This window comes from Polynucleobacter sp. 35-46-11 (assembly GCF_002281105.1).
In genome coordinates this window covers 1-43,538 of the sequence record NZ_NCFJ01000003.1, presented here as the reverse complement: position 1 = coordinate 43,538, position 43,538 = coordinate 1, and the positions used below count along the sequence as shown (strand labels likewise).

The 43,538-nt window shown below is 45.6% G+C and carries 51 protein-coding genes and 1 pseudogene; 42 read left to right on the top strand and 10 right to left on the bottom strand.

Annotated elements, in window-relative coordinates; translation table 11 throughout:
• The 7 genes and pseudogenes from B7Y67_RS00990 to B7Y67_RS00960 all read left to right on the top strand — a co-directional run.
• Window positions 1–97 (top strand): annotated as a pseudogene (locus B7Y67_RS00990) (2-hydroxy-3-oxopropionate reductase); the annotation flags it as partial.
• Window positions 98–121: 24 nt separating this feature from the next.
• Window positions 122–2,956: a phosphoenolpyruvate carboxylase gene (gene ppc / locus B7Y67_RS00985; RefSeq protein WP_293596898.1), complete on the top strand. Its 2,835-nt coding sequence runs from the start codon at window positions 122–124 to the stop codon at window positions 2,954–2,956.
• 2 nt (window positions 2,957–2,958) lie between these two features.
• On the top strand, window positions 2,959–4,266 hold the full coding sequence (locus tag B7Y67_RS00980; RefSeq protein ID WP_293596897.1) for a glycerate kinase: 1,308 nt from the start codon (window positions 2,959–2,961) through the stop codon (window positions 4,264–4,266).
• A gap of 90 nt (window positions 4,267–4,356) precedes the next feature.
• On the top strand, window positions 4,357–5,163 hold the full coding sequence (locus tag B7Y67_RS00975) for a spermidine synthase (RefSeq protein WP_293596896.1): 807 nt from the start codon (window positions 4,357–4,359) through the stop codon (window positions 5,161–5,163).
• A gap of 95 nt (window positions 5,164–5,258) precedes the next feature.
• Window positions 5,259–5,525, top strand: a complete 267-nt coding sequence (locus tag B7Y67_RS00970) for a DUF1488 family protein (RefSeq protein ID WP_293596895.1) — start codon at window positions 5,259–5,261, stop codon at window positions 5,523–5,525.
• Between the two features lie 50 nt (window positions 5,526–5,575).
• On the top strand, window positions 5,576–5,980 hold the full coding sequence (locus B7Y67_RS00965) for a translational machinery protein (protein WP_293596894.1): 405 nt from the start codon (window positions 5,576–5,578) through the stop codon (window positions 5,978–5,980).
• A gap of 37 nt (window positions 5,981–6,017) precedes the next feature.
• Window positions 6,018–6,473 (top strand): ion channel, encoded by a 456-nt coding sequence (locus B7Y67_RS00960; protein ID WP_293596893.1) that lies wholly within the window; start codon window positions 6,018–6,020, stop codon window positions 6,471–6,473.
• A gap of 27 nt (window positions 6,474–6,500) precedes the next feature.
• On the opposite strand, the gene B7Y67_RS00955 is transcribed toward B7Y67_RS00960, so the two are convergent.
• Window positions 6,501–7,382, bottom strand: coding sequence for a transporter (locus B7Y67_RS00955; protein ID WP_293596892.1), 882 nt, complete (start codon window positions 7,380–7,382; stop codon window positions 6,501–6,503).
• Window positions 7,383–7,512: 130 nt separating this feature from the next.
• Here B7Y67_RS00955 and B7Y67_RS00950 point away from each other — a divergent pair, with 130 nt between their 5' ends.
• The gene (locus B7Y67_RS00950) at window positions 7,513–8,136 is read left to right on the top strand and encodes a hypothetical protein (RefSeq protein WP_293596891.1); all 624 of its coding nucleotides are present in this window, start codon (window positions 7,513–7,515) and stop codon (window positions 8,134–8,136) included.
• A 1-nt stretch (window position 8,137) separates the two neighbouring features.
• Here B7Y67_RS00950 and B7Y67_RS00945 read toward each other — a convergent pair whose 3' ends face one another.
• Window positions 8,138–9,037, bottom strand: coding sequence for a histone deacetylase (locus B7Y67_RS00945; protein WP_293596890.1), 900 nt, complete (start codon window positions 9,035–9,037; stop codon window positions 8,138–8,140).
• Window positions 9,038–9,094: 57 nt separating this feature from the next.
• Here B7Y67_RS00945 and B7Y67_RS19465 point away from each other — a divergent pair, with 57 nt between their 5' ends.
• Together B7Y67_RS19465 and B7Y67_RS00940 are read left to right on the top strand one after the other, a co-directional pair.
• On the top strand, window positions 9,095–9,268 hold the full coding sequence (locus B7Y67_RS19465) for a DUF2256 domain-containing protein (RefSeq protein WP_363926777.1): 174 nt from the start codon (window positions 9,095–9,097) through the stop codon (window positions 9,266–9,268).
• Window positions 9,269–9,276: 8 nt separating this feature from the next.
• Complete coding sequence (locus B7Y67_RS00940) at window positions 9,277–10,533, top strand: DASH family cryptochrome (RefSeq protein WP_293596889.1); 1,257 nt, start codon at window positions 9,277–9,279, stop codon at window positions 10,531–10,533.
• Between the two features lie 7 nt (window positions 10,534–10,540).
• Here B7Y67_RS00940 and B7Y67_RS00935 read toward each other — a convergent pair whose 3' ends face one another.
• Genes B7Y67_RS00935 through B7Y67_RS00925 form a run of 3 tightly spaced genes read right to left on the bottom strand, consistent with a single transcriptional unit; the run spans window position 10,541 to window position 12,256 of the window.
• Window positions 10,541–10,921, bottom strand: coding sequence for a DUF2237 domain-containing protein (locus B7Y67_RS00935; RefSeq protein WP_215375462.1), 381 nt, complete (start codon window positions 10,919–10,921; stop codon window positions 10,541–10,543).
• A gap of 41 nt (window positions 10,922–10,962) precedes the next feature.
• Window positions 10,963–11,547 (bottom strand): histidine phosphatase family protein, encoded by a 585-nt coding sequence (locus tag B7Y67_RS00930; protein ID WP_293596888.1) that lies wholly within the window; start codon window positions 11,545–11,547, stop codon window positions 10,963–10,965.
• A gap of 13 nt (window positions 11,548–11,560) precedes the next feature.
• Complete coding sequence (locus B7Y67_RS00925) at window positions 11,561–12,256, bottom strand: SDR family NAD(P)-dependent oxidoreductase (protein WP_293596887.1); 696 nt, start codon at window positions 12,254–12,256, stop codon at window positions 11,561–11,563.
• 59 nt (window positions 12,257–12,315) lie between these two features.
• Here B7Y67_RS00925 and B7Y67_RS00920 point away from each other — a divergent pair, with 59 nt between their 5' ends.
• The 18 genes from B7Y67_RS00920 (at window position 12,316) to ccmI (ending at window position 25,607) form a co-directional block, all read left to right on the top strand.
• Window positions 12,316–12,594, top strand: coding sequence for a TIGR03643 family protein (locus B7Y67_RS00920; RefSeq protein WP_293596886.1), 279 nt, complete (start codon window positions 12,316–12,318; stop codon window positions 12,592–12,594).
• Complete coding sequence (locus B7Y67_RS00915) at window positions 12,591–12,977, top strand: thiol-disulfide oxidoreductase DCC family protein (protein WP_293596885.1); 387 nt, start codon at window positions 12,591–12,593, stop codon at window positions 12,975–12,977. The genes B7Y67_RS00920 and B7Y67_RS00915 overlap by 4 nt, the downstream gene beginning before the upstream one ends.
• A gap of 3 nt (window positions 12,978–12,980) precedes the next feature.
• Window positions 12,981–13,529 carry a chalcone isomerase family protein gene (locus B7Y67_RS00910; protein ID WP_293596884.1) on the top strand — a complete coding sequence of 183 codons (549 nt, stop codon included), beginning with the start codon at window positions 12,981–12,983 and terminating at the stop codon, window positions 13,527–13,529.
• Entirely contained in the window at window positions 13,530–14,084 is a 555-nt protein-coding gene (locus B7Y67_RS00905; RefSeq protein WP_293596883.1) for a DUF3833 domain-containing protein, read from the top strand.
• A 50-nt stretch (window positions 14,085–14,134) separates the two neighbouring features.
• A complete protein-coding gene (locus tag B7Y67_RS00900) occupies window positions 14,135–15,661 on the top strand; it encodes a cryptochrome/photolyase family protein (RefSeq protein ID WP_293596882.1) in 1,527 nt (508 codons plus the stop codon).
• Between the two features lie 87 nt (window positions 15,662–15,748).
• Complete coding sequence (locus tag B7Y67_RS00895; RefSeq protein ID WP_293596881.1) at window positions 15,749–16,201, top strand: DUF2452 domain-containing protein; 453 nt, start codon at window positions 15,749–15,751, stop codon at window positions 16,199–16,201.
• A gap of 29 nt (window positions 16,202–16,230) precedes the next feature.
• Window positions 16,231–17,211 carry a quinone oxidoreductase gene (locus B7Y67_RS00890; RefSeq protein ID WP_293596880.1) on the top strand — a complete coding sequence of 327 codons (981 nt, stop codon included), beginning with the start codon at window positions 16,231–16,233 and terminating at the stop codon, window positions 17,209–17,211.
• Between the two features lie 148 nt (window positions 17,212–17,359).
• Window positions 17,360–17,773: a carboxypeptidase regulatory-like domain-containing protein gene (locus B7Y67_RS00885; RefSeq protein WP_293596879.1), complete on the top strand. Its 414-nt coding sequence runs from the start codon at window positions 17,360–17,362 to the stop codon at window positions 17,771–17,773.
• Between the two features lie 58 nt (window positions 17,774–17,831).
• Window positions 17,832–18,566 (top strand): transporter substrate-binding domain-containing protein, encoded by a 735-nt coding sequence (locus tag B7Y67_RS00880; protein WP_293596878.1) that lies wholly within the window; start codon window positions 17,832–17,834, stop codon window positions 18,564–18,566.
• 225 nt (window positions 18,567–18,791) lie between these two features.
• Window positions 18,792–19,439: a cytochrome c biogenesis heme-transporting ATPase CcmA gene (gene ccmA, locus B7Y67_RS00875; RefSeq protein ID WP_293596877.1), complete on the top strand. Its 648-nt coding sequence runs from the start codon at window positions 18,792–18,794 to the stop codon at window positions 19,437–19,439.
• Window positions 19,436–20,101: a heme exporter protein CcmB gene (ccmB, locus tag B7Y67_RS00870; RefSeq protein WP_293596876.1), complete on the top strand. Its 666-nt coding sequence runs from the start codon at window positions 19,436–19,438 to the stop codon at window positions 20,099–20,101. The genes ccmA and ccmB overlap by 4 nt, the downstream gene beginning before the upstream one ends.
• Window positions 20,098–20,868: a heme ABC transporter permease CcmC gene (gene ccmC / locus B7Y67_RS00865; RefSeq protein WP_293596875.1), complete on the top strand. Its 771-nt coding sequence runs from the start codon at window positions 20,098–20,100 to the stop codon at window positions 20,866–20,868. Before ccmB ends, ccmC begins: the two co-directional genes overlap by 4 nt.
• Window positions 20,868–21,056, top strand: coding sequence for a heme exporter protein CcmD (ccmD, locus tag B7Y67_RS00860; protein ID WP_293596900.1), 189 nt, complete (start codon window positions 20,868–20,870; stop codon window positions 21,054–21,056). The genes ccmC and ccmD overlap by 1 nt, the downstream gene beginning before the upstream one ends.
• Window positions 21,053–21,484 (top strand): cytochrome c maturation protein CcmE, encoded by a 432-nt coding sequence (ccmE, locus tag B7Y67_RS00855; RefSeq protein WP_293596874.1) that lies wholly within the window; start codon window positions 21,053–21,055, stop codon window positions 21,482–21,484. The genes ccmD and ccmE overlap by 4 nt, the downstream gene beginning before the upstream one ends.
• Entirely contained in the window at window positions 21,484–23,403 is a 1,920-nt protein-coding gene (locus B7Y67_RS00850) for a heme lyase CcmF/NrfE family subunit (protein WP_293596873.1), read from the top strand. Before ccmE ends, B7Y67_RS00850 begins: the two co-directional genes overlap by 1 nt.
• Complete coding sequence (locus tag B7Y67_RS00845) at window positions 23,400–23,924, top strand: DsbE family thiol:disulfide interchange protein (protein WP_293596872.1); 525 nt, start codon at window positions 23,400–23,402, stop codon at window positions 23,922–23,924. The genes B7Y67_RS00850 and B7Y67_RS00845 overlap by 4 nt, the downstream gene beginning before the upstream one ends.
• The gene (locus B7Y67_RS00840; RefSeq protein ID WP_293596871.1) at window positions 23,921–24,424 is read left to right on the top strand and encodes a cytochrome c-type biogenesis protein; all 504 of its coding nucleotides are present in this window, start codon (window positions 23,921–23,923) and stop codon (window positions 24,422–24,424) included. The genes B7Y67_RS00845 and B7Y67_RS00840 overlap by 4 nt, the downstream gene beginning before the upstream one ends.
• Window positions 24,417–25,607 carry a c-type cytochrome biogenesis protein CcmI gene (gene ccmI, locus B7Y67_RS00835; RefSeq protein WP_293596870.1) on the top strand — a complete coding sequence of 397 codons (1,191 nt, stop codon included), beginning with the start codon at window positions 24,417–24,419 and terminating at the stop codon, window positions 25,605–25,607. The genes B7Y67_RS00840 and ccmI overlap by 8 nt, the downstream gene beginning before the upstream one ends.
• Here ccmI and B7Y67_RS00830 read toward each other — a convergent pair whose 3' ends face one another.
• Window positions 25,608–26,369 (bottom strand): SDR family oxidoreductase, encoded by a 762-nt coding sequence (locus B7Y67_RS00830; protein ID WP_293596869.1) that lies wholly within the window; start codon window positions 26,367–26,369, stop codon window positions 25,608–25,610. It lies immediately after the preceding gene.
• 116 nt (window positions 26,370–26,485) lie between these two features.
• Between B7Y67_RS00830 and B7Y67_RS00825 the strand changes: the two genes are divergently transcribed.
• The 12 genes from B7Y67_RS00825 to B7Y67_RS00770 all read left to right on the top strand — a co-directional run bounded on the left by B7Y67_RS00825 (window position 26,486) and on the right by B7Y67_RS00770 (window position 37,809).
• Window positions 26,486–27,787, top strand: coding sequence for a TAXI family TRAP transporter solute-binding subunit (locus B7Y67_RS00825; protein ID WP_293596868.1), 1,302 nt, complete (start codon window positions 26,486–26,488; stop codon window positions 27,785–27,787).
• Between the two features lie 30 nt (window positions 27,788–27,817).
• Entirely contained in the window at window positions 27,818–28,573 is a 756-nt protein-coding gene (locus tag B7Y67_RS00820) for a 2OG-Fe dioxygenase family protein (RefSeq protein WP_293596867.1), read from the top strand.
• Window positions 28,574–28,579: 6 nt separating this feature from the next.
• A complete protein-coding gene (locus tag B7Y67_RS00815) occupies window positions 28,580–29,821 on the top strand; it encodes an MFS transporter (RefSeq protein ID WP_293596866.1) in 1,242 nt (413 codons plus the stop codon).
• 9 nt (window positions 29,822–29,830) lie between these two features.
• Complete coding sequence (locus tag B7Y67_RS00810; protein ID WP_293596865.1) at window positions 29,831–32,269, top strand: heavy metal translocating P-type ATPase; 2,439 nt, start codon at window positions 29,831–29,833, stop codon at window positions 32,267–32,269.
• Between the two features lie 9 nt (window positions 32,270–32,278).
• Complete coding sequence (gene ccoS / locus B7Y67_RS00805) at window positions 32,279–32,458, top strand: cbb3-type cytochrome oxidase assembly protein CcoS (RefSeq protein ID WP_293596864.1); 180 nt, start codon at window positions 32,279–32,281, stop codon at window positions 32,456–32,458.
• A gap of 169 nt (window positions 32,459–32,627) precedes the next feature.
• Window positions 32,628–34,070: a cytochrome-c oxidase, cbb3-type subunit I gene (gene ccoN / locus B7Y67_RS00800; protein WP_293596863.1), complete on the top strand. Its 1,443-nt coding sequence runs from the start codon at window positions 32,628–32,630 to the stop codon at window positions 34,068–34,070.
• Window positions 34,071–34,081: 11 nt separating this feature from the next.
• Complete coding sequence (gene ccoO / locus B7Y67_RS00795; RefSeq protein WP_293596862.1) at window positions 34,082–34,732, top strand: cytochrome-c oxidase, cbb3-type subunit II; 651 nt, start codon at window positions 34,082–34,084, stop codon at window positions 34,730–34,732.
• 46 nt (window positions 34,733–34,778) lie between these two features.
• Entirely contained in the window at window positions 34,779–34,937 is a 159-nt protein-coding gene (locus B7Y67_RS00790) for a CcoQ/FixQ family Cbb3-type cytochrome c oxidase assembly chaperone (protein ID WP_293596899.1), read from the top strand.
• On the top strand, window positions 34,934–35,857 hold the full coding sequence (gene ccoP, locus B7Y67_RS00785; RefSeq protein ID WP_293596861.1) for a cytochrome-c oxidase, cbb3-type subunit III: 924 nt from the start codon (window positions 34,934–34,936) through the stop codon (window positions 35,855–35,857). Before B7Y67_RS00790 ends, ccoP begins: the two co-directional genes overlap by 4 nt.
• Window positions 35,858–35,860: 3 nt before the next feature.
• Window positions 35,861–37,318, top strand: a complete 1,458-nt coding sequence (gene ccoG / locus B7Y67_RS00780) for a cytochrome c oxidase accessory protein CcoG (RefSeq protein ID WP_293596860.1) — start codon at window positions 35,861–35,863, stop codon at window positions 37,316–37,318.
• Between the two features lie 30 nt (window positions 37,319–37,348).
• Window positions 37,349–37,552 carry a FixH family protein gene (locus B7Y67_RS00775; protein WP_293596859.1) on the top strand — a complete coding sequence of 68 codons (204 nt, stop codon included), beginning with the start codon at window positions 37,349–37,351 and terminating at the stop codon, window positions 37,550–37,552.
• Window positions 37,549–37,809 carry a hypothetical protein gene (locus tag B7Y67_RS00770; protein ID WP_293596858.1) on the top strand — a complete coding sequence of 87 codons (261 nt, stop codon included), beginning with the start codon at window positions 37,549–37,551 and terminating at the stop codon, window positions 37,807–37,809. Before B7Y67_RS00775 ends, B7Y67_RS00770 begins: the two co-directional genes overlap by 4 nt.
• On the opposite strand, the gene B7Y67_RS00765 is transcribed toward B7Y67_RS00770, so the two are convergent.
• Window positions 37,806–38,564 (bottom strand): helix-turn-helix domain-containing protein, encoded by a 759-nt coding sequence (locus tag B7Y67_RS00765; RefSeq protein ID WP_293596857.1) that lies wholly within the window; start codon window positions 38,562–38,564, stop codon window positions 37,806–37,808. The two genes, B7Y67_RS00770 and B7Y67_RS00765, sit on opposite strands and share 4 nt — an antisense overlap.
• 80 nt (window positions 38,565–38,644) lie before the next feature.
• On the opposite strand from B7Y67_RS00765, the gene B7Y67_RS00760 reads away from it, so the two are divergent.
• The gene (locus B7Y67_RS00760) at window positions 38,645–39,376 is read left to right on the top strand and encodes a sulfite exporter TauE/SafE family protein (RefSeq protein ID WP_293596856.1); all 732 of its coding nucleotides are present in this window, start codon (window positions 38,645–38,647) and stop codon (window positions 39,374–39,376) included.
• Here the strand turns inward: B7Y67_RS00760 and B7Y67_RS00755 are convergent.
• Window positions 39,373–41,016 carry a SulP family inorganic anion transporter gene (locus B7Y67_RS00755; RefSeq protein ID WP_293596855.1) on the bottom strand — a complete coding sequence of 548 codons (1,644 nt, stop codon included), beginning with the start codon at window positions 41,014–41,016 and terminating at the stop codon, window positions 39,373–39,375. The two genes, B7Y67_RS00760 and B7Y67_RS00755, sit on opposite strands and share 4 nt — an antisense overlap.
• Before the next feature lie 13 nt (window positions 41,017–41,029).
• Window positions 41,030–41,413, bottom strand: coding sequence for a DUF2177 family protein (locus B7Y67_RS00750; protein ID WP_293596854.1), 384 nt, complete (start codon window positions 41,411–41,413; stop codon window positions 41,030–41,032).
• A 104-nt stretch (window positions 41,414–41,517) separates the two neighbouring features.
• Here B7Y67_RS00750 and B7Y67_RS00745 point away from each other — a divergent pair, with 104 nt between their 5' ends.
• On the top strand, window positions 41,518–41,958 hold the full coding sequence (locus B7Y67_RS00745) for a universal stress protein (protein WP_293596853.1): 441 nt from the start codon (window positions 41,518–41,520) through the stop codon (window positions 41,956–41,958).
• Window positions 41,959–42,035: 77 nt separating this feature from the next.
• Here the strand turns inward: B7Y67_RS00745 and B7Y67_RS00740 are convergent, their stop codons facing one another.
• A complete protein-coding gene (locus B7Y67_RS00740) occupies window positions 42,036–43,472 on the bottom strand; it encodes a M23 family metallopeptidase (protein WP_293596852.1) in 1,437 nt (478 codons plus the stop codon).
• Window positions 43,473–43,538 lie beyond the last annotated feature (66 nt).

Here is a 43,538-nt window from a genome sequence, read left to right as displayed (position 1 = left end):
CTCCTGTAGCGCTCACGGTGGCAAAGCCTGGGATCACTCCGCCATGGTGAGGGCGCTTGAAAAGATGGCGAACTTTGAAATTGGGCAGAAGGGTTAAGGGCTTATCACTCTCATCATAGGTATGCCCAGCTTGCATCATATTTTTCCTGAGATTGCCGCCCCTATTGTGAAGAGGTGTAGCAACCAAGAGCAATTCAACATTGAGGTAGATTTGTTGAATGGAATGTTGGGTGACGTCATTCGAATTCAGGAGGGTGACGGTATTCATGCTGTAGTTGAGGATCTTAGGAGATATTCAAAAGAGCTGTATTCAGAATCTCCGGAAAACTCTAAAGAAAACTTATTGAATGTTTTAAGGGGTCTATCCTCAGACGATATCAATACGGTATTACGTGCTTTAGCTTATTACAGCCACTTAGAAAATTTAGCTGAGGACCGCTACTTTGCCCGTCAGCTTGAGTTGGAAGACAGAATGGGTGAGTTTCAGAATGGAAGCATCAAACTCACCATTGATCGATTGCATTCAGCAGGCATTGATGATGAGGCGATAGTCAAATCCTTAAACGAGAGTTTTATTTCACCGATTTTGACGGCACACCCTACAGAGGTTCAGAGAAAAAGCATCTTGGATGCAGAGCGTTGTATTGCGCAATTGTTATCCGATCGCGAGCAGATTCAACTAGAGGCCCTATATGCTGGAGTCGACAGAGATTTTCTATTAGAGGAGCAGTTAGAGGCGAATGCCCTAAAAATTCAATCTCGAATTATTCAAATATGGCATACCCGGTTATTGCGCCGATCTACTTTGACGGTTGCCGATGAAATTGAGAATGTACTTTCGTATTACGAATTTACATTCTTAACTGAAATTCCAAAAATATATGCGCAGCTTGAACAATTGCTGAAAAAAGAGTTGCCTTCATCATTTTTGAGAATGGGTCAATGGATTGGTGGCGACCGAGATGGCAACCCTAATGTAGATGCTCGCAGTTTGGAATACGCAATGCGAAGCCATGGGAAGCTTATTTTTCAGCATTACCTTAAGGGAATTCAGTTTTTAACTAGGGAGCTATCTTTATCCGAGTTTTTAGTTGCTACGACCCCAGAGTTAAAGGCATTGGCAGAAAAATCATCCGATGGAAATGCTCATAGAGTTAATGAGCCATATCGCAAGGTTTTGGTTGGAATGCATCTTCGCCTTAGTGAAACCTTGCGTTACTTAATGGGTGGTGGCGATGATGAACGTAATAGTGCCGCAACAATTCGGTATATGACTCCTTCAGAGTTCATTGGTGATTTAGACGTGATTGCAAATTCACTTAAAGCATTCGCACCAAAAGCTCTGAATGATCTGCGCCTTACTTCGCTCATTCGGTCCGTTAAGGTATTCGGTTTTCACCTGGCAACCGTCGACTTGCGCCAGAGCTCAGATAAGCATGAGGAAGTCATTTCTGAGTTACTCAAGGCCGCTGAAATTGAACAAGATTATTTAAGCTTAGAGGAAGAGCAAAGGCAATCGATTCTAGTGGCAGCCCTAAATGATGCTCGCATGCTTAGGGTGCCTAACTTCCCATACAGTGAGCTCACTCAAGCAGAGCTGGAGATTTTTTCAGTCGCCAAGACCTTGAGAGAGCTCTATGGTGAGGAGGCCATTCGGCACTACATCATTAGTCATACTGAAACCGTTAGCGATCTTCTGGAAGTTTTGTTGTTGCAGAAAGAGAGTGGACTACTCAGCGGCACCCTAAAAAATTCTGCTCAGTGCCAACTTATTGTCTCTCCATTATTCGAGACTATCAAAGATTTACGAAACTCAAGTCAAATTATTCAAGACTTTTATGCCATTCCAGGCGTCTTGGAAATGATTAAGCGATCTGGTGCCGAGCAGGACATTGTTCTTGGCTATTCGGATAGCAACAAGGATGGAGGAATTTTTACCAGCAATTGGGAGCTTTACCGTGCTGAGCTCGCCTTGTCCGCAGTATTTAAGGATGGCGTTGGTCGGGGGATCCGACTCAGAATGGCTCATGGTAGAGGGGGCACTGTTGGACGTGGTGGTGGCCCAAGCTATGACGCTATTCTGGCTCAGCCTCAAGGTTCAGTTCAAGGTCAAATTCGCCTCACGGAGCAAGGCGAGGTTATTGGCTCAAAGTATTCCAACCCAAAGATAGGAAAACGAAATTTAGAGGTATTGCTATCGGCAACCCTGGAAGCTAGTTTGCTTTCTGAGGTGAGTCTATTACCGGTCGAGTTTCTAGATACGGCAAGTCTGCTATCAGAAAACAGCATGCGCGCATACCAGAGTCTAGTGTATGAAACGCCAGGTTTCGCAGAGTATTTTTTTACCGCCACCCCAATTCAAGAGATTGCCAAATTAAATCTTGGCTCAAGACCATCCTCTCGGAAGATAGGTATGAAGATTGATGATCTACGCGCAATTCCTTGGGGATTTAGTTGGGCTCAATGTCGCCTAACTTTGCCGGGCTGGTTCGGCTTGGGTTCTGCTATTGAGGCCTTAACTGAGAAGGCTGCAGACGGTAAGGCTGGTGAAACTATTTTACTGTTAAGGAGAATGTATGCAGAGTGGCCTTTTTTTACAACGTTGATCTCGAATATTGATATGGCTTTATCAAAAAGTGATCTGTCGATAGCGGATGCATATGGTGAGCTGGTCTTGGATCAAACAATACGACAAGAAATATTCTCAAGAATTCAGGCGGAGTGGCATAAAACAACCGCTGCTATAGAGTTAATTACAGGAAATAAAAAACGTTTGGCTAACGCGCCAGAGTTAGCAGAATCTATTCAGCGTCGCATGCCCTATATCTATCCGTTACATCATCTTCAAATTGAGTTAATTAAAAGTTGTCGTGAGGGCGATAACAATGAAGCTGCACAAAGAGGTATCCACATTTCTATTAATGGCATAGCTGCCGGACTACGCAATACGGGGTAAATATGAAAACTGAATTACAACAAGATCGCAATATTAATTTCTTAAAAGATATGTTTGATGTCGCCATTGAGGCCGCTAAACCAAACTTTGTAGCCTTAAGAGATTCTTTCCCGATTCCGCCAAAGGGAAGATTAATTGTGATTGGCGCAGGCAAGGCTTCAGGTTTAATGGCCAAGTCTTTTGAGGATGCTGCTAACCTATATTGGCGTCCAGAAGACTTTGTCAAAATTGAAGGTAGGGTGATAACGCGATATGGGCATGGAATTGCCTGCGAAAGAATTCAGGTTGTCGAGGCCGCCCATCCAGTGCCTGATGATGCAGGTGATAAGGAGGTACATGCCATGCTGAGTATGTTGTCTGATATTAAGCCAGATGATCACGTGATCTGCTTATTTTCTGGCGGGGGATCAGCTCTGATGCCTCTACCTGCAGATGGCATATCTTTAAATGACAAGAGGGATATTAACCGCCAACTATTGGCTTCAGGCGCAAATATTCATGAGATGAATTGTGTTCGAAAGCATTTATCTAAAGTTAAAGGTGGAAGATTGTTAGAGCTCTGCAAAGAAGCGAGGGTCACAACCTATCTTGTGTCCGATATTCCTGGGGATGATCCTGGAATTATTGCTAGTGGCCCAACTTTGCCGGATGCAACGACCTGCCAGAACGCATTAGAAATTATTGAGCGATACCAGATTACTATTTCAGACTCCATTAGAGAAAAATTACTCAACGGCGACTTGGAGACATTAAAGCCTTCCAATCAAATTTTCGCGCAATCGGCTCCTCCCATCGTCATGTCTTCGTCAAGTGATTTACTTAAGGCAGCTCAAGCTTATTCTCAGCTGAAAGGCATCAAGGCAATCATATTGTCCGATTCTCTAGAGGGCGAAGCAAAAGAAGTTGGTGAAACTATTGGTCAAATTGCAATGCAGATGTCAAAGTTGAAAAATGGACACACTGGGCCAATGTTATTGCTCAGTGGTGGAGAGACTACTGTCACTGGTTGCTCTTCAGGTCGTGGAGGAAGAAATACAGAATTTTTACTCAGTTTTGCTAATACGATTAAAGGGAAAAAGGGAATTTATGCCCTCTCTGCGGATAGTGACGGCATTGACGGGTCCGAGATTAGTGCAGGAGCAATTTATGGGCCCGATACTGCCAGACAAGCTAAATCTGCACGCCTCTCGCTGCTTGATGCTTTAAGACAACATAATTCAGCAGAGTTCTTTGAAAAAATTGGATCATTAATAGTGTCAGGACCCACCAGAACAAATGTGAATGACTTTCGCGAGGTATTGCTAACCTAATTTGAGGTACTAAGCATCTTGACCCTTATCATGGGGCATGATTCATTTATCTTGCGCCCCTAATTTTTCTGCTGTCATGGTGGACCGCTAATGACGGCTATTGGCACACCCAGCTTACATGCTTTGAAGATTGGTCTATCCAAGTTAAAGGAAAAGTTTGACGGTACACAAGGCGAGCCTTATATCGTCGAAAGTAATAAGTTCAAAGCACTCTATTTTGATAGCGAGTCCACACAAAGCCTGATGGATATTCAGGCCCCCATTCGGTTGGTGGTGAGCTATACCGAAACCATGATGGGTTTTCTACTTTTTCATCCCAATCCTAAAAGTATTGCCATGATTGGTTTAGGTGGAGGCTCACTTGCTAAGTATTGCCATCATTACTTGCCAGAATCATCTATTTTGGTTTTGGAAAATAATCCTAAAGTAATTGCACTTAAGGATAAGTTCCATGTTCCAGAAAATGGAATCCACTTTAAGGTGCTGGAAGCAGATGGCGCAGCTTATTTACGAGGTACTGAGGAAACATTTGATGTATTGCTGGTAGATGGTTATACCAAGCTAGGGCAGGCGGCTCAACTTTGTAGCGAAGATTTTTATGCTAGTTGCCTGGCATGCTTAAAGCCAGACGGTCTTTTGCTGATTAACTTTTCTGGTGCAGCGGGACTGAATCAGATTTATCAAGAGCGAATCGATCGAGTATTTGCTTACCCATCCGTGTTGGTGGTGGAAGATGATCGAATGAATCAAATTCTATTTGTGAGCAATGATTCGGTTCTCAATATCCCTGCCGAGGACCTTCTGAGGCGATCTACAGTCTTAAGCAAAAACCATGATATTCATTTGGCGAGAACCGCTCAAAACTTTTTGGCACAGCGAAAGATGGATGCACGCTAGCTAAGGGTAAAGTTTTTGATGTATATCAAGTACACTTTGCCCATAGGTTTCAAAATATTAATGTTATTTGATTATTTTTAATAAAGTGAGCCCCCATGAAACTTGAATTCGTTGGCCCTGCAGCCATTTTAGAAAATGGTGACGTCTCTTATCCAGCAATCCTAGATGGCAAAGCTCTTCAATGTAGCTTTAGTTATGAAGCACTTCAGGATTTGGATCCAGATGGCGTTGAAACAAATGCCATGCAATTGTTTAAAACGCATCAATTAAAGCTCCTTTCGATTGCTGAGCAAAAGATTTTGAACGGCCATGCTGTAGATGGTTCTGTGCACTTATTTAGCCATGATCTTATTTTGGATTAGTCATTTTTATTGTTTTTTACTACCCCGTTTTTTAATTAGAAAGAGAAAATATGTCATTTAATCACTCAGTAATTTGGATTGACCATCAAGAAGCGCATGTTATTTATTTCAACCCCACTGCAAGTGAGAGCGAAGTGATTAAGACAAGGTCTACCCATAAAAATATTCATCATAAAAGCGGGAATGTAAGTGGTGCCCATGCTGGACCAGATGAACATTATTTGCATGAAGTGATTCAAGCTGTCAAAGAATCCAAGGAGATTTTGATTGTTGGTCCAGGCTCAGCCAAATTAGAGCTGATGAAACATGCCACAAAACATGATCATTTGACGGCTGAAAAAGTAGTCGGCATTGAAACTGTGGATCATCCTACCGATGGACAGCTGCTCGCTTACGCAAAAAAATACTTTGCCAGAGTGGACGTCTTGAAAGGCGATACCGTTATCACTGGCTGATGAGAAATCCCCTTGAAAATGAGGGATAATTTCTTCTATGTTACTTATTACTGCCTTTGTGATTAATGGATCATTAGCTCTTGTGGCGATATTGATGCACTACGAGGCACTTTTTCAATTAGACAAAATCTTGCCTAAGGTGGCGCATATTGCCCCACGCTTTAGGGTTCTGATTGGAGTTGGTGCTATTTTTATGGCGCATGTTCTAGAGATTTGGCTTTTTGCCTTGGGTTACTTTTTTACCTTGCAGTTCCCCGTCATGGGTGGACTTGTTGGTGAGCTTTCAGGTCATGGCATCTTGCTAGACTGTGCCTATCTGTCTTTTGTCACGTTTACTACTTTAGGCTACGGTGAGATTGTGGCTCAGGGCTACTTGAGATACTTAACTGGAGTTGAAGCGCTTACTGGCTTCATCTTAATTACCTGGTCTGCCTCATTTCTATTTATTGAGATGCAGAAATACTGGACTGCTTACAAATCTAATCAGTATTAAGTAATGCTAATAAGTATTGTTTAGTAATTAAAACTCTTTCATGAGTCGGATAGCAAGTAAGCGCGTTTGAACAAAACCGTTTTTGATTTCCGTATCTCGACCATACTGCAAAGAGATTCTGCCAATTGGTGTGTGGGCTTGCCCGCTTAATAAGAATCTTTGTGTATTGGCAACGTTATTTTGATAGTTGTTATTAATTGATGTTGTGCCACCAGTTACGTAAAAGTAAGAGGCTGCCACGGTAAAGATCTCATTGATGCGATAAATTGGGCCAAGTTGCGTAGTGGTCAGGGGCTTTTGATTGAGTGATACATTGATTAACGAATTACAGGTGGCTGCACATTGACTATTGCCGCCAAACCACATAGTGTCTACCGCAATCATGCCATCCACATTGGAAGTGATCGGCGTTTGAAAGCCCATCTGTAGGTCCGTGCGAAAGCGATTCTCACCAACATTAAAGGCACGCTGACTGGAATAACTGCCAGTGGGACTAATAAGGTATCCTGCTAGGCCAAGGTAGGTTCTGATGGCTCTGTTGTGATACGGCCATATCGCTGTTGCAATAGTGAGATCACCAACCCCAGTATTTCCTGCTTGGCTTGCTAGTGAGCCCCCTGGTTGAATGGAGCCATAGGGTAGTTGAATAAAGCTGACCGCTGGCAGGCTGCCGAGATCATATGTTCTGGTGCCGCGAAAAATCGCACTCTGGGTATCAATAACGGCGCCACTTGAGGCAACACTTCCGTTTCTGTATAGCGTGTTGTTCTCGGTGTTCAGGTAACTCACTGTGACGTAATTTTTATTGGGTAGAGGGGCAACAATATCGTTTGGTTGCAAATCGATTGCCCACGTCATGAATGGTGTGAAAAAAGTAATTAAGAGAACGAAGAATCGAGCGTGATACATAGAGCTCGTATTTTATCTAGACCTGGATATAAAGGCGATGACTTTGGTGGGTATTTAGGATCATCGTGTGCCTTAATAGCTCTGTAAACCATATAAAATATGAAATTCATATCTATTCATTTAGGCTTGTATGCTATTGGTTTCAAGGTTATTGGTCGTCTTTTGTGCGCTCATTCTGGTCGGCTGTCAGTCTACTGGAGGTAAAGGGAAGCCTTTAACGGCCCAAGAAATCCTTCAGAAACGACAAGCTACGCTGACGATGTCTAAGACAGGTTTGGCTGCTTTGATCAAGCAAAATCCAGCTTTGAAAAAAGAGATCGAGGCTGCTCCGGGCTATGCTGTCTTCAATACGACCAACGTCAACGTTGTATTGCTAGTTCTTGCTAGAGGTGAGGGCGTGCTCTTCGATAAGCGTCGCCCCGAACCAGTATTTATGGAGGAAATGAAAACGGGCGAGGGGGTTGGCGCAGGTTATCAGGAGCAATACCAAGTAATTGCCTTTAAAAATACCGATGCCATTGATCAGTTTTTATTAACTTCTATTGATGGGCAGCGCGGTGGCATGGATGTTGATGCCAATTTCTCTGCGGGTTCTGGCGGAATTGTGCGCTCATTTAATCCCTATATTTCAATCTACACAGTGGGTTTATCTGGCTACGACCTGCAGGCGAACTATGGCGGCACGCTATATTTGGTAGACAAGCAGCTTAATGATGCAAAAACTCTGAATACTCTGCCAGCAAAGAAAAATTGATTTAAGAAAATTGTTGTTGGTATCGAAGTGAAGTTTGAATGGTTTGAAAATGAATATCCACGGTTGATTGAATTTCTTTGCCATAGCCGCCAGCCATGCTAAATGCAATTGGGATTTGGCGATCTAAGCCGTACTGAAAAACACATTCATCTCGCCTACGCATTCCCTCTTTGCTTACACTGAGTTTTCCCAGTCGATCTCCTTCATGTGGATCAGCGCCAGCTAGATAAATAATGAAATCAGGCTTGAATCTATCGAGCATTTCTAAGCCTTGATTCACAGCATTTAGGTAATCGTCATCCTCGCATCCATTGGGTAGTCCAATATCAAAATCACTTTGTTCTTTGGTGAATGGGAAATTATTTTCACCATGGATGGAGAGGGTAAATATTGAAGAATCGTTTTGCAAAATAGCTGCAGTGCCATTACCTTGGTGCACATCTAAATCCACAATGGCTACATTGAGTTTTGGATAAATTTCTTTTTGCAATACCCTTGCTGCAATTGCTGAATCATTAAACACGCAGAAGCCGCTACCCATATTGCGATAGGCGTGGTGTGTACCACCTGCAAGATTTGCTGCTAAGCCTTCATTTAAGGCGGCTTTGGAGGCTGCGATAGTAGCGCCAGCCGAGCGCCTAGAGCGCTCCACCATGAGCTCACTCCAAGGAAAGCCAATCTGCTGTTGCTCTTTTGGACTAAGGCTTCCTGAAATGACTTTGATTAGATAGTGGGGGTCATGGGCATAGAGAATCTGCGTATCCGAAGCAGCTGGTGCCTCCACAAGCTCGACTCCCTCTAGACTGTTGACGAGGTCTCGTAACTGATTGTACTTTTCCATCGGAAAGCGATGCCCCGGTGGAAGTGGTAAAACATAGTGGTCGGTATAAAAAGCTTTCAAGGGCTGTCTCAAGCATGTGGTATGCATGTGAGTCTATTCGTTTTTCTAAAGGTAGGTATGTCTCGATCTGAAAAAGTAGGTTTTAAGGGTAATAAATCTTTTTTGCCCAGCAAGACTTGCCTCGTCTGTGGCAAAGAGATGACCTGGCGTAAGTCTTGGGCTAAAAATTGGGATGAGGTCAAATATTGCTCTGATGCCTGCCGCTCGAAAAAATCTGGCAGCAAGACTTAGCGTAATCTATGAGTACATTGATTTACTGGTTTCGCAATGATTTGCGTTTAGCGGATAACCCGGCATTTACACAAGCTTGCTTAAATGCGGACCATCTTTTGCCGGTTTACATCCATGACTTAAAAGAGCAGGAAACAGTCTATGGCTTCAAGCGACAAGGGACTCATCAGCAGGCTTTCTTAAGGGCATCCTTGGATGACTTAGGGTCTCAGTTACGAGCACAGGGCTCAGACTTGCTGGAGTTTTCTGGTAGGTCAGCAGAAGTATTGCTGGGACTATTTCAAGTTTATGCTGCCGATGTAATCTACTGCGAACAAATCGAAGCGCCTGAAGAAATTGAGCAAGTGCGAATTTTGCAGAAGCAGGGTGTTGATGTTCAAGAGTTCTGGCAATCTAGCATGCTGGATCCCCAGACCTTCCCATTTGAGCTGGAAAAAATGCCTGATGTATTTACTGCATTTCGTCGTGAGGTTGAGAGGGCGCAATTGAAGTTTGCTAAGCCAATAGATGCTCCCCAGCGTATTCCTGAGCTGGCCTCAAGTTTGACTCAAAGCACAAGCCAGGGAATTTCTACCTCTTCATCATTCACTCACCCCTATTTACTAGGGGGATCCTGTCATGCGCAGGCCCACCTCGAGCAATATCTTGAGCGGCGTTTGCCTGATAGTTATAAGGAGACTCGTAATCAACTCATTGGAATGGATTACTCCAGTAAGTTTTCGGCATGGCTTGCCTTGGGCTGCCTCTCAGCGCGCGATATAGCAGCGCAATTAAGTGACTATGAGGATCGTTATGGCGCTAATGATGGTACTTATTGGCTTTGGTTTGAATTGCTATGGCGTGACTATTTCCGCTTTCTTCACTTTAAGTACGGTCAGAAGTTGTATTGGGCAGGTGGCTTAACAGGCGTGCCTGTAAAGCCATCCTATGCTACGAGCTTTGAGCAATGGCGTACCGGTAATACGGGCGCTGAACTAGTGGATGCAGGTATGCGCGAATTACATCAAAGCGGTTATCTCTCCAATCGGATGCGTCAGATTGTGGCAAGTTACTGGATATACGATATGCAGGGTGACTGGCGTGCTGGCGCAGCCTGGTTTGAATCCCAGTTAATAGATTATGACGTTTACAGTAATCAGGGTAATTGGCTGTATATCGCTGGACGCGGCACTGACCCTAGGGGAGGTAGACCCTTCAATGTGGCCAAGCAAACTCAAGACCACGATTCTCAGAGAATCTACCGCAAGCGTTGGCTCTCGTCTTAACAGGGTTTTATAACTGTTCCACAGCTGCGTATTGCTCTAGGACTTCTAGAGAGACTTTCTCCAAAGCTTTGATGTGGGTGCTTTCTAGCTTAATCATCGGCGCACAGTTGGCTTCTAGAGCTTCGATCCAGCGATTGAGACAGAGGCACCATTGATCACCTGCAATCAGCCCTGGAAACTGGTACTCCGGCCTTGGGGTAATCAGATCATTGCCGCGCTTAAGGCTAAATTGCAAAAAGTCATTGCTGACAATCGCACAAACCAAATGACTGCCTAGATCTTGTTCATTGGTTTTGCAGCAACCATCTCTAAAAAATCCTGTCAAAGGATCAAAGGAGCAGGGAACCAGTGGCTGGCCTAAAACATTTAGAGGTAATTCAGTCGACATGGATGCTCTTTAAGTAGTGATGAAGGGATGGATGAATGAAGTTATAGGCTGGTGGGACTGCGGTAGAGCTTGTGAGACACGGCTTGACCCGAGGAATTGACTTTGACTAAGACCATATCACCTGAGTTAACAACCTCGCCAACATAGGATTGAATGTTGACATGGTGGGTCACCATAATGATTGGTGCTTTTGGGTATTGAATACGCTCAGCCTGAATCAACTTTGCTAGATCTTCAGTCTGTTTTTTAGCCTGACTCATATCATCAAAGAAAGACCCAAGTGCCACCTCCTTTTTAACTGTACCCTTATTGAGAAGGGTTGCAGTGTCAACACAACGACACCAAGGGCTGCTGTAGACCTGTGCCTTAGAAATGCCTTGCTTTGATAGCCAATCTCCAGTGGCCTGAGATTGTTTCCTGCCACGCTCGCCTAGATTGCGTTGTGTAGAACATTGGCTTTGCTGGTAACCCTGAGGATCGCCATACCCAGGCGCATCAGCATGACGCATGAGTAAAACATGTTGACCATCTTGCATCGCGTTAGCGAACTCAGTTTGAGCGAGGGTAGTAGTTTGCACTCCGGCAAGCATGAGTAGCACAAGAAAAATATGGGAAAAATAGGTCATCTTGTGTTGTTAGCTACCAAGGTAGTCTTTCGCCAGAGTAAGTGATGAAGCTCCCTGAATCTTCTTTATTCAGGGAGAGAAGAACATTCAAAATATCGTTAGCAGCATCTAAGGGAGGTCGGCCAATTTGCTCACCCTTAAACGGTTTTGATAAGCGAGAGTTCACAGTCCCTGGATGGAGTGCCACCAGCGCGGTGTTTGGTTTGGTTCTGGAGAATTCAATTGATGCTGTCTTGATCAACATATTGAGTGCTGCCTTAGAGGCACGATAGCTATACCACCCGCCGAGGCGATTATCTTCAATGCTCCCGACCTTGGCGGAGAGTGTAGCCATGACGGATTGATTAGGATCCAGTAACTTAGAAAAGTACTTAATTGTTAATCCTGGACCGATGGCATTAATTTGCATCAACATCTGCAATTGCTCAGCATTGAGATCATCCAGTTTCTTTTCTGGCATCCAATCGCTAGAGTGCAATATCCCAGTGGTGTTAATGATTAACTGAAATGGCGCCTCTCCAGCTAGAGCCTTGGCTGCACGCTCAATCGTGCTGAGGTCTTGATAGTCAATTGGGCTGATAGAGTTTCGATGAATGCCAATGGCTGCCGAGCATGCTGGATCGCTATTCAGTAGCTCGAGAAAGGCCGACCCAATGGTTCCTGAGGAGCCAATGACAAGTGCGCGGAAGGGTATGGGGATTAATGGCATCAATAAAGGGGGTGAATGGAGTCTCAGCCAGTTTATTGAATAAGTCTTAAACTTGCTTGATGACAACGCGCCTACCCCAAACGCTATCAGAAGCTGATCTCTCGAGATTAATTGAGATGGCTTGGGAAGATCGCACACCTTTTGATGCTATTGAGGCTACTTTTGGGTACTCCGAGCCTCAAGTGATTGCTTTGATGAGAAAGCAACTTAAGCGTAACTCATTTGAATTGTGGCGTAAACGGGTAACGGGCAGGGCAACCAAGCACGTCGCTCTGCGTAGTAAGTTGGTCACTCGCGCTTACTGTGCAACTCAGTACAAGCAAAAATCAGCACCATGAAAAAGCTCACCATGTTTTATGATGGCCTTTGCCCTTTATGTCAGGCTGAGATTCAATTTCTGTCTGGGCGTAATCAAGCGGGCTTTCTGAGCTTTGTAGACATTAATTCAGATCAATATTCTCCTGAGAGTGTAGGTGTTTCCTGCAATCAAGCGCTGGCCTCTATGTGTGCGCAATACGATGATGGTGAGATGATTCAAGGTGTTGAAGTATTTTCCGCGGCCTATAGTCGCGCCAATCTACCTAAGCTTGCATGGCTTTTTTCTAGGCCTGCACTTATACCTGTTTGGAATGTGGGTTATCGATTCTTTGCAAAGCATCGCCATGCGATTTCAGCGCTACTAGGGCCGTTTGCTTTGCGACTCGTGAATAACAAAGGATAAGTTATGAAGCTCCCGCGTACCTTATTAATTGGTTTGGCTCTTAATATAACCACCCCAATGAGTTTTGCTAAGGAGCCTCCGCATATTAAAACCATGATGGGTCAAACTCAGTTGCAGGGGTTAGGCAGACTGAACTTTTGGGGATTTCATGTTTACGATGCGAATCTGTATCGTGGTGCAACTAAGGATTCTCAAGAGTTTGCTCTTGAGCTAAAGTACCAAAGATCATTCTCAGGCGAAGCAATTGCTAACCGCACGGCTGAAGAGATGAAAAACTTAGGTACAAGTGATGCTCAAGCAGCATCTTGGGGTAAAGAGTTGGCAGCTATTCTTCCCAATGTAGAGCCTGGCCAGACTATTGCTGCTGTTTATATCCCGAGGCAGGGAACCAGTTTCTTTTACGAGGGTAAAAAAATATCCCAGATCCAGGGCGCTGATTTTGCAAAAGCCTTTTTTGGTATTTGGCTAGATTCAAAAACGACTGCACCCAAACTCAGAACAGAATTGTTAGGACAGGGCTGTCCACCACCACTCATTTCAGGAGCATGTTAAATGCGTAAAACTTATATCGCTGCAAAATCGATGGCCCTAGTTTTTGTAGTCACGGGTCTATTTGCTTGCTCATCACCTTCTGTAACGCAGTACGCTAACGAGAAACCAAGCCTAGACCTCAGTGAGTACTTCAATGGCACGATAGATGCCTATGGAATTTTTACCGACCGCAGTGGCGAGGTGAAAAAACGATTTACCGTGCTCTTAGTTGCGCAGTGGAAGGTCATCGACGGTAAAAAAGTCGGCACCCTCGATGAGAGTTTTGAATACTCTGATGGCACTAAGCAAAAGCGTATTTGGACTCTGACTGAAACTGCCCCTGGTAAATATATTGGTAAGGCAGATGATGTGGTGGGTGAGGCGCTAGGAGAATCAGCTGGGAATGCCCTCAATTGGGCTTACACCTTGGCCTTGCCTGTAGATGGCACGATCTATCATGTGCAATTTAATGACTGGATGTACTTGGTGACACCTAAAGTCATGCTGAATAAAGCCAAAATGAGCAAATTCGGAATTGATTTGGGCGAAGTGACCCTCAGTTTTTATAAGCGCTAATTGATGATGCACTTCCCCTTCTTATTTATTTGTCGGCAAGGAAGATCAGTTTGAAAAAGCTCATACTGATTTTGGGTGATCAACTAGATATAGATAGCGCCGCCTTAAAAGATTTCAACCCCAAGACAGATGAAGTGCTGATGGTGGAGTCTGCCAATGAGGCGCAACATGTTTGGTCTCATAAAGCAAAGATTGCTTTATTTTTATCGGCCATGCGGCACTTTGCCGAGTATCTTAAGGCCCAAGGATTTCCTCTTGCCTATATTGAGCATTCTCCCAAGAGCATTTCGGAAGAGCTCAAAACCAAAATCATTGACGGAAAATTTACGCACCTCGTGTGTGTGGAGCCAGGGGAGTGGCGACTAAAGCAATCCACTGAGGCTTTGGCTTTGGAGCTCAAAATTGTTCTAGAGGTACGACAGGACACCCATTTTTATTGCGCGCATCCAGAATTTAAAGAATGGGTCGCCAATAAAAAAGAATTACGACTGGAGTACTTCTACAGACTGATGCGCAAAACCCATGGGATCTTGATGGATCAGGACGGTAACCCAGAAGGTGGGCAGTGGAATTTTGATCGAGACAATCGCAAGCCCTTTCCAAAGAAAGGTCCTGGATTAATTCCACCCCCAGAATTATTTTCGCCAGATGAGATTACCAAAGTGGTTCTAGCTGAGGTGGAAGAGCGATACCCAGATCATCCTGGGTCACTGGCGCACTTTCAATGGCCGGTGACTCGCCAGCAAGCACTTCAAGCACTCGAGGGATTTGTTGAGCATCGACTGGCAACTTTCGGTATTTATGAAGACGCGATGTGGACTGATACGCCTTTTGGTTGGCACTCATTGTTATCCAGCTCTCTGAACCTGAAGTTACTTAATCCCAGAGAAGTGATTGATGCTGTTTTGTTTGCCTGGAAAAAGTACGACCTGGAGCTTGCAACTGTTGAGGGATTCATTCGTCAAATCTTAGGGTGGCGAGAATTTGTTCGTGGCATGTATTACCTCGATATGCCTCAAATGGCGTTGGATAATTTTTATGATCACCAGAATCGATTGCCTGCTTGGTATTGGAATGGCAAAACAAAAATGAAATGCATGCAGGAGTCGATAGGGCAAACTCTGCAGTATGGCTATGCTCATCATATTCAGCGCCTCATGGTGACGGGTAACTTTGCCTTGCTCGCAGAAATTCTGCCAAAAGATGTTTGTGATTGGTATCTTGCAATTTATGTTGATGCGATTGAATGGGTGGAGTTACCCAATACAGCTGGAATGGCTTTATTTGCGAGCGGTGGCCGCTTTACCAGTAAGCCCTATATTGCCAGTGGCGCTTATATTAAGAGAATGAGCAACTACTGCGGCTCTTGCCAATATAAGCCTGACATTCGGTTTGGGGAGGGTGCCTGCCCAATGACTAATCTCTATTGGAATTTCTTAATTAAACATCGGACTCAATTTGAGGCAAGCCCACGGACCCGCTTGATGACTGCAAATTTGTCTCGAATTAGCGATCCAGATCAGCAGGCAATCCAGGCGCATGCCAAAGGGCTTTTAGGGGGTTTGAACTCCTTGTAACGGGTTTATCCCGCCCGTAGGGTGCTACGACGCATTTTGTGAATTTGTGTCACACTTTCGCTATATAAATCAGCAGGTTAAATAGCCATGAGAATTGAAGACACCGATCCAGCACGGCATGCCGGTATTGAATATCCTATGGAAGTGGGTGCACCAGTATTTGCGCCGATTAAAGTCCTAGAAGAAAAAGACAAAGCAGTTAACGTCGCTCGCCAAAATGCAAAGCTCGAATACGACCGCATTATGGAGCAGGCTGAAGTGTTAATGAAGCAGGCGCGTTCACTTCAGGCGCGATTAGATGCTACAGAAATGGTCCATAGCGCCAAATTCAGCTTTAACCCTCTGCATGGTAAAACCTACCACTTGTATTTTGATAGTCGCATTGGTACAAATGTGTTGATTCAAAACGGCCCGGATCAGTGGAGTTGCGGTATTCCCGATGCTTGGACTTATTCCATGGCTGTCAAAAAGCTTGGGGATAGTACATGGGCTGTTGTTGAGGAAGATGAGATTGCATCCTCTTCGCTTGCAGTAAGATAATTTTTTACATAAAAATAATAAGGTGACTTGTGACAACTGCTCGAATTGTTAGTCTTTCAGAACTCGGTAGCGCCGATGTGATTCAGTTAATCGATAAAGAGCTGCCAGCTCCAGCAAGGGGCGAAGTACAACTTCGTCAAACTGCAATTGGCTTTAACTTTATTGATGTGTACCAGCGCTCAGGTGTTTACCCCTTGGAATTGCCAACAGGTTTGGGTCACGAGGCAGTTGGCGTGGTCGAGGCCCTTGGTGAAGGTGTCACTCGATTCAAGCTGGGCGATCGCGTGATGTACATGAATGCTGGTATCGGTGCTTATGCTAGTGCGCGCAATGTTGCGGTAGATAAGCTGGTGTCAGTGCCAGACAATGTGTCTGATGAGATTGCCGCCGCCGTGTTCTTCAAGGCAATGACTGCGCAATACTTGATTCAGAAAACGTATAAAGTGAAATCTGGAGACGTCGTGCTGGTTCATGCCGCTGCTGGTGGTGTTGGTCAAATCTTAGCGGGTTGGGCCAAATCATTGGGCGCTTTTGTAGTCGGAACTGTAGGATCTGAAGCTAAGTTTGCTGCAGCTAAAGAAGCGGGATGCGATGCAGTAGTCGATTACTCAAAGCCGAATTGGGTTGAAGAAGTGATTAAGGCAACCGGTGGACGCAAGGCAAATATTGTTTATGACTCAGTTGCTAAAACTACTTTCTTGGGTTCCCTCGATTGTGCTGCGCCATTTGGAACTGTGGCTTTGTTCGGTGCTGCCTCCGGCCCAGCGCCGGATATTCACCCAGAAATTCTGAATAAGAAGGGCTGCCTATTCTTAACTAGACCTTCTGTATTTCCACACAACGCTACACCTGAGCTATTGCAAGAAAATGCCCGCGCAGTATTTGATGCAATTGCTCAAGGTCGAGTAAAAGTACAAATTGGTGCCAAGTTCTCTCTCGAACAAGCGGCTGAGGCGCATAAAGCAGCAGAGGGAAGAAAAGTTTCAGGTGCGATTGTTATTACACCTTAATGTGGGTTACCGAACATAAGGTCTAATGACATGGATTGTTGAAGAGCCCCGCCTGTGCGGGGCTCTTTACTTTCCACTCGACTACTAAATTCAGTCGCTTAACTGTAGAATGAATTACAAGCACTTACGCTAATTAAAAGAGGCTCATATGAACTTCTACATCAACTCAATTCTTTGTGCAATCTGCCTCACTTGCTCTTCAGTAGTGTGTGCGCAAATTCCCGACACTCAATACTCCCAAGGAATCTCTTATATCTCAGGTGGGGTAGGTGAAGAGGAATCACAGGCGATTTTGGCAGAGGCGAAGCAATGGCCTCTATTGCTGGAGTTATCTCAAATAGAAAATGGTCGTGGTGTTTGGATTTTTGGTGCAAAGATCAAAATTCTGAATGCTAAGAGTCAGGCCATATTTGATGCGCAAGCAGATGGCCCCTACATGCTCGTTAATTTACCTGCGGGCGAGTACCTACTGGAGGGAGTTTATCAAGGGCTAGTTCAGAAGAAATCCATTACGTTAAAGACAGCATTGCCGCAGAAGGTCAATCTCTTTTGGAAATCCTAGTTCATTTTATTTCTACTTAGTTATAGTTTCGGTGACTGATAAAAATTTGGAGATCTGTTTGAATAGCGTTTCACCTAAAGTATTGGAGCAGCTCGCACCTAATGGCGTTCTATCTGCTGCGGTGTACTTGGGCAATTTCTTATTGGTTACTGGTCGATCACCCTCTGGTGAGCCGACTGGTATCTCGCCGGATATCTGTCGAGCCATTGCAAAGCATTTGGGTGTGGAGTTAAGCCTGATGGGCTTTAATACCCAGGCTGAGGTGGTTGAGGCTGTAGTCAGCGGAAGATGCGGCATCGCATTATTGGGTTCTGATCCCGCTCGCGCTCAAAAGATTACCTTCACGCCTGCACATGTCGAACTAGAAGCTACTTACTTGGTGCCTGCTCATTCACCCATTGTGGATCTGTCGCAGGTAGATCAGCCAGGCATTCGAATTGCATCTTTTGATAAGAGTGCTTATGACCTTTGGTTGCAACGCAACCTCAAATATGCCCGCTTAGTTCATGCTGACAGTGTGAAAGCCAGCACAGAATTATTTGTCAGCGAAAAATTAGATGCTTTAGCCGGATTGAAAACGGGCCTAGTTTTGGTCTCTAAAGATATCCCTGGATCAAGAATTTTGGATGGTCAATTCACCGGAATACAGCAGGCAGTTGCTGCTCAAAAATCCCACATAGAATCGATTGAGTTTTTGAATGCTTGTGTGGCAGAATTTATTAGATCTGGGTTGGTGGCAGATCTCATTAGTCAATATCAGGTTCAGGGCCTGTCAGTTGCAACGCTCCCTTAAATGGCTTCAGAGGGCGGGTAACCCTCGGATTCCCGTAAATAATGGCTTTAAGTTTGTATGGCGGCATGTTTAGGCGATGAATGCTTCCCGCCCACTCCGCTTATAATCTGCTAAGCAATTGAATTAAAAGAAATTTATTCTTTAAATGCCGTTTTTAGCTTGTTTGACAGCCCCAAGTGGGTCTTAGACAATGCTTGAGTGGTTTGATTCAAGCCATTTCTTTCGATGACAGCCACTAATTCCTCCTTCCCAGCATCTTCAGCCACGGCCCTTGAGGCTCGGAAGATATCTTGCGTGCGAGGTGAGCGAGAACTTTTTTCAGGTCTTCACTTGCAGGTATTTGCTGGTCAGTGCGTCCATGTGCGTGGTGAGAATGGAGTTGGAAAAACGAGTCTATTACGTTTACTTACTGGCCTGGCTTCCCCTGAGTCTGGAGAAGTTTTTTGGAATAGCCGTTCCATTAAAAAAGAAGCGCCTGAATATCACAGCAAACTTTTATTTTTAGGTCATCGTGATGCCCTGAAAGAAGATCTCAGTGCCATCGAAAATTTGCGTATGTATGCTGCGATTGATGGCATTGCACTTTCTGAGCAAGATGCCTTCTCCGCCCTTTGGCGATTTGGCCTTAAGGGGCGCGAAGATCTACCTGTGAACTGTTTATCTGCGGGTCAGAAAAAACGGGTCTTGATGGCGCGCATGGTGACGCGACGGGCGCAAGTCTGGATTTTGGATGAGCCTTTTAATGCCTTGGATACCCATGCCGTGCAGGAGTTGGAAGGCTTGATAGCGGAGCATCTTGAGGGTAATGGGCTGGTGGTGCTGACAAGTCATCAGTCACTAACCATACCCGGTCTGCGAGTTTTAGATTTATGAGAGCCTTTATAGCTATTGTTCATCGCGATCTATTGCTGGTGATGCGTCGCAAGAGTGAGGTCTTAACGGCATTATTTTTCTTTGTGATTGTGACCAGCTTATTCCCATTAGGCATTGGTGCCGATACCGCCTTGCTGAGAAAGATTGCGCCTGGCGTCATTTGGGTGGCTGCCTTACTCTCTACATTACTTGGTTTGCAGCGTATGTTTGCGGCTGATTACGCCGACGGCACCTTGGAGCAATTAGTCTTGTCTCCGAATTCATTTACGGCCTTGGTATTTGGCAAGATTATTGCCCATTGGTTAGTGTGTGGGCTTCCCTTAGTTTTATTGGCACCTGTGATTGGCATTCAGTTTGATTTGGATGCCCAATCCTTGGAAGTGCTGATGGCGGCATTATTGCTGGGGACGCCAGTTCTGTCCTTATTGGGCTCGATTGGCGCAGCTTTAACTCTCGGGGTGAGGGGTGGCAGCATCTTGATGAGTCTTCTGATATTGCCGCTCTACATTCCAGTATTGATTTTTGGGGCTGGCGCTGTCTACGCTAGCAGCGTGGGCCTTGATATCACAGGACATTTTTCCCTATTGGGCGCTTTATTCATTTTGGCATTAGCATTTATGCCTTGGGTTAGTGCTAATGCTGTAAAGATTGCCATCGAATGAGTAATGTAAATAATTTATCCTCTAGCCGCATCATGAATTGGTTCAAATTCTCGAGCCCAAGTACCTTTTATCCGCTTGCTGGAAAATTGATTCCTTGGTTTTGGGCGCTCACGTTTATTTTTGGCGCCGCTGGCTTATGGGTGAGTTTCTTTGTGGCACCCGTGGATGCAGTGCAGGGCCAGGGTTACCGCATTATTTTTGTTCATGTGCCGGCCTCCTGGATGTCGATGTTTATCTATCTAGTGATGGCTGCTTGGGCTGGATTAGGTTTGGTATTTAATACGCGCCTATCAGCCATGATGGCTCAGGCCTTAGCCCCCATCGGTGCTTGGCTGGCTTTTCTGTCTTTGTGGACTGGTGCTTTCTGGGGTAAGCCCATGTGGGGTGCTTGGTGGGTATGGGATGCGCGTTTAACTTCCGAACTCATCTTGCTCTTTTTGTATCTCGGATTTATTGCCTTGCAAGCTTCCATTGACAATACTCGCCGCGCTGATAAAGCAGGGGCAATACTGGCCTTAGTTGGTGTAGTGAATGTGCCTATTATTTATTTTTCAGTGAAGTGGTGGAATACCTTGCATCAAGGCGCCTCCGTTTCATTAACTAAAGCTCCGGCGATGGCTCAGACAATGCTCTGGGGAATGTTGTTGATGGCTTTATGCTTCTGGATGTACTCAATTGCAGTAGGGTTAATGCGTGCGCGCGCCATCATTTTGGAGCGTGAGGCTCATACTGATTGGGTTAAGCAATTAAACGAGGTAAAGCGTTGATGTGGAATAGTCCGGCTGAATTCTTTGCGATGGGTGGTTATGCCCTGTATGTGTGGTGCAGCTTCGGTGTTTGTGCCTTGGTGCTCTTATTGGAGCCTCTGGCTGTTCGCGCGCGCCATAAGTCGATTGTGCGTAGGCTGCAGCGTGAGGTGATGGCAGAGCGGTTTGAGCAAAAGGGTGGTGAATGAAACCAAGACATAAACGAGCAGCCATTATTGTTGGTGCGCTCATTGCCATTGGCATTGCGGCAGTATTAATTTTGAATGCCCTAAACAGCAACATTGCTTTATACGTAACCCCAAGTGAAGTAGCTTCTGGCAAATCACCAGCTGGCCAGACTTTCCGAATTGGTGGCATGGTCAAGGATGGATCGGTTAAGCGGGATGGCCTAATAGTGAACTTTGTGATTACCGATATGGTGAAAGATATTCCTGTGGCCTACACCGGTATTCTTCCGGATTTATTTAAAGAGGGTAAGGGCGCAGTTATTCAAGGCCGTCTCAATGCAAATGGGCAATTTATTGCTAGCGAAGTATTAGCTAAGCATGATGAAAACTATATGCCTCCAGAGGCTAAGCATGCTTTAGAGCAAGCTCAAAAAAATGGAAATAAATAATGATTCCTGAGTTTGGGCATTACGCATTAATTCTGGCCTTATGCATTGCCATCATTCAAGGGATCCTGCCATTGGTTGGCGCCCATCAAGGTCGACGCGAATGGATTCTGTTGGCAAGACCTGCTGCACAAACCGTTTTCCTATTACTCGCTATTGCATTTGTGATTTTGGCCTGGAGCTTTTACTCGAATGATTTTTCTGTCCTTTATGTAGCAGAGCATTCAAACTCACTAATGCCCGTTATTTACCGCTTAGGTGCGGTGTGGGGCGGTCATGAAGGCTCTTTATTGCTTTGGATTTTCTTGCTATCGACTTGGACATTTTTAGTGGCCCAGCTTTCTAAGGCTTTAGATGAATTTATGGTCGCTCGAGTGATCGGGGTCTTAGGCTTAGTCATCACCGGCCTGCTCTTGTTTGTTCTCATGACTTCCAATCCGTTTGAGCGACTCTTACCAGCCGCTCAGGATGGGCGCTCTTTAAATCCGCTTTTACAAGATCCGGGCTTAGTCTTTCATCCGCCCATGTTGTACATGGGCTACGTTGGCTTCTCAGTTGCATTTGCATTTGCAATTGCATCTTTATTATCTGGTCGTCTTGATGCCGCTTGGGCGCGTTGGTCACGTCCATGGACGACTGCTGCTTGGGTATTTCTAACGCTTGGTATTGCCTTGGGTTCGTGGTGGGCTTATTACGAATTAGGTTGGGGTGGCTGGTGGTTCTGGGACCCCGTTGAAAATGCCTCGTTCATTCCTTGGTTGGTTGGTACTGCCTTGCTCCATTCTTTAGCCGTTACTGAGAAGCGCGGCGGCTTTAAGAGTTGGACCGTGTTGTTGGCAATTACTGCCTTCTCGCTTTCACTTCTGGGGACCTTTCTGGTGCGTTCTGGAGTCCTGACTTCAGTGCATGCATTTGCGACCGATCCCAAGCGCGGCATCTTTATTCTGATTTTCTTAGTATTGGTTGTGGGCTCCTCTTTAACTCTTTACGCTTGGCGCGCTCCAAAGAGTACGCTTGGAGGTAAGTTCAGCTTCACATCCCGCGAAACTTTTATTTTGTTGGGCAATGTTTTCTTGGTGGTCTCTGCTGCATCAGTGCTCTTGGGTACGCTTTATCCCTTACTGATTGATGCCCTCCATTTAGGAAAGATCTCAGTAGGTCCTCCATACTTTAATAGCGTCTTTGTGCCCATCATGATTCCTCTATTGGTATTGATGGGAATTGGGCCTTGGACTAGCTGGAAGAACTCCAATCTCTTGGATGTGATTAAGCGCTTATGGATTGCAGCCCTAGTGGCAGTGATTGCTGCCGCCTTGATTCCATTTGCCATGGGTGAGTTTACTTGGCTCAGTAGCCTTGGTTTCTTATTGGTTTTTTGGGTCATTGCTTCAGGAGTAATGCAAATTATTCGCCAAGCAAAAGCAGGCAAACCTACGCGTTCATTTATCGGCATGCAGGTGGCGCATCTCGGTATAGCGGTCTTTGTGATTGGGGTCACCATGGTGGGTGCTTATCAAGAAGAAAAAGATGTGCGCATGCTTGCAGGTGAAAGCGTTAGTGTTGGTGGTTACCAAATTCAGCTTCAGAGTGTGAACGCAGTTCCTGGCCCAAACTACAAAGCTATGCAGGGGACTTTCCTGCTGACCCGCAATGGCAAAGTAGAAGCCACGATGTACCCTGAAAAGCGTAGCTACTTTTCTTCAACAATGCCAATGACCGAGGCGGCGATTGATGCAGGCCTGACTAGAGATATCTACGTTTCATTAGGTGAGGAGTTGGACGATAAGGCGTGGGCAGTGCGGGTCTATTACAAGCCTTTTGTTGATTGGATTTGGGGTGGTTGCTTGTTGATGGCACTGGGCGGCGTACTGGCCATGTCGGATAAACGTTATCGCATGAAGTTGAAGAAAGTGGCAGCATGAAAGCCAAGTTTTTAATTCCACTTCTATTGTTTGTAGTGTTGGTTGGATTTTTAGCGGTAGGCTTAAATCGTGATCCGCATGAGGTGCCTTCCCCTCTCATTGGTAAGCAGGCTCCTGCTTTTGAATTGCCGCAGCTGGCAGACCCTCAAAAAACCTTTTCACCCGAGAGTATGAGAGGTAAGGTCTGGATTTTGAATGTATGGGCCTCTTGGTGTGTCGCTTGTCGTGAAGAGCATCCTGTTCTCGTTGAACTAGGCAAGTTACAGGTAGCACCGATTATTGGTTTGGATTACAAAGATAAGCGTGACGATGCTATGGCAATGCTTGCTCGCCAAGGTAATCCTTACGTTTTATCTGCCTTTGATGCCAACGGTCGTGTTGGGATTGATTATGGTGTGTATGGTGTTCCAGAGACATATGTCATTGATAAGGCTGGAGTGATTCGTTTTAAGCATATTGGCCCAATTACGATGGAATTGCTTAATAAGAAGATTATTCCTTTGCTGGGCGAGCTCAAGTGATTTTGAAAAAACTTCTCCTGTCTGCCTTTGCGACCATTGCGCTTTTTTGTGCGATGAATAGTTCTTTTGCTAAAGATGCTGCTGCACTTGCGGATGATCCGGTTACCGAGCAACGCCTCATTACGATTTCAGAAGAAATGCGTTGTCTAGTTTGTCAAAATGAATCGCTTGCAGGCTCTCGCTCTGATTTGGCAAATGATTTGCGTCGAGAAATTCGTATTCTGATTAATGAGGGTAAGACGGACGAGCAGATTCGGAATTTTATGGTTGAGCGTTACGGTGATTTTGTTTTATATCGACCACCTGTAAAGCCGATTACCTGGCTCCTATGGATAGGCCCCTTTGTGATTCTGCTTGCTGGCATTATTGGCCTTATGGTTTATCTGCGTCGCAGAAATCAGAGTATGCCTAGCGCCACCTTATCCGAAGAAGATAATCGTCGCATTGATGCGCTTCTTCGGGATGCAAAATCCAGTTCAACAGAAAATGCACATGACTAGTTTTTTAATTCCCGCCGCCTTATTGTTGATCTTGGTCTTGGTTCTGTTATTGCGCCCCTTATTTTTCCCGGAAAGGGAGTCTGCAACATCGCGTCGTCAGATGAATGCAGCCATCTATCGAGAAGAGTTAGATAAGCTTGATGCTGATCGTTTGGCGGGCAGGGTGGATGGTGATAGTTATGAGCAGACTCATGCAGAAATGCGTCAGCGACTTTTCCAGGATACGGATGAGGCGGATGATCTTGCAGTGCTGGGCTCAACTAAGAAAACCATCATTGGACTTTGTCTTTTTGTAGTGTTGCTCTCATCAGGATTTTATTTTTATCTTGGCGATGCTTCTCGGATCGCTGAAAAGAGCACTGAAAAGCCAATGACTCAAGAGTCTGTTGAAAAGATGATTGTGGAGTTTGCTGCCAAGATGGAGAAAGACCCAGACAATCTCAAGGGTTGGGCCATGTTAGCGCGCTCCTATCGAATTCTGGGTCGCAATGCTGAAGCTGCCAATGCTTATGTTCGCGCAGGCTCTTTTATTGACTCTGACCCACAATTACTAGCGGACTATGCCGATGTGTTGGCGGCAAATGCAAATGGTAATTTTGCCGGCAAGCCGCAGCAATTAATTAATAAAGCATTGGCTCTGGATCCAAATAATTTATTGGCTCTATGGCTTTCTGGTACGGCAGCTTTTAATGTGCAAAACTACAAAGCTGCAGTACAGTCTTGGGAAAAAATAGCAATACAGCTACCTCCCGATACGGATGAAGCTCGTGCAATTGCCTCGTCTATTGCTGAAGCACGCAACAAGGGAGGGATTGCACCAGCGAGCGCGCCAGTGATCAGCAATCAAGGAGTGAGTGGGCGGGTGGGAATATTGTCTGCACTTGAATCGAAAGTGAAGGCGGGCGACACCTTGATGGTGATCGCTCGTAAGCCGGGTGAGCGTATGCCAGTAGCAGTGCTCAAAACCGCAGTTACGGCATTTCCAATCAGTTTTGTTCTCAATGATTCTTTGGCAATGAGCCCGAATGCATTGATCTCTCAATTGCCTGAGGTATCAGTTGAAGTGCGGATCTCAAAATCAGGGATGGCGATGCCAGAATCTGGGGACTTGATATCTGCACCCCAAACAATCAAGGTCGGCACTACTAATGCCCGATTATTGATTGATCAGATTAGGCCTTAATTAACCTCGACCAACAAATGGCATATTGGTTGCCATGATGGTCATTGAAAGAATATTGCTTTCTAAGGGTAGTTGAGCCATGTGCAAGACAGCTTGCCCAACATGATCCACATCCATGAGTGGCTCCACCTTTTTTGAGCCATCAGGTTGCAAAATACCAGCAGCCATCGGGATAGTCATTTCAGTGCCCGCGTTGCCAATATCAATTTGACCGCAAGCAATATTAAATGGTCGACCATCTAATGCGATGGATTTGGTTAAACCAGTTATTGCATGCTTGGTTGCGGTATACGGAGCAGCCATCGGGCGTGGCGCATGCGCAGAGATTGAGCCATTATTAATGATTCGACCTCCCTGATGAGATTGGGCCTTCATCATGCGGATAGCTTCTTGAGAGCATAAGAAGGCTCCGCAGAGATTGGCGTTAACGACATTCATCCATTGCTCGTAGCTTAACTCTTCCATGGGAATTGCTGGAGCACCCATGCCAGCATTATTAAAAAGTACATCAATGCGGCCAAACTGTTTTTGGATTTCTGAAAATAAGTGTTTTACTTGCTCTGGATTGCCAACATCACAGCTTAGTGCGAGGCAATTTTGCTTATTCCCGCCAATATCCTCAATGGCTGCATTGAGTTTCTCAATGTTTCTGCCGGTCAGGACAACACGAAATCCACCCTGCAAAAGCGCTTTTGCCGCTGCTTTCCCGATGCCCGTTCCAGCTCCTGTGACAAGGGCTACTTTATTGAGGCCTGAGTTCATTGCAATCCTAATAGTTCTGTAAACCCCCCCATCTTATCCCGAAATAATTTGAATGAATTCATTCCGCTCTTGATCTCTAGGCTCGGGGCATAATGGCAAAAACGAAAAGTATTCTTATGGACTTCATACGCAAAAATATCTATAACCCCATGGCAGTTGGTATCGCTTTTTTGATTCTGGTTGCCATACTTTTTGCTACGCTCTGGGTTCTAGTTCCACCCCCTCCCAGGTCGATTGAATTGGCGACTGGTTTTCCTACTGGTTTGTATCAGCAGTTTGGTGAAAAGCTCAAAAGTGAACTTGCTGAGGAGGGTATTTCCCTCAAGTTGCGAACCACTGGTGGAACAAGCGATAACTTGTCTTTATTAGGCGATCCGAATTCAGGTGTTGATTTTGCAATGGTTCAGGGTGGTGTAGCTGACTTATCAAAGCACCCCAATTTTGTCTCGATTGCTGGTGTTTTTTATGAGCCAGTCTGGGTTTGGTATCGAGAATCGAGCTTTCCAAATGAATCTGGGCGATTGGGTTTGTTGAGCCAGCTAAAAGATAAGCGGGTATCTATTGGTAATGAAGGTAGTGGCACGCTCTCCTTAGCCTCTCAATTGCTTGAGGCAAGTGGATTAACTATGGGCGATCTTCGTACTGAAAAGCTAAAGCCACTAGATGCCTTAGAGAAGTTCAAAAAAGGAGAGTTAGACGCTGTATTTTTGGTGAGCGCTGCCGAGGCACCCTTGGTTAAAAGTTTTTATGAAACTCCCGGCATTCGCTTAATGAGTTTTGAACAGGCTGAAGCCTATGTTCATTTATTCCCCTTCTTATCCAAGGTGACGGTGCCACGTGGGGTAGTCAGTATTGGGTACGACTTACCAAAGCAAGATATTCAGGTCTTGGCAGCAACAGCGACTTTGGTGGGAAAGAGGGATGTTAGCCCTGCATTGGTGACCTTATTACTTGGCGATACTTACGAAATTCTGAAAACCTATTCCTATTTACAAAAGTCGGGAGAGTTTCCGTCGGGTACCGGTCTGGATTTTCCATTGCACGTAGATGCAGAAATTTATCTAAAGGATGGCCCTTCTTTCTTGCATCGTTACCTCCCTTTTTGGACGGCTGTATGGATTGGACGATTTGCGAAAATTGTGATCCCACTGCTTGTGATTTTGATTCCCTTGTTTACCTATATCCCCGCGGCTAAGAATTTACTCTTGCGCCTCAAGTTATCTCAGGTATACGACGAGCTCAAGATAATTGAAAAAAATGCATCCAATCCAGCCTTAAAAGAAAAGAACTTCAAGGACTTAGAAGATATTGAGCGAAGAGTGGGCAATATCAGGGTCTCTATGCTAGATGCGAAAGAGTTGTATGACTTAAAAGGGCATGTGGGAGAAGTGCGCGGTCGTTTAAATTTGCATTCCTAAAATGCTTGGTAAGCGCCTAAAATAAACCCCATGAATCTTTCAAGCCTTCTGCCACCACTGACCCCAGTAAAGGGTGTAGCCCAATCTCTCCGAGATGATGGTTTTGCAGTGATCTCTGCGCAGGATGTGTCAGAAATTGCACATGTGGATCTTGGTCAACTACTGGATCTTACCCAGTTTTGGGAGGGTTTGCCGCGTGACCCCTATTTAAAAGATGGTGGGCGATATCGCTTTCGCCGCCATTCCAGCTTTGAGATTAAGGGTGAATCTTTACTCATGGTGCCCCATCGCGCCCATTGGCAGTCGGTAAACTACAACGCCTTGCATGGGGGTATCGAGCGTTGGTTCGAGCCTTCACAGGCTCAGCTCACCAGCAATCCTGCCTGGCAATCGCTTTTACTGGGATTGGCTCGTGTTCTCAGTAGTGTGAAGCAGGCAAGCACCTGGTTTGTCGAAGCGCACCAATTTCGAATTGATACAACCGATGGAATTGGGCGTCCAACTCCTGAAGGAGCGCATCGCGACGGTGTAGATTTTGTTGCCGTCTTTTTGCTCAATCGCGTTGGCATCAAAGGTGGCGAGACGCGTATTTTTGATGCGCACGGCTCCGCTGGTTTGAGATTTACGCTGACTGAACCATGGTCTTTATTGCTCATGAATGATGAGCGCATGATTCATGAATCTACCCCCATCCAGCCATTGGGGCCACATGGCTATAGGGATACCTTGGTGCTTACCTTCCGCTCGAATGGCTTCCAGGATTCACCTGATCGCAGTCAACAGTAAGGCCCAATGCGTTTTAAACCTACCGGTTACACCCCCTTCATGCTCATGGCGCAAACCTGCGCGCTTCTGGGCTTCGCCTGTTATGCCGTAGTGCTAACCACGTTGCAGGATGAATGGCAGCTCAGCAATTTACAGTCTGGACTAATTGCTAGCGCTTTCTTTTTTGGTTACATGCTGATGGTTCCATTGGCAACCGCTCTGACAGATCGCGTCGATGCAAAAAAGGTCTATCTCATAGGCGGTCTTTCGGCCACTTGTGGATTGCTAGGTATGGGTCTCTTAGCTTATAACTTTTGGACTGCATTGATCTTTATGGCACTCAATGGGGCTGGCTTGGCCGGCACCTATATGCCTGGCTTAAAAATTCTCTCGGATCGCATTAAGACTGGTGAATTAAGTCGCCACATTGCTTTCTACACCGCTTTCTTTGGTATTGGCACTGGCTTCTCTTATCTCTGCTCAGGCTGGATCTTGGATAGCTTGGGCTGGCGCTATGTTTTTGGAATCATTGCCTTAGGCCCGTTCACTGCATTGTTGATTGTGCTCATATTTATCCCTGCGCTTATCCATGAGAAGTGGCATGGCCCAATTCGGATTCGATTGCACGACATTTTCCCGGTCGATAAGTGGCGCTTAGTCTTGCAAGATAAAACAGCTTCAGGATTTATTTTTGGCTATACCGTGCACTCGATTGAATTATTTGCTTCTCGCAGCTGGATCGTCGCTTTTTTTGGCTTCTGTGCAATTGTGACGGGCGCTCCTTTTCTATTAACCGCCACCACCCTTGCGGGCGTGATTAATTTCTTTGGCGTTCCCGCATCTATTATTGGAAACGAGATTGCCCTAAGAATTGGGCGTCAAAAATGGATTTTCTTTGTCATGCTATCTAGCGCGGCATTTGGTGTTGCGCTTTCTTTATCAACCGGACAATCCTGGTGGTTAATTATTGCGTTGGCTGTAGGGCATACGATTTTCATCATGGCCGATTCTGCTACCTTGACTGCGGGTTTAGTTGTTAGTGCCCAAGAAAATATCAAGGGTGCAGCAATGGGTCTACATTCATTAATGGGGTTTGGGGGTGGTTTGTTAGGCCCAGCCATCTTCGGGTTTGTACTCGACGTAACGGGTTCGCGTGCCTCGCAAATTTCTTGGGTCTGGGCTTATTCCGCTGTAGTGATCTGGGGTGTATTGTTTGTTCTATACGAACGTCGTAATGGTTGGGTAAGCAAGCCTCTAGCCCGAAATTAATTATTCTTCATGAGCTCTAGCTTGCCAAGTAATAGCTGCTATCACTGTGGAAGTTTTATTCTTCCGGGTGACTCCTACGAACTTGATTTAGCTGGTATCAATAGAAAATTCTGTTGCGCTGGCTGTATGGCAATTGCGCAAACTATTCATGGCGAAGGTCTTGAAGTGTTCTATGCGCGTCGCGCACAGTCAAGTGATAAGCCTGCAGCTTATCTTGCCTCAAATGAAATTCCCGACAATCTTGCCCCTTACGACGATCCCTCTTTGCTTGGCCGATATACCCGGCCCAGTGGGGAAGAGGGTAATTTAGAAACAACTTTGCGACTTGAGAAGATTCGCTGTGCTGCTTGCGTATGGTTGTGTGAGCAACACTTGCGACGCATTCCTGGTGTCAAAGATGTCCAGATCAATTACGTTAGTCAAAAGCTGAAGGCAGAATTCTCGCCAGGCCAAACTAGTCTGGCGCGTTTGCTATTTGAAGTAGAGCGGATTGGTTATGAAGCTTGGCCTTTTGAACCGTCACTTTCGATTGAGAAATCCAAAAAAGAACGTCGTCAACTACTCACTCGTCTTGGAGTTGCATTACTAGGCATGATGCAAGTCATGATGTATGCGTGGCCAGGCTATGTGGGTGATAGTGATATCACGGCTGAATATGACTTACTGCTGGGCTGGACTAGCTGGGCCCTTACTGTGCCCGTAATGATGTATTCAGCAGGTCCAATCTTCCAGGCCGCATGGCGCAGTGTTGCCGCATTTCGCCAAACGCATATGTTGGGTATGGATGTGCCGATTGCTTTAGCCTTAGCCTTAGCATTCTCTGCCGGTACTGTGAATCTAGCGACTGGCTCAGGCCAGGGTTACTTTGATTCCATCACGATGTTCGTCGCTTTTATTTTAGCTGCCCGCTATGTGGAGCTATTGGCTCGTCAAGATGCACAGGGCGGAGCGGAGGCCTTGGCAAAACAGTTACCGGCTACTTGTGAAAGAGTGCCGAACTATCCCGCCTCCCAGCAAGTTGAAATTGTGCCGGTGATTAACTGCAATCCTGGCGAAGTTCTTCGCGTTCCCCCGGGCGATGTTGTTCCGGCTGACGGTATTTTGATTGAGTGCGAGAGTTCGCTAGATGAGTCGCTACTCTCCGGCGAATCTAAACCAATTGATAAAAAGATTGGTGATCGAGTGTATGCAGGTACGCACAATATTCTCAATCCCATGCTCATGAGAATTGATGCAGTAGGTCAATCTACACGCATTGCGGGGATCGCATCCTTGCTGGATCAGGCCTTGCAAGCTAAACCTTTAATGGTAAGTCTCGCAGAAAAGTGGGCTGGATATTTTGTTGGCTTTCTGTTGATTGCCGCTTTTTTATCTTCAGCGATTTGGTGGTACGTCGACCCCAGCAGGGCTTGGACGGTGTTGGTTTCTGTATTGGTGGCCAGCTGTCCTTGTGCTTTATCTCTTGCTGTGCCGACAGCAATGGCCGCAGCCCAGGGCGCGGTAACTAAGCTGGGTTTACTGATTGTGCGCGGTCACGTGCTAGAGGGTTTGGTTAAGGCTACGGATTTGGTGCTCGATAAAACTGGCACCCTCACCATGGGTCAACCAGTGTTAACAGAAATTCGGATCGCTCGACCAGAATTTGCTAGGGCAGACGTATTGAGTCTTGCCGCAGCGATGGAGGCTGGGCAAAAGCATCCTCTCGCGCTGTCCCTGATGCGTGCTGCTGAGGCCGAGAATCTCTCGCTGTCAAACTTGTCTACACCTGTTACCAACGAATTAGGTAAGGGCCTGAGCTCAGGCATATATCGATTAGGAAGCGCTGCTTGGTTGGGTGCCCAACAGATTGCGCAAGAAGGGCAATATGGGCAAGTGCATCTAGCAGATGACAAAGGTTTGATTGCAAGCTTTCTGTTTTTGGATACCCCAAGAGCGGGTCTTGAGAAATTATTGTCAGCAGCAAAATCTCGTAAGATCACTGTGCATTTAGTTTCAGGGGATGATCCTGTGACAGTAGCGTGGTGGGCGCATCAAGTTGGCATCGATAGCTTCAAAGGCGCTTGCTCCCCAGAAGAAAAATATCACTACATTGAGGGCTTGCAAAATGAAGGTCACTTTGTCTGGGCAATTGGTGACGGCATTAACGATGCGCCTTTATTAGCGAGAGCGGATGTCTCCATTGCTGTTGGAGCCGGTGCACCACTCGCTACAGCAGGCGCAGATGCGATTTTGACGGCAAGTTCCTTAGTTCCCTTAGCTCAATCTTTATTGCTGGCAGATAAAACCCAGCGGATTATTAAAGAAAATTTGATCTGGGCCTTGGTGTACAACCTATTAGCTATTCCGGCGGCCATGATGGGCTGGGTCAACCCTTGGGTGGCAGGTATTGGTATGTCCCTGTCTTCCCTAGCGGTCACATTAAATGCCTGGCGGCTCAGAAAGGCCTAGACTAGAAGGATGGAAAGCCTTTTTCTATTAATCCCTATTTCCCTGCTTTTAATTGGACTTTTGGCCTGGATTTTCTATTGGTCTGTAAAAGCAGGGCAGTTCGATGATTTAGAGGGTCCAGGGGAGGCCATTTTGATGGACGACGATACCCCGAAACCCAAAAATGTTAGTGATCACTACAAAAAATAGCTATATTTTTTAAGTAGTTATGAAATATAGTGAAATGATTGGAGTTAGAGAGTACGTAAATGCACGCATCCTTTTTGACATAGATCAAAACGCCCCATAAGGCTTACTTTGATAATGACATCAGTCTATTTGGATTATGTCGCTGTTTGGTCACAAAAAAGGAGAAACCATGGGACTTACCGTGGGGAACAATCAAGATACCTTCAATTACAAGGTTGTCAGCCAATTTGCCATCGTTACGGTGGTTTGGGGAATTGTGGGCATGCTCGTGGGGGTGATCCTCGCTGCGCAGCTCATTTGGCCTGATATCACTTTTAATATCCCATGGTTAAGCTATGGTCGCTTGCGTCCATTGCATACCAATGCAGTGATTTTTGCCTTCGGTGGATCCGCGTTATTTGCCACGTCTTATTACATCGTGCAGCGCACCTGCCAAGCAAGACTCTTTTGTGACAAGCTAGCGGCCTTCACCTTTTGGGGTTGGCAATTGGTGATTGTATTGGCAGCAGTGACATTGCCTTTAGGTATTTCAACTTCAAAAGAGTATGCAGAGCTTGAGTGGCCTATTGACATCCTGATTACCTTGGTTTGGGTTGCCTACGCAGTGGTGTTCTTCGGCACCATCATGAAGCGAAAAACAAAACATATTTATGTTTCCAATTGGTTCTTCGGTGCATACATTCTGACAATTGCAATTCTGCATATTTTTAATAACTTGGAAATGCCAGCAAGCTTGTGGAAATCTTATTCTGCTTATGCTGGCGTGCAAGATGCGATGGTGCAGTGGTGGTATGGCCACAATGCAGTTGGCTTCTTCCTCACTACCAGCTTCTTAGGCATGATGTACTACTTCATCCCTAAGCAAGCAGAGCGTCCAATCTACTCATATCGCTTGTCCATCGTTCACTTTTGGGCTTTGAACTTTACCTATATGTGGGCAGGTCCTCACCATCTACAACACACTTCCTTGCCAGACTGGACTCAGTCGCTTGGAACTGTGTTCTCGATTATTTTGTTGGCTCCATCATGGGGCGGCATGATCAACGGCATCATGACTTTATCTGGCGCGTGGTTTAAATTGCGCACCGACCCAATCTTGAAATTCTTGGTAGTGGCATTGTCTTTCTACGGCATGTCCACCTTTGAAGGCTCAATGATGTCTATTAAGACGGTGAACAGCTTGTCACATTACACCGACTGGACTATTGGTCACGTGCACTCCGGCGCTCTTGGTTGGGTTGCCATGATTACCATTGGCTCTTTGTACTACCTGATCCCTCGCTTAGTTGGTCAAAAAGATATGTACAGCACGCGTCTAATTGAAGTGCATTTCTGGATCGCTACGATCGGTGTTGTTCTGTATATTGCTGCGATGTGGATTGCTGGCGTAATGCAAGGATTGATGTGGAGAGCATTTGAGCCGGATGGAACGTTGACCTATAGTTTTGTTGAATCTGTAAAGGCAACGTTCCCCTTCTATGTGATTCGTTTGTTGGGCGGCCTCTGCTACTTAAGCGGCATGTTCTTGATGGCATACAACGTGTACAAGACAGTGATTGGTAAAACATTTGTGAATGCCCCAATTCCACAAACATCCACAACTGCTCACTAAGGAGAAGAAAAATGTCTAATGAAAATAAATTCTTTTCCCACGGAACACTTGAGAAAAACGTTGGCTGGTTAATTATTGCTACCATCATTGTGGTTTCAATTGCTGGCCTGGTTCAAATTGTTCCGCTGTTCTTTCAGCATACAACCACTGAACCAAGTCCTGGCGTAGCGCCATATACAGCACTGCGCTTAGCAGGCCGTGACGTATACCAGCGCGAAGGTTGTGTTGGATGCCATTCACAGCAAATCCGCACACTGCGTTCAGAAGTTGAGCGTTATGGTCCTTACTCCTTAGCTGGTGAGTCCGTATTTGATCATCCGTTCTTATGGGGTAGTAAGCGTACTGGTCCTGATTTGGCTCGTGTTGGTGCTCGTTATTCTGATGATTGGCATCGTATTCACCTTCGCAATCCGCGTGATGTGGTTCCTGAGTCGAATATGCCTGGATACCCTTGGTTGCAAAAGAGTGCTGCCGATGCTTCCTCAATTCAGTCTCATATGGTGGCAATGCGTCGTTTAGGCGTTCCTTACACCGATGAAATGATTGCTGAAGCTCCCAAAGAGTTGGAAGGCAAAACTGAAGAGGATGCATTGATTGCTTACCTTCAAGGTTTGGGTGTCAATCGTCGTTACATCGCTGTTGATGAAGTTGTAGCGAAATAATTACCCGGATTATTAATTTAAAAACTATATAAATCAAATGGAACAGATTACAGCTTATCTCTCCGCTTTTTCAACAGTAATCGGGCTCACCTTTTTTGTTGGGATTATTTGGTGGGCTTGGTCGCCTAGCAGAAAGTCAGCCAATGAAGAGTCAGCCGAGCTGCCATTTGATCTTCCAGATGAATTTAGTAAGGACAAATCATGAGTGACTTTTTTAATAGCGGTTGGAGTAATTACATCGCGCTTGTTTCATTAGTCGGTATTGTTTGGTGTGTCTGGCTCTTGTTTTCTCAGCGCAAAGCTAAGGTAGTCCACACAGCTGATGGCGCCGTAGCCGATACTGGACATGTTTGGGATGGCGATTTGCGTGAGCTCAATAACCCATTGCCTCGCTGGTGGATGTGGATGTTCTTGCTCTCCTGCATCTTTGGACTGATTTACTTAGTGCTGTTCCCTGGTTTGGGTTCATATCCAGGGGTAGTGGGTTACTCAACTGACGGTGCTTTGATGAGTTCCATGACAGAAGCCAATGATGAGTTAAAGCCTGTTTACGCTAAGTACGTAAAGATGGATATCGAGCAAGTTGCCGCCGATCCTAAGGCTCGTGAAATGGGTCAGCGTTTGTTTTTGAACTCCTGTGCTCAGTGCCATGGTTCGGATGCAGGTGGTGCAAAAGGTTTCCCGAATTTGACTGATCGTGACTGGCTCTATGGCGGTTCTCCTGAAAATATTAAGACGACCCTCATTAATGGGCGCAATGGAGTGATGCCTGCGTATGGACATCTTGAGAGTGCGCAGATTGTAGATTTAGCCAACTATGTTCGCAGTTTGTCTGGTCTACCTGCTGATGATGCAAAAGTCGCTCGTGGCGCAGAATTATTTAAAGCCAATTGCGTTGCTTGTCATGGCACTGATGGCAAGGGTAATATTGTCTTAGGTGCGCCTAATTTGACCGATAAGACTTGGTTATATGGTGGATCAGAGGCAACTATTGTGGAGACTCTCACAAAGGGTCGGATGGCAATGATGCCTTCTCAAGATAAAGTATTGAGCCCTGAAAAGATTCATCTTTTAACAGCTTATGTCTGGGGCTTGTCTAACAATAAGACTGCTGCGGCTAAATAGACGGTGTCAGATCATTCTCCAGTTGGGAAGCCTATTCCTATAGATGTAATCGAGGAGTCTCTTTACGAGGTCCGGCGAAAGATTTACCCACGATCTGTTAGCGGGTTATTTGCCCGCTGGCGCATTATTTTGGTTATTGCTACTCAGTTACTGTTTTACGGTCTCCCATGGATCAGTTGGAACGGTCGTCAAGCAGTTCTATTTGATTTAATTCAGCGTAAGTTTTATATCTTTGGCTTGGTTTTGTGGCCACAGGATGTGATCTATCTGACGCTTCTGTTAATTCTTTCCGCTTTAGCCCTCTTTTTGTTCACTGCAATTGCAGGCCGACTATTTTGTGGCTATGCCTGTCCACAAACGGTCTATACCGAAATTTTTATGTGGATCGAGCGTAAGGTCGAGGGTGATCGATTTGCACGCATTCGTTTAGATGGCGAAGAGTGGCCGTGGGGTTTGCGTAAGTGGCGCCTCAAAATTACTAAGCATTTTCTGTGGTTCTTGATTGCTTTCTGGACGGGCTTTACTTTCATCGGCTACTTCACTCCAATTGAAACCCTTGCTGCGGCAATTCTGCATTTATCGCTGGGTCCATGGCAAACCTTCTGGTTATGTTTCTATAGCTTTGCAACTTGGGGTAATGCCGGTTTCATGCGTGAGCAGGTATGTAAATACATGTGCCCATATGCACGCTTCCAAAGCGTGATGGTCGATAAGGATACGTTCCTGGTTACTTACGATAAAGTTCGTGGCGAACCACGAGGTAGTCGTAGCAAGTCAGCTGATCATGAGACGTTGGGATTAGGTGATTGTGTTGATTGCAGTATTTGCGTACAAGTCTGTCCAACCGGTATTGATATTCGTGATGGCCTTCAGTATATGTGCATTGGGTGTGGGGCCTGTATTGATGCCTGCGATCAAGTCATGGAGAAAGTCGATTATCCAAAGGGATTGATTCGATACACAACTGAGCGAGCTATTGACGATAAAGAAACTAATCAGAGTGCCATACGTCATATTTTGCGTCCACGCGTTTTAATTTATACCGCTTTCATTACGGTACTTACTAGTGCTTTCTTGATTTCATTAATTACCCGAAATCCATTGCGGGTAGATGTGATGCGAGACCGCGGGGCCTTGGCTCGCGAAGTAGACGGTGTTCGTATTGAGAACATCTATCGCATTCAGATCATGAACGCCTCGGAAAATAATATGAATGTGCAGCTTAAGGCTAGCGGTTTATCTGACCTAAAAATACTGAATTCTCAAGGGCAAGTTGTCACTGAGGTTGAAGTAGGCCCTGCCAGTAATTTGCTGATTCCAGTTAAAGTTAGCACTACTGTTGGGGCGCATGAGCCTGGTAACTACCCGATTCATTTTGATGTGATTGGCCACGAGAAGTCTGGTAGTGAGTTGATCACTAGAGCCCGCGATGAAAAATCCAGTTTTATTGTTCCCCGCTAAGCTGTATTGCAAGAGATAGAGAGGATGAATATGTCACAACATGAAACAAATAAACCTTGGTTCAAACAACTTTGGCCATGGCTACTCATTAGCGGCCCAGCTGTAGCTGCGATTGGTTGCATCATTACTATTTATCTTGCCGTAACGCTCTATGTAGATAAGCCCGTTCGCGATGGCGTTGTTAAGCGCGGACTCAAGGTTGAACAAATTAAAGTAGGGCAGGACCAAAAATGAAGTACCGTCTATTTATTTGGATCATGTGGCCATCATTTTTAGTCTCTATCTTGGCCGAAGGTTTGCTCTTTAGCATCGTGCATCCTGCTGAGCTTTTGTTCTTTGGCCACCACCCAAATATTTCCGATGAGGGTATTTACACCATCGGATTTTTTGTTATTTGGATCTTTTGCTCTTTCTCGAGCGCTCTTACAGCCTATATCCTGCCTGGCATCGACTTGGATAGTGGTAAAGCGCAGGATCGCAGTTTGATTTAAGTGTGTATTGGCTTGATTTGGACTGTGCGTTCTGGATTGGGGACGCCAGCTAGTTCATACAGCCCATCCATATCAATTAGTTTGATGTGACGTTGTTTAATTTGAATCAGCCCTGATTCAGCAAAACGTGAGAGCATCCGACTAACGGTTTCAATCTGAATCCCTAAATAACTACCAATTTCTACGCGACTCATACGCAAGTCAAATTCATTATTTTGATAGCCGCGCGCAGCTAGGCGTTGAGAAAGATTCAATAAGAAGGCCGCTAAACGCTCTTCAGCACGCAAACTACCCAATGAGAGTAGGTGACGTTGATCTTGTGTGAGTTCGCGACTCAAAATGCGGTGGAATTGCTTTTGTAGCACTGGAATTTGGCGTGCCAAATCCTCAAATGCCTCATAGCGAATAATGCAGACTTCGCTATCTTCCAGGGCAATTGCTTCAGATTGGTAGCTACCTTCACCAATGCCATCAAGCCCCAAAATTTCTCCAGGTAGATGAAAACCCATTACCTGTTGACGTCCATCCTCTAGGCCATATTCAGTCTTCAGAGTCCCAAAGCGGACGCTGTACACCGCAGAAAGTGGGTCACCGTGACGGTAGAGGCTTTCACCTTTTTGCAGGTGGACACGCTCTTTAACGAGAGTATCAATTTTGGCAATATCACTTGAGCTGATCCCCACTGGCAGGCAAAACTGACCCAGTACACAGACTGAGCACTTACCGCTAGGAACATCTGAGTTGGTGTAATTCATATTAGATCAAGTTACCAGATGAGTTTATTCTACTCGGATAATGCGCAATTTTAATATTTCTCTGTGCTGCTGGATCCCAAATGCTGACAACTAGTCTTTTGTTGGCTGTCTTCTTGGGTGCCCTAGTCAGTGGGTGGCACTGCGCTTTAATGTGTGGCGGTATTGCAGCGGCAATTGAGCGCCAGGGAAGCTATCGGGAGTTGACTTACGCCCCATTACAAAGCAAGTCTGAGCTGTTCTATCTTCAGCTAATCATGCATTTAGGGCGCTTGACGACCTATGTTTTGCTTGGCGCTGTCGCTGCTTGGGCTGGCGCTGTTCTGTGGCAACAAAATATAGTGCCAATTCAGCGTCCTTTATTTGCTTTCACATCATTAATTTTATTGGTGATGGGGATACGTCTTTTACGCCAGAGCTCAAGCAGCCGCTTAGTTGTTGGAAAGTGGCTTGGTGCGCGCATGGCAACATATTGGGCCAAATATTTAGGGGCTTTTACGGGTCGCTCATCCCGCTGGTTTAGTGGAATGGTTTGGGGGCTAGTTCCTTGTGGCTTGGTCTATAGCGCCTTACCGCTTGCCTTTTTGTCGGGTGATGTCTTAACAGGGGCAGCGCTCATGCTGGCCTTTGGTTTGGGCACCTTGCCGAATTTATTACTAATCTCTAAATTTACGGCCGCCCTGACGCAGTTAGGTCAATACGTTTGGATGAGATACATTGCCGCAGGCCTTTTATTATCTGCAGGACTCTTTGGTCTTTATCGTGCCTGGTATTTGCCAGATGCCTTATTAAAAGGCGGCTTCTGTATTAGTTAATGCGAGTTGATGCGGGTGATTGCTGTAGCGATGCCATGTTTTAGATCTGGGTAAGCGCAGTCATCAGTAAGCCGCTCAAAAAGACCTCCTCGTACAGCCATCTCGTAAGGCTGATGCGCTAGCCCACAAATCATGAGCTTGATGCCGCGATTTTGACAAGTCTCCTCAAGCTCAAGCAGGGCATCCATTCCAGAAACATCGATATAGATCACGTTCTTGAGGTCAAGCACCAAAACTTTTGATGGCAACTCTTTTTCGATGCCCTCCAGCAGTTTGACTGCACCAAAAAAGATAGCGCCATAGATTCTGATTGCGGAAACATAACCTTGGTGTTGCTGCAGTTCTGGAAAGTCGATGGCGCTTGCCGATTCATAGCGCGATAGACTTGAGATGCGGTAGATGAAAGTAATGAATGCTAAAAGCAGGCCTACCTGTATTGCAACAGTAAGGTCAAGGACAATTGTCAGAAAAAAGACGCTCAACATAGTCAAGCGATAAGGCAGGCGAAATTGCTTGAGGTCTGCAAACTTTCTCCACTCGCCCATATTCCAGGCAACATACATAAGGATGGCTGCTAAGCTGGCTAAGGGAATATTTTTTGCCAGCGGCGCCCCAAATAAGATAATGACAAGTAATGTCACCGCGTGAACGACCCCAGCAATTGGGGTGCTTGCACCACTCTGTATATTGGTGACTGTTCTTGCGATGGTTCCAGTAGATGGCATGCCGCCAAAGAATGGGCTCACTAGATTGGCGACACCCTGGGCCATCAGCTCTTGGTTTGATTCATGGCGATCATGAATGAGTCCATCAGCAATTCGTGCGCAGAGCAGCGATTCAATTGCACCAAGTAGTGCCAGCGTAATTGCAGGAGCAATGACAAATTGCGCGGTACTCCAGCTAATTGGAATCCATTCAAAGCTGGGTAGGCCCGAAGGAATACCGCCAAAACGACTACCTATCGTATCTACAGGAAGACTTAATAGACCAGTGACCATGGTGGCTAAAGCCATCGCAATAACGGTTCCCGGTATGTGGCTCAGATAGCCGAGACGTTTTTGAAAGATTCGCCATGCAATTAAGAGTGCCAAACTTCCAAGCGATAAGATTAAGGCGATAGGGTTAACAGTGTCGGCAGCGGCATACAAAGTTTGGACTGCTTGAAAAAATTCAGCAGGCATCTTGGTAATTTGTAGACCAAAAAATTCTTTGATTTGAGAGAGGCCAATCAGTACGGCGATGCCATTGGTGAACCCAATAATGACGGCAACGGGAATAAATCGAATTAAGGTCCCAAGCCGGAAGAGACCCATTAGAAATAAAAACACCCCGGACATGGCTGTTGCTAAAAGTAAATTGGCAAGACCATAGTGTTCAACAATGCCGTAAACAATCACGATAAAAGCACCGGCCGGACCACCGATTTGAACGCGGCTTCCACCCAATAAGGAAATTAATCCGCCGGCAATAATTGCTGTAAAGATACCTGCCTCTGGTTTAACTCCACTGGCGATCGCAAATGCCATTGCTAAAGGGAGCGCAACTACTCCAACGGTAATACCTGCCAATATATCTTTGCTAAAAAGGGCGCCGTTATAGCCCTTGAAAGAGTCCAGTAGTTTTGGATGAAATAGATTCATTGGAAGGGGATCTTCAGGCTATACGACTGCCAACCCAATAGGCTATAGCTGCGGATAAGGCTGTAACAGCAGACCCCCAAGCGATGTCTACAAATGCCAATCGCATTGGAAAATCACGAATGACTGCAAGGTTGGTTAAATCGTAAGTCATATAGCAAAAGAAGCCAAATAGCGCGCCATACTGAAATGCATATATCCAGGACTGTTTGGAGATTGCTGGAAGAATGACAAAAATTGATGCACCCAGTGCATAGAGGAGATAAAAAGCTAGTCCTGCCAGCAATTTAGGCTCATTAGCCATCAGTGAGCCCATTTCGTCGCGATAGAGGTTCTTGGCGATACCAAGCAGCCAAATCAAATCAATGACGACTAGCGAAAGTAGAAATGAAAAATACACTGCAAAGTACCTGAGCAATTCAGTTTCCTTTTTTATGCTTTTACAGTTAAATAAAGATTATGATGGAATGAGTGAGGTCAGGGTTTAATTTAACAGGAGTCAATATGTTCAAGCACCTATTAGTACCGGTTGATGGATCCGATGTAAGTAAAAAGTCCTTAAAAAAAGTGGCTGAGTTCGCTAAGGCAGATAAAGCTTCTGTCACGTTAGTCTATGTTTCTGATCCAATGCCGCCGATGGTGTATTCCGACAGCACTATGGGTTATGGAATTACTCAAAAAGATCATAAAAAGGTATGCGAAGCATTTGCTCAGGACATCTTTAAAAAGGCTACCGTTGCATTAGGCGCTGGTCTTAAGGTTAATACCCTCCATGTGCCCAATAGCAATTTGGCTGAAGGTATTTTGGAGGGGGCTAAGAAATCTAAGGCCGATGTCATCATGATGGCTTCACACAAGCGTACTGGGATTAAGAGTGTTTTATTAGGCAGTGAAACGCATGAAGTGATTGTGCATTCCAAATTACCAGTCTTGGTTCTTGGTTAATATTGAAGCTCTTAAAAGATGAAGGGGTCCTAATGGACCCCTTTTATTTGCGCAGCATTTTTAATTTTAATAAATGACTAGTTCACTAGCGGCGTACCTAGCAACAAAATTTCTCTGGTGAGCAGGCCGCTATCACTATCGCGCATATTCCATAAATCTAGCTGAGTTTTTGTAGCGTAAGGGTCGACATAGACTCCATCTTTTCTTAATTCAAAATGTAGGTGTGGTCCAGTAGATCGTCCGGTTGATCCAACGTAGCCAATTTCTAAGCCACGCCGCACTTCATTGCCTACCTCTAGCTCTACGTTGTAATTGCTTAAATGGGCATAGTAGGTGCGATAGTTTCCAGGGTGCTCGAGAATAATGAGATTGCCAAACGCGCCGCTAAAGCCCAGATGCACTATCTTGCCTGTGGCTACGCTAAAGATTGGCGTCCCAGTCGGGGCTGAATAATCAATCCCCATATGAGTGCGATACCTCTGTTTAGGTGTCGCAACGGGAGCCCCATTCTTTGAAGGTGCGGCTTTCTTACTGGAGGCGCGCACGCTGCCAACACCTCGGGAGATGCGTCGATAGCTCAGGGGGTTGGTCCAAAAGGTGCGCTCGATCGATTCTCCGCCGGCGGTATAAAAGCCACCTGGAATATCGCTTCTTTCAACCCAAAATGCACTTGAAAATACTTCGCCAGATGCTGGGTCAATAATTTCTGCAGCCCATATTTGTGCCCAACGTTCTTTATCTCCAAAGTCTACAATCAGGCGAACAATGCTGTTCGTATTTTCAAGTGCATTATTTTCTTCGGGATAAATTTGCTTGATGACAGAGTTCAGCTCCCAAACTAATTCAACTGGTAATTTGTCGCCCACCTTTTTAGGGTCGTATAAAACATCACTTAGAGCTAACTGAATTTCTGTAAATCGCTTTGACTCATCCTTTAAGTAGTCTTGTTGGATCAAGAAGCTGCCAGCTGCAGAAGGTGTAAAAGTCCAAACCTCTGTCTTGGCATCTTGCATGGGACCATTCATAATGCTGAGCGATTCGAAGCGATTGCGACTTCCCAAAGCTAAGGCATAAGGAATGCAATTGCCGCGCATCCGATCAAGAAACCCTTTAGTTTGGGATTTAAAGAAATCATTGAAGTTGCCATCGTCAAGACCTAGATTGGTCGGGAGATTTTCTTCGTTATAGCTACGGCGTAGGCAGCCGCGTTGGACACGATAATCTAAGTTCGCACCGCCTTGACTGCTGGGGGCGCCCTCAATCCGTTTGAACAGCTGAGGATTTAAGCTCATGCTTTTAGTGCCGCGACTGAGTGAATTTTCCTTAAGCTGAATCCCGGCCTGCTTATTACTTGTGCTGGCAACTTTTTGTTTTATCTGAGGGGTTTTGCTTGCTTTACCAGTTTGACTTGCTTGTTGCGCTTGCGCGCTGGATATGAAAACGATCAGAGAGAGTCCGATAACGTTGATTACATTCCTCAGCAAGTAAGGTAAGGAGCTCACTTTTTTATTCACCACTCAATTATCCAATATTGTTCCGAAAGATCAGCGTATTTAAAGTATGCTGTGCTGCAACAATAT

Excerpts from the sequence above, each read along its gene's own strand:
- ccoP (WP_293596861.1), top strand. The coding sequence starts at position 34,934 with ATGAGTGACTTTTTTAATAGCGGTTGGAGTAATTACATCGCGCTTGTT.
- B7Y67_RS00765 (WP_293596857.1), bottom strand. The coding sequence starts at position 38,564 with ATGAATTACACCAACTCAGATGTTCCTAGCGGTAAGTGCTCAGTCTGT.
- ccmB (WP_293596876.1), top strand. The coding sequence starts at position 19,436 with ATGAGAGCCTTTATAGCTATTGTTCATCGCGATCTATTGCTGGTGATG.
- B7Y67_RS00980 (WP_293596897.1), top strand. The coding sequence starts at position 2,959 with ATGAAAACTGAATTACAACAAGATCGCAATATTAATTTCTTAAAAGAT.
- B7Y67_RS00820 (WP_293596867.1), top strand. The coding sequence starts at position 27,818 with ATGAATCTTTCAAGCCTTCTGCCACCACTGACCCCAGTAAAGGGTGTA.
- B7Y67_RS00905 (WP_293596883.1), top strand. The coding sequence starts at position 13,530 with ATGCGTAAAACTTATATCGCTGCAAAATCGATGGCCCTAGTTTTTGTA.
- ppc (WP_293596898.1), top strand. The coding sequence starts at position 122 with ATGCCCAGCTTGCATCATATTTTTCCTGAGATTGCCGCCCCTATTGTG.
- B7Y67_RS00910 (WP_293596884.1), top strand. The coding sequence starts at position 12,981 with ATGAAGCTCCCGCGTACCTTATTAATTGGTTTGGCTCTTAATATAACC.
- ccmC (WP_293596875.1), top strand. The coding sequence starts at position 20,098 with ATGAGTAATGTAAATAATTTATCCTCTAGCCGCATCATGAATTGGTTC.
- B7Y67_RS00920 (WP_293596886.1), top strand. The coding sequence starts at position 12,316 with ATGACAACGCGCCTACCCCAAACGCTATCAGAAGCTGATCTCTCGAGA.
- B7Y67_RS00745 (WP_293596853.1), top strand. The coding sequence starts at position 41,518 with ATGTTCAAGCACCTATTAGTACCGGTTGATGGATCCGATGTAAGTAAA.
- B7Y67_RS00915 (WP_293596885.1), top strand. The coding sequence starts at position 12,591 with ATGAAAAAGCTCACCATGTTTTATGATGGCCTTTGCCCTTTATGTCAG.
- B7Y67_RS00940 (WP_293596889.1), top strand. The coding sequence starts at position 9,277 with ATGAGTACATTGATTTACTGGTTTCGCAATGATTTGCGTTTAGCGGAT.
- B7Y67_RS00885 (WP_293596879.1), top strand. The coding sequence starts at position 17,360 with ATGAACTTCTACATCAACTCAATTCTTTGTGCAATCTGCCTCACTTGC.
- B7Y67_RS00930 (WP_293596888.1), bottom strand. The coding sequence starts at position 11,547 with ATGACCTATTTTTCCCATATTTTTCTTGTGCTACTCATGCTTGCCGGA.
- ccoO (WP_293596862.1), top strand. The coding sequence starts at position 34,082 with ATGTCTAATGAAAATAAATTCTTTTCCCACGGAACACTTGAGAAAAAC.
- B7Y67_RS00755 (WP_293596855.1), bottom strand. The coding sequence starts at position 41,016 with ATGAATCTATTTCATCCAAAACTACTGGACTCTTTCAAGGGCTATAAC.
- B7Y67_RS00850 (WP_293596873.1), top strand. The coding sequence starts at position 21,484 with ATGATTCCTGAGTTTGGGCATTACGCATTAATTCTGGCCTTATGCATT.
- B7Y67_RS00975 (WP_293596896.1), top strand. The coding sequence starts at position 4,357 with ATGACGGCTATTGGCACACCCAGCTTACATGCTTTGAAGATTGGTCTA.
- ccmE (WP_293596874.1), top strand. The coding sequence starts at position 21,053 with ATGAAACCAAGACATAAACGAGCAGCCATTATTGTTGGTGCGCTCATT.
- B7Y67_RS00845 (WP_293596872.1), top strand. The coding sequence starts at position 23,400 with ATGAAAGCCAAGTTTTTAATTCCACTTCTATTGTTTGTAGTGTTGGTT.
- B7Y67_RS00775 (WP_293596859.1), top strand. The coding sequence starts at position 37,349 with ATGTCACAACATGAAACAAATAAACCTTGGTTCAAACAACTTTGGCCA.
- B7Y67_RS00830 (WP_293596869.1), bottom strand. The coding sequence starts at position 26,369 with ATGAACTCAGGCCTCAATAAAGTAGCCCTTGTCACAGGAGCTGGAACG.
- B7Y67_RS00955 (WP_293596892.1), bottom strand. The coding sequence starts at position 7,382 with ATGTATCACGCTCGATTCTTCGTTCTCTTAATTACTTTTTTCACACCA.
- B7Y67_RS00960 (WP_293596893.1), top strand. The coding sequence starts at position 6,018 with ATGTTACTTATTACTGCCTTTGTGATTAATGGATCATTAGCTCTTGTG.
- B7Y67_RS19465 (WP_363926777.1), top strand. The coding sequence starts at position 9,095 with ATGTCTCGATCTGAAAAAGTAGGTTTTAAGGGTAATAAATCTTTTTTG.
- B7Y67_RS00950 (WP_293596891.1), top strand. The coding sequence starts at position 7,513 with ATGCTATTGGTTTCAAGGTTATTGGTCGTCTTTTGTGCGCTCATTCTG.
- B7Y67_RS00965 (WP_293596894.1), top strand. The coding sequence starts at position 5,576 with ATGTCATTTAATCACTCAGTAATTTGGATTGACCATCAAGAAGCGCAT.
- B7Y67_RS00825 (WP_293596868.1), top strand. The coding sequence starts at position 26,486 with ATGGACTTCATACGCAAAAATATCTATAACCCCATGGCAGTTGGTATC.
- B7Y67_RS00770 (WP_293596858.1), top strand. The coding sequence starts at position 37,549 with ATGAAGTACCGTCTATTTATTTGGATCATGTGGCCATCATTTTTAGTC.
- B7Y67_RS00895 (WP_293596881.1), top strand. The coding sequence starts at position 15,749 with ATGAGAATTGAAGACACCGATCCAGCACGGCATGCCGGTATTGAATAT.
- ccoS (WP_293596864.1), top strand. The coding sequence starts at position 32,279 with ATGGAAAGCCTTTTTCTATTAATCCCTATTTCCCTGCTTTTAATTGGA.
- ccmI (WP_293596870.1), top strand. The coding sequence starts at position 24,417 with ATGACTAGTTTTTTAATTCCCGCCGCCTTATTGTTGATCTTGGTCTTG.
- B7Y67_RS00810 (WP_293596865.1), top strand. The coding sequence starts at position 29,831 with ATGAGCTCTAGCTTGCCAAGTAATAGCTGCTATCACTGTGGAAGTTTT.
- B7Y67_RS00760 (WP_293596856.1), top strand. The coding sequence starts at position 38,645 with ATGCTGACAACTAGTCTTTTGTTGGCTGTCTTCTTGGGTGCCCTAGTC.
- ccmA (WP_293596877.1), top strand. The coding sequence starts at position 18,792 with ATGACAGCCACTAATTCCTCCTTCCCAGCATCTTCAGCCACGGCCCTT.
- ccmD (WP_293596900.1), top strand. The coding sequence starts at position 20,868 with ATGTGGAATAGTCCGGCTGAATTCTTTGCGATGGGTGGTTATGCCCTG.
- B7Y67_RS00815 (WP_293596866.1), top strand. The coding sequence starts at position 28,580 with ATGCGTTTTAAACCTACCGGTTACACCCCCTTCATGCTCATGGCGCAA.
- B7Y67_RS00935 (WP_215375462.1), bottom strand. The coding sequence starts at position 10,921 with ATGTCGACTGAATTACCTCTAAATGTTTTAGGCCAGCCACTGGTTCCC.
- B7Y67_RS00970 (WP_293596895.1), top strand. The coding sequence starts at position 5,259 with ATGAAACTTGAATTCGTTGGCCCTGCAGCCATTTTAGAAAATGGTGAC.
- B7Y67_RS00925 (WP_293596887.1), bottom strand. The coding sequence starts at position 12,256 with ATGCCATTAATCCCCATACCCTTCCGCGCACTTGTCATTGGCTCCTCA.
- ccoN (WP_293596863.1), top strand. The coding sequence starts at position 32,628 with ATGGGACTTACCGTGGGGAACAATCAAGATACCTTCAATTACAAGGTT.